General features: G+C 71.5%; 58 protein-coding genes, 1 tRNA gene and 1 pseudogene (1 of these 60 only partly in view). 26 read left to right on the top strand and 34 right to left on the bottom strand.

Annotated elements, in window-relative coordinates; all coding sequences use genetic code 11:
• Window positions 1-703: 703 nt before the first annotated feature.
• Window positions 704-1,126 carry a hypothetical protein gene (locus ABZ193_RS06255; RefSeq protein WP_354709139.1) on the top strand — a complete coding sequence of 141 codons (423 nt, stop codon included), beginning with the start codon at window positions 704-706 and terminating at the stop codon, window positions 1,124-1,126.
• 299 nt (window positions 1,127-1,425) lie between these two features.
• On the opposite strand, the gene ABZ193_RS06260 is transcribed toward ABZ193_RS06255, so the two are convergent.
• The 4 genes from ABZ193_RS06260 to ABZ193_RS06275 form a co-directional block, all read right to left on the bottom strand.
• Complete coding sequence (locus ABZ193_RS06260) at window positions 1,426-2,571, bottom strand: AAA family ATPase (RefSeq protein WP_354709140.1); 1,146 nt, start codon at window positions 2,569-2,571, stop codon at window positions 1,426-1,428.
• Window positions 2,572-2,809: 238 nt separating this feature from the next.
• Window positions 2,810-3,202, bottom strand: coding sequence for a hypothetical protein (locus ABZ193_RS06265; RefSeq protein WP_354709141.1), 393 nt, complete (start codon window positions 3,200-3,202; stop codon window positions 2,810-2,812).
• A 1-nt stretch (window position 3,203) separates the two neighbouring features.
• Window positions 3,204-3,602 (bottom strand): hypothetical protein, encoded by a 399-nt coding sequence (locus tag ABZ193_RS06270; RefSeq protein WP_354709143.1) that lies wholly within the window; start codon window positions 3,600-3,602, stop codon window positions 3,204-3,206.
• A 1-nt stretch (window position 3,603) separates the two neighbouring features.
• Entirely contained in the window at window positions 3,604-3,864 is a 261-nt protein-coding gene (locus ABZ193_RS06275) for a helix-turn-helix domain-containing protein (RefSeq protein WP_354709144.1), read from the bottom strand.
• Between the two features lie 183 nt (window positions 3,865-4,047).
• Between ABZ193_RS06275 and ABZ193_RS06280 the strand changes: the two genes are divergently transcribed.
• The 9 genes and pseudogenes from ABZ193_RS06280 (at window position 4,048) to ABZ193_RS06320 (ending at window position 12,229) form a co-directional block, all read left to right on the top strand.
• A complete protein-coding gene (locus ABZ193_RS06280; RefSeq protein WP_354709146.1) occupies window positions 4,048-4,407 on the top strand; it encodes a GntR family transcriptional regulator in 360 nt (119 codons plus the stop codon).
• A gap of 158 nt (window positions 4,408-4,565) precedes the next feature.
• Window positions 4,566-5,786 carry a helix-turn-helix transcriptional regulator gene (locus ABZ193_RS06285; protein ID WP_354709147.1) on the top strand — a complete coding sequence of 407 codons (1,221 nt, stop codon included), beginning with the start codon at window positions 4,566-4,568 and terminating at the stop codon, window positions 5,784-5,786.
• A gap of 5 nt (window positions 5,787-5,791) precedes the next feature.
• On the top strand, window positions 5,792-6,274 hold the full coding sequence (locus ABZ193_RS06290; RefSeq protein ID WP_354709148.1) for an NUDIX hydrolase: 483 nt from the start codon (window positions 5,792-5,794) through the stop codon (window positions 6,272-6,274).
• A gap of 81 nt (window positions 6,275-6,355) precedes the next feature.
• Window positions 6,356-7,183: a hypothetical protein gene (locus ABZ193_RS06295; protein ID WP_354709149.1), complete on the top strand. Its 828-nt coding sequence runs from the start codon at window positions 6,356-6,358 to the stop codon at window positions 7,181-7,183.
• Between the two features lie 696 nt (window positions 7,184-7,879).
• Window positions 7,880-8,140 carry a hypothetical protein gene (locus ABZ193_RS06300; protein WP_017986316.1) on the top strand — a complete coding sequence of 87 codons (261 nt, stop codon included), beginning with the start codon at window positions 7,880-7,882 and terminating at the stop codon, window positions 8,138-8,140.
• Window positions 8,141-8,389: a hypothetical protein gene (locus ABZ193_RS06305; protein ID WP_354709150.1), complete on the top strand. Its 249-nt coding sequence runs from the start codon at window positions 8,141-8,143 to the stop codon at window positions 8,387-8,389.
• A gap of 7 nt (window positions 8,390-8,396) precedes the next feature.
• Window positions 8,397-11,120, top strand: coding sequence for an FtsK/SpoIIIE domain-containing protein (locus ABZ193_RS06310; RefSeq protein WP_354709151.1), 2,724 nt, complete (start codon window positions 8,397-8,399; stop codon window positions 11,118-11,120).
• Window positions 11,117-11,473, top strand: a complete 357-nt coding sequence (locus tag ABZ193_RS06315) for a hypothetical protein (protein ID WP_020419488.1) — start codon at window positions 11,117-11,119, stop codon at window positions 11,471-11,473. The genes ABZ193_RS06310 and ABZ193_RS06315 overlap by 4 nt, the downstream gene beginning before the upstream one ends.
• Before the next feature lie 221 nt (window positions 11,474-11,694).
• Window positions 11,695-12,229 (top strand): annotated as a pseudogene (locus ABZ193_RS06320) (IS5 family transposase).
• Window positions 12,230-12,321: 92 nt separating this feature from the next.
• On the opposite strand, the gene ABZ193_RS06325 reads toward ABZ193_RS06320, so the two are convergent.
• Window positions 12,322-12,489, bottom strand: coding sequence for a hypothetical protein (locus ABZ193_RS06325; RefSeq protein WP_237338389.1), 168 nt, complete (start codon window positions 12,487-12,489; stop codon window positions 12,322-12,324).
• 95 nt (window positions 12,490-12,584) lie between these two features.
• Between ABZ193_RS06325 and ABZ193_RS06330 the strand changes: the two genes are divergently transcribed.
• Complete coding sequence (locus ABZ193_RS06330) at window positions 12,585-12,842, top strand: YbaB/EbfC family nucleoid-associated protein (RefSeq protein WP_020419486.1); 258 nt, start codon at window positions 12,585-12,587, stop codon at window positions 12,840-12,842.
• Window positions 12,843-12,878: 36 nt separating this feature from the next.
• Here the strand turns inward: ABZ193_RS06330 and ABZ193_RS06335 are convergent, their stop codons facing one another.
• Together ABZ193_RS06335 and ABZ193_RS06340 are read right to left on the bottom strand one after the other, a co-directional pair.
• Window positions 12,879-15,260 (bottom strand): endonuclease/exonuclease/phosphatase family protein, encoded by a 2,382-nt coding sequence (locus ABZ193_RS06335; protein ID WP_308191189.1) that lies wholly within the window; start codon window positions 15,258-15,260, stop codon window positions 12,879-12,881.
• Between the two features lie 124 nt (window positions 15,261-15,384).
• Window positions 15,385-15,786, bottom strand: a complete 402-nt coding sequence (locus ABZ193_RS06340) for a hypothetical protein (RefSeq protein ID WP_354709152.1) — start codon at window positions 15,784-15,786, stop codon at window positions 15,385-15,387.
• 226 nt (window positions 15,787-16,012) lie between these two features.
• Here ABZ193_RS06340 and ABZ193_RS06345 point away from each other — a divergent pair, with 226 nt between their 5' ends.
• Window positions 16,013-16,480, top strand: a complete 468-nt coding sequence (locus tag ABZ193_RS06345) for a hypothetical protein (protein ID WP_354709153.1) — start codon at window positions 16,013-16,015, stop codon at window positions 16,478-16,480.
• 52 nt (window positions 16,481-16,532) lie between these two features.
• Here ABZ193_RS06345 and ABZ193_RS06350 read toward each other — a convergent pair.
• The 4 genes from ABZ193_RS06350 to ABZ193_RS06365 form a co-directional block, all read right to left on the bottom strand.
• Window positions 16,533-16,619, bottom strand: a tRNA-Ser gene (locus tag ABZ193_RS06350).
• Between the two features lie 45 nt (window positions 16,620-16,664).
• Complete coding sequence (locus ABZ193_RS06355; protein WP_020419482.1) at window positions 16,665-16,877, bottom strand: CsbD family protein; 213 nt, start codon at window positions 16,875-16,877, stop codon at window positions 16,665-16,667.
• 50 nt (window positions 16,878-16,927) lie between these two features.
• Window positions 16,928-17,380: a nucleoside deaminase gene (locus ABZ193_RS06360; RefSeq protein ID WP_027932877.1), complete on the bottom strand. Its 453-nt coding sequence runs from the start codon at window positions 17,378-17,380 to the stop codon at window positions 16,928-16,930.
• A 1-nt stretch (window position 17,381) separates the two neighbouring features.
• Entirely contained in the window at window positions 17,382-17,864 is a 483-nt protein-coding gene (locus ABZ193_RS06365) for a tRNA adenosine deaminase-associated protein (protein WP_020419480.1), read from the bottom strand.
• A 58-nt stretch (window positions 17,865-17,922) separates the two neighbouring features.
• Between ABZ193_RS06365 and ABZ193_RS06370 the strand changes: the two genes are divergently transcribed.
• On the top strand, window positions 17,923-19,149 hold the full coding sequence (locus ABZ193_RS06370; protein WP_237338391.1) for a M20 family metallopeptidase: 1,227 nt from the start codon (window positions 17,923-17,925) through the stop codon (window positions 19,147-19,149).
• A 21-nt stretch (window positions 19,150-19,170) separates the two neighbouring features.
• The gene (locus ABZ193_RS06375; protein ID WP_020419478.1) at window positions 19,171-20,124 is read left to right on the top strand and encodes a prephenate dehydrogenase; all 954 of its coding nucleotides are present in this window, start codon (window positions 19,171-19,173) and stop codon (window positions 20,122-20,124) included.
• Between the two features lie 3 nt (window positions 20,125-20,127).
• Here ABZ193_RS06375 and ABZ193_RS06380 read toward each other — a convergent pair whose 3' ends face one another.
• Window positions 20,128-20,442, bottom strand: coding sequence for an antitoxin (locus ABZ193_RS06380; protein WP_354709155.1), 315 nt, complete (start codon window positions 20,440-20,442; stop codon window positions 20,128-20,130).
• Between the two features lie 91 nt (window positions 20,443-20,533).
• On the opposite strand from ABZ193_RS06380, the gene ABZ193_RS06385 reads away from it, so the two are divergent.
• Window positions 20,534-20,974 (top strand): SRPBCC family protein, encoded by a 441-nt coding sequence (locus tag ABZ193_RS06385; protein ID WP_020419476.1) that lies wholly within the window; start codon window positions 20,534-20,536, stop codon window positions 20,972-20,974.
• Here ABZ193_RS06385 and ABZ193_RS06390 read toward each other — a convergent pair.
• The 8 genes from ABZ193_RS06390 to ABZ193_RS06425 form a co-directional block, all read right to left on the bottom strand.
• Window positions 20,971-23,553: a CHAT domain-containing tetratricopeptide repeat protein gene (locus ABZ193_RS06390; protein WP_354709156.1), complete on the bottom strand. Its 2,583-nt coding sequence runs from the start codon at window positions 23,551-23,553 to the stop codon at window positions 20,971-20,973. The two genes, ABZ193_RS06385 and ABZ193_RS06390, sit on opposite strands and share 4 nt — an antisense overlap.
• Window positions 23,554-23,596: 43 nt before the next feature.
• Window positions 23,597-24,079: a hypothetical protein gene (locus ABZ193_RS06395; RefSeq protein ID WP_020419474.1), complete on the bottom strand. Its 483-nt coding sequence runs from the start codon at window positions 24,077-24,079 to the stop codon at window positions 23,597-23,599.
• A complete protein-coding gene (locus tag ABZ193_RS06400; RefSeq protein ID WP_027936087.1) occupies window positions 24,076-24,681 on the bottom strand; it encodes a sigma-70 family RNA polymerase sigma factor in 606 nt (201 codons plus the stop codon). The genes ABZ193_RS06395 and ABZ193_RS06400 overlap by 4 nt, the downstream gene beginning before the upstream one ends.
• Before the next feature lie 104 nt (window positions 24,682-24,785).
• Complete coding sequence (locus tag ABZ193_RS06405; RefSeq protein WP_237338394.1) at window positions 24,786-25,124, bottom strand: protease inhibitor I42 family protein; 339 nt, start codon at window positions 25,122-25,124, stop codon at window positions 24,786-24,788.
• Window positions 25,125-25,196: 72 nt separating this feature from the next.
• Window positions 25,197-25,796, bottom strand: a complete 600-nt coding sequence (locus tag ABZ193_RS06410; RefSeq protein WP_354709158.1) for a hypothetical protein — start codon at window positions 25,794-25,796, stop codon at window positions 25,197-25,199.
• Window positions 25,797-25,809: 13 nt separating this feature from the next.
• Window positions 25,810-26,895: a C1 family peptidase gene (locus tag ABZ193_RS06415; protein WP_020419470.1), complete on the bottom strand. Its 1,086-nt coding sequence runs from the start codon at window positions 26,893-26,895 to the stop codon at window positions 25,810-25,812.
• 182 nt (window positions 26,896-27,077) lie between these two features.
• Entirely contained in the window at window positions 27,078-27,803 is a 726-nt protein-coding gene (locus ABZ193_RS06420) for an SGNH/GDSL hydrolase family protein (RefSeq protein WP_354709159.1), read from the bottom strand.
• 9 nt (window positions 27,804-27,812) lie between these two features.
• A complete protein-coding gene (locus tag ABZ193_RS06425; protein ID WP_354709160.1) occupies window positions 27,813-28,448 on the bottom strand; it encodes an NAD(P)-binding oxidoreductase in 636 nt (211 codons plus the stop codon).
• Window positions 28,449-28,538: 90 nt separating this feature from the next.
• Here ABZ193_RS06425 and ABZ193_RS06430 point away from each other — a divergent pair, with 90 nt between their 5' ends.
• Window positions 28,539-29,102, top strand: coding sequence for a TetR/AcrR family transcriptional regulator (locus ABZ193_RS06430; protein ID WP_020419467.1), 564 nt, complete (start codon window positions 28,539-28,541; stop codon window positions 29,100-29,102).
• Here ABZ193_RS06430 and ABZ193_RS06435 read toward each other — a convergent pair.
• Entirely contained in the window at window positions 29,099-29,572 is a 474-nt protein-coding gene (locus tag ABZ193_RS06435) for a MarR family transcriptional regulator (protein ID WP_027936085.1), read from the bottom strand. The genes ABZ193_RS06430 and ABZ193_RS06435 overlap by 4 nt on opposite strands.
• 84 nt (window positions 29,573-29,656) lie before the next feature.
• On the opposite strand from ABZ193_RS06435, the gene ABZ193_RS06440 reads away from it, so the two are divergent.
• The 4 genes from ABZ193_RS06440 to ABZ193_RS06455 all read left to right on the top strand — a co-directional run bounded on the left by ABZ193_RS06440 (window position 29,657) and on the right by ABZ193_RS06455 (window position 34,973).
• A complete protein-coding gene (locus ABZ193_RS06440) occupies window positions 29,657-30,553 on the top strand; it encodes an ABC transporter ATP-binding protein (protein WP_020419465.1) in 897 nt (298 codons plus the stop codon).
• Entirely contained in the window at window positions 30,550-32,145 is a 1,596-nt protein-coding gene (locus ABZ193_RS06445) for an ABC transporter permease (RefSeq protein WP_354709162.1), read from the top strand. The genes ABZ193_RS06440 and ABZ193_RS06445 overlap by 4 nt, the downstream gene beginning before the upstream one ends.
• Window positions 32,146-32,262: 117 nt before the next feature.
• Complete coding sequence (locus ABZ193_RS06450) at window positions 32,263-33,522, top strand: MFS transporter (protein ID WP_354709164.1); 1,260 nt, start codon at window positions 32,263-32,265, stop codon at window positions 33,520-33,522.
• On the top strand, window positions 33,519-34,973 hold the full coding sequence (locus ABZ193_RS06455) for an NAD-dependent succinate-semialdehyde dehydrogenase (RefSeq protein ID WP_354709165.1): 1,455 nt from the start codon (window positions 33,519-33,521) through the stop codon (window positions 34,971-34,973). The genes ABZ193_RS06450 and ABZ193_RS06455 overlap by 4 nt, the downstream gene beginning before the upstream one ends.
• Here ABZ193_RS06455 and ABZ193_RS06460 read toward each other — a convergent pair.
• The 4 genes from ABZ193_RS06460 to ABZ193_RS06475 all read right to left on the bottom strand — a co-directional run bounded on the left by ABZ193_RS06460 (window position 34,957) and on the right by ABZ193_RS06475 (window position 39,101).
• The gene (locus tag ABZ193_RS06460; protein WP_354709166.1) at window positions 34,957-35,577 is read right to left on the bottom strand and encodes a LysE family translocator; all 621 of its coding nucleotides are present in this window, start codon (window positions 35,575-35,577) and stop codon (window positions 34,957-34,959) included. The two genes, ABZ193_RS06455 and ABZ193_RS06460, sit on opposite strands and share 17 nt — an antisense overlap.
• Window positions 35,578-36,232: 655 nt before the next feature.
• Complete coding sequence (locus ABZ193_RS06465; RefSeq protein ID WP_020416553.1) at window positions 36,233-37,033, bottom strand: ABC transporter ATP-binding protein; 801 nt, start codon at window positions 37,031-37,033, stop codon at window positions 36,233-36,235.
• On the bottom strand, window positions 37,030-38,079 hold the full coding sequence (locus ABZ193_RS06470) for an iron ABC transporter permease (protein WP_354709168.1): 1,050 nt from the start codon (window positions 38,077-38,079) through the stop codon (window positions 37,030-37,032). Before ABZ193_RS06470 ends, ABZ193_RS06465 begins: the two co-directional genes overlap by 4 nt.
• Window positions 38,076-39,101, bottom strand: coding sequence for an iron chelate uptake ABC transporter family permease subunit (locus tag ABZ193_RS06475; protein WP_020416551.1), 1,026 nt, complete (start codon window positions 39,099-39,101; stop codon window positions 38,076-38,078). Before ABZ193_RS06475 ends, ABZ193_RS06470 begins: the two co-directional genes overlap by 4 nt.
• Before the next feature lie 90 nt (window positions 39,102-39,191).
• Between ABZ193_RS06475 and ABZ193_RS06480 the strand changes: the two genes are divergently transcribed.
• Window positions 39,192-40,169 (top strand): iron-siderophore ABC transporter substrate-binding protein, encoded by a 978-nt coding sequence (locus ABZ193_RS06480; RefSeq protein WP_235716056.1) that lies wholly within the window; start codon window positions 39,192-39,194, stop codon window positions 40,167-40,169.
• Between the two features lie 55 nt (window positions 40,170-40,224).
• Window positions 40,225-40,551, top strand: coding sequence for a putative quinol monooxygenase (locus tag ABZ193_RS06485; RefSeq protein WP_020416549.1), 327 nt, complete (start codon window positions 40,225-40,227; stop codon window positions 40,549-40,551).
• 264 nt (window positions 40,552-40,815) lie between these two features.
• On the opposite strand, the gene ABZ193_RS06490 is transcribed toward ABZ193_RS06485, so the two are convergent.
• Window positions 40,816-41,376 carry a helix-turn-helix domain-containing protein gene (locus tag ABZ193_RS06490; protein ID WP_354709170.1) on the bottom strand — a complete coding sequence of 187 codons (561 nt, stop codon included), beginning with the start codon at window positions 41,374-41,376 and terminating at the stop codon, window positions 40,816-40,818.
• Between the two features lie 11 nt (window positions 41,377-41,387).
• Complete coding sequence (locus ABZ193_RS06495) at window positions 41,388-42,155, bottom strand: metal-dependent hydrolase (protein WP_027935637.1); 768 nt, start codon at window positions 42,153-42,155, stop codon at window positions 41,388-41,390.
• Window positions 42,156-42,173: 18 nt separating this feature from the next.
• Here ABZ193_RS06495 and ABZ193_RS06500 point away from each other — a divergent pair, with 18 nt between their 5' ends.
• Both ABZ193_RS06500 and ABZ193_RS06505 read left to right on the top strand, forming a co-directional pair.
• Window positions 42,174-42,602: a TIGR03618 family F420-dependent PPOX class oxidoreductase gene (locus ABZ193_RS06500; protein WP_354709172.1), complete on the top strand. Its 429-nt coding sequence runs from the start codon at window positions 42,174-42,176 to the stop codon at window positions 42,600-42,602.
• Window positions 42,603-42,655: 53 nt separating this feature from the next.
• Window positions 42,656-43,201 (top strand): hypothetical protein, encoded by a 546-nt coding sequence (locus tag ABZ193_RS06505; RefSeq protein ID WP_020416545.1) that lies wholly within the window; start codon window positions 42,656-42,658, stop codon window positions 43,199-43,201.
• 133 nt (window positions 43,202-43,334) lie between these two features.
• Here the strand turns inward: ABZ193_RS06505 and ABZ193_RS06510 are convergent, their stop codons facing one another.
• The 4 genes from ABZ193_RS06510 to ABZ193_RS06525 form a co-directional block, all read right to left on the bottom strand.
• Window positions 43,335-44,414 carry an MBL fold metallo-hydrolase gene (locus ABZ193_RS06510; protein ID WP_237338411.1) on the bottom strand — a complete coding sequence of 360 codons (1,080 nt, stop codon included), beginning with the start codon at window positions 44,412-44,414 and terminating at the stop codon, window positions 43,335-43,337.
• Window positions 44,415-44,424: 10 nt separating this feature from the next.
• The gene (locus tag ABZ193_RS06515; RefSeq protein WP_354709211.1) at window positions 44,425-45,684 is read right to left on the bottom strand and encodes a family 1 glycosylhydrolase; all 1,260 of its coding nucleotides are present in this window, start codon (window positions 45,682-45,684) and stop codon (window positions 44,425-44,427) included.
• Between the two features lie 88 nt (window positions 45,685-45,772).
• Entirely contained in the window at window positions 45,773-46,096 is a 324-nt protein-coding gene (cutA, locus tag ABZ193_RS06520; protein ID WP_020416542.1) for a divalent-cation tolerance protein CutA, read from the bottom strand.
• A 27-nt stretch (window positions 46,097-46,123) separates the two neighbouring features.
• A complete protein-coding gene (locus ABZ193_RS06525; protein WP_020416541.1) occupies window positions 46,124-46,486 on the bottom strand; it encodes a hypothetical protein in 363 nt (120 codons plus the stop codon).
• Between the two features lie 64 nt (window positions 46,487-46,550).
• Between ABZ193_RS06525 and ABZ193_RS06530 the strand changes: the two genes are divergently transcribed.
• Together ABZ193_RS06530 and ABZ193_RS06535 are read left to right on the top strand one after the other, a co-directional pair.
• Complete coding sequence (locus ABZ193_RS06530; protein WP_354709174.1) at window positions 46,551-47,567, top strand: Ppx/GppA phosphatase family protein; 1,017 nt, start codon at window positions 46,551-46,553, stop codon at window positions 47,565-47,567.
• A gap of 10 nt (window positions 47,568-47,577) precedes the next feature.
• The gene (locus ABZ193_RS06535; RefSeq protein ID WP_354709176.1) at window positions 47,578-49,365 is read left to right on the top strand and encodes a thiamine pyrophosphate-requiring protein; all 1,788 of its coding nucleotides are present in this window, start codon (window positions 47,578-47,580) and stop codon (window positions 49,363-49,365) included.
• On the opposite strand, the gene ABZ193_RS06540 is transcribed toward ABZ193_RS06535, so the two are convergent.
• The 3 genes from ABZ193_RS06540 to ABZ193_RS06550 form a co-directional block, all read right to left on the bottom strand.
• A complete protein-coding gene (locus ABZ193_RS06540) occupies window positions 49,362-50,504 on the bottom strand; it encodes a CoA transferase (RefSeq protein ID WP_354709177.1) in 1,143 nt (380 codons plus the stop codon). The genes ABZ193_RS06535 and ABZ193_RS06540 overlap by 4 nt on opposite strands.
• 10 nt (window positions 50,505-50,514) lie before the next feature.
• Window positions 50,515-51,543: an NAD(P)/FAD-dependent oxidoreductase gene (locus ABZ193_RS06545; protein ID WP_354709178.1), complete on the bottom strand. Its 1,029-nt coding sequence runs from the start codon at window positions 51,541-51,543 to the stop codon at window positions 50,515-50,517.
• Between the two features lie 67 nt (window positions 51,544-51,610).
• Window positions 51,611-53,277, bottom strand: partial view of a heavy metal translocating P-type ATPase gene (locus ABZ193_RS06550; protein WP_354709179.1) — the 3' portion only. Its footprint extends 529 nt past the window's final position; only the last 1,667 of its 2,196 coding nucleotides appear in the window; its start codon lies beyond the right edge, outside the window; it ends in the stop codon at window positions 51,611-51,613.

A 53,277-nucleotide genomic window follows, 5' to 3' on the forward strand; every position in this document is an offset into this window, starting at 1 on the left:
CGCCGGCAACAAGTCCTCGATCAACGCCCACTGCTCATCCGAGAGCATCTGAAACCGCGACACGACCAGCAGCATCCCAGCCACCAACCGCGATCATTGTCAGACACGCCCTAGGCGAGCCGTGCTCGCGGCCGGGTTAGTTAGTTCGGGCCGAAGTCCCGTGCCCCCGGTTTCGACGGGGCCGCGAGGGTCGATCTAACCCACCTAACCCGCCTAACCCAGCTAACTTCTTGCTGGTCAGGCCACGAGTTAGCGTCTGCGGGCGTCGGGTTAGAAATCTAACCCGCGTGCGGCGAGCTAACCCGCGATCTAACCCCCGGCCTAACCCGTCGGCGGGCACACCGGGGGGCGGCCGGATCGCGACTACCTGCGGCTGCCCCGGGTATGTGACCGATGTCCTCGGCGGTTGAACAGTCAGGCGCCGAGGGCCTCCCCGTACCCGCCGCTGACGGGAGGGAGGGAATCGGCAGCCCGGTCGCGAGAGCCGTGTTTCCGGGGGTTGCCGGGCCGCTGGAGTGGTCGTTCCCTCGCTCCCTTGAGATCGGTTTGGGCAGGTCAGACCTAGGGAGTCGGCCGGGGAGGCGAGAAGGGAAAATTCCCTCCCGCCGTCGCGGTTCCCTGGCCCGTTCCCTGTACGCACAGCGGCGGCGGATACGGGGGGCGTGATCTGCCGCAGCTGGCTAAGGTGCGGCAGACTCGAAACATGATCGATTACTCGCCCACCGGCTGGGTCGCTCTGATCCAGGAAGACGACCTCCCAACCCCCACTCGCATCACAGTGGAGAAGTTCTCTGACGAAGGAGACGCTCTGGTAGTGGACCCGCGTCGGGGGCAGCTGCGCACCGCCTCTCGCATGAAGGGCTTTCAGGGGCTGGAGCAGTGCCCGCGGTGGCCGCCCGTCGTCACGCCAGCTCAGCCGGGCTGGCGCGTTGTTGGCACGCTCGAAAGCGGAGAGGAGTGGAGCGATCCTGTTGTGGCCTGGGCGATCGACGACACGGGGTACGGCTATCCCCTGATCCCGCACTACGACGAAGGCAGCGTCGAGGCGCACGACGTCGACCTCAAGCTCCGTGACCCGGAAGGACGGCGAGAAACACGCGCCGAGGACCAGGCGACCACTGCCTGAGGCTTCTGCCCAGTCGTGCCACGTGTTCTCAGTCGTGCCAGCCCTGGCACGACTGAGAACCTGGCACTTGACCTGCCTCAACAGTGCGCTCACGGTCCAGTCGTGCCAGGGCAGGCAGGCATGGCAGGACTGGACCAACTGATCGGGGCTGTTGTCAGTCCTGCCATTGCCGAGTTGGTGGCACGACTGCGACCACCAGCACCCGTATTGGCTGGTCAGAGGCCTGCACGGCAGTTGTGCCAGCGGTGGCACGACAGACCCCAGATGGCATGACTGCTGGCACGACTGGGCAGGGTGGATCACGGGAGGCTCCAGAAGGTGGCGGACGGGAATCCTTCGCGCTTGGAGACGAGCTTGAGGCGGCTCCGGGCACGGCCGATGGTGCGCTCTGAGAACCCGGCAGCCTTGCCAGCCTTCTTGACCTCGGAGGACGCGGCGGTACCGCCTTGACCGACCAGGTAGTCCTCCAGCCAGGCCCGCGCGTCATCGACTTCGTGCCGGTCCTCGTCGCCGGGCGCGTCGTCGAGTAGGTCGTTGACGTGGGTGGTGGTTTCGCCGAGCATGACCAGCCGTCCCCACTGGGCCGGGCCTTCCTCCGTGCCCAGCTCGATCGAGTCCACCTGGTAGCGCAGCGACGGCAGGTCCAGGCGGCCGAGGTTGTTCTTCACCTGCGAGATCACGCACGAGCCGTCGTCCGCCGTCGTGTCCCGCGCGAACGCGATCGCCGCGCGAGCGACGGCGGAGAACGCCCGGCCGCCCATGATGCGGGACAGCACGTCGGTGCCGGTGGCCTTGTTGAAGTGCGCCAGCCCGAACACCGCGCAGTCGGTGGCACCGGCCAGCTCGGCGAGCGGTTCGAGCGCGCGGCGCAGGTCAGCGTCCTGGTTGGTGTTCAGTGAGCCGTCCACGGCCGAGATCAGCGGGTCCACGATCAGCAGACCGACGTCGTGGCGGACGATCTCCTCGCCGAGCGCATCGCAGTCCTTGGGGAGGGACAGCGGCAGGTGGTGACCACTGACGTGCTCAACCTCGACCCGGTACACACGGTGCATGTCCGCGCCGGCCACCATCAGCCGTCCGGCGAGCGTGCGCTCCCACGAATCTTCGGTGGCCGCGTAGATGACGCTCTTGGGCGTGCCCTCATGCACGCCGGGCAGCTCGCCAAGGGTCACGCGAGCGGCCAGCCACGCACAGAACAGCGACTTGCCGATACCCTCGCGGCCGGGCCCGATTGTCAGCGCGCCGTGGGGCATCCGACCGTCCCACAGCCAGTACGTGGGGCGCAGCCTGATACCGGCAGCCGGGGTCAGCCGTACCCGCCGGACACCGTTCACGGTGGCCGACTCGTCGCCGTTCACCGACTCCAACGGCGACGGTTCGTGAACGGGTTCGCCCTGGGCGTTCACGGGCCGCAGATGCCGCCCGGCTGCCTGAGGGGAAGTCACGATCGATGCTCCTCACGAGGTTCGTGAACGGTGGCGGGTGGTGGGGATCGACCCTCGATCCGGCCTCGACTCATGCAGGTCAGCGCGATAAATCGAGGCGTTCACGATCGAGCGATCGAGGGTCGATCCCGTGCGACTGGTCGAGGGGGCCCGGCCCGGCGGGCGCGTTCATCACCGCGAGTCGAACTCGATTCGCGGCGGGCGGGGTGGACCCGCCGAGCCAGAAAGCGGCGTGTTCCTACCGGGCGGCCGCAAACTCACCTCGGTCGGCGCGTGGCCTCGGCACGGCCGCGCCCAGGATGTCGACGAAGGCGCGACGGACGTAACCGCGGATCTCTTCCGCCCATCCGTACTCAGCGCTGCCAGGAACGAGTCCGCGCAGCCGCGCGCCTGCTTCGGCGACCGCACACCACCCGGCATTGACGATCACATCCGCCGCGACCTCCCGCACATAGCGGGTGTCGGCAAGGTCTTCGGCCTCCACACCCTCAGCAGCGAAGTACCACAGCGCGGCGACCAGGTGCTCCTCACTGACCAGCACGGGCGCGACCTGGAACACCACGCCCTGGCTGGGCTCGTCGTGACCGCTGACGAACTGCACGGCCATCTGACCGAAACGGGCGGCCGCCATCTCAGGCCACCTCCGCAAGGTCGCGGCGCCGCCGGACTGGCTTGCGCGGGACAGGGATGTCCAGTGCGAACGCGCGTCGCACGGCGGTCCGGAGCTCGGGCACGAAGTCGGCCCACTCGCTGTCCGGAGTCAGGTTGGCCATTCGCGCGCACGCCTCGTTGATCTCGTCCAGCCCGGCGTTGATGACCTGGCCGGCCACGCACTCCCGCACGTACTCGAGGTCGTCCAGTTCATCGGCGGTCAGCCCGACCTCGGCGCACCGGAAGAGCGCGCCCACCATCTCTTCCTCGCTCAGGCGCAGCGGAGCGCTGAACGCGGTCGTTCGAGGCTGCTCGCCGTACTGCGAGGTCTGCACCTGCACGGCCATCTGTCCGAACGTGGCGGTCGTCGTCGGCACCATCTCAGGCCACCTCCCCCGCCACGTCGTCGCTCGCGGCGATCGGAGCACCCTCGACCACATAAGCCTGGTAGGCGGCCCCGGAGCAGGCGTTGACGTAGATGTTCGCGGCCTTGCCGGTGATCCGGATCGTGCCCTTGCCCGTGCCGATCTTCAGGGCGTCCAGCTTGCCGGACTCGATCGCCCGGTAGATCGTCGCTACCGAGACGTCCAGTGCCTCAGCCACGGCCTTGACCCGGTACATGCGGTTATCCTCGAACTGCATCGACGCTCCCAAGGTTTCGATGTGCGCCCCGGCTGGTGTTGCAGCACTGGCCGGGGCTTCCTGCTTGCTGCCGGGCTTCCCGGCGACAAGAGAGACGTTAGACAACATGGTCAACCTAGACAACGTAGCTAATCTATGTTCACCTAGATGGAGTAGTCGACCTAGCCGCGTATCCTGGTCGGCGTGGACAAGCTGAACCCGGATGACCCGCGTCCGCCGTACCAGCAAGTCGCCGACGCGCTGAGGACGGCCATCAGCAGCGGCGAGTACGCGGTTGGTGCCAAGCTGCCAGGACACAGCGCAGTGGCGGCGCAGTTCGGCGTGTCGGTCGGCACCGTCAAGCGAGCGTTCGCCGATCTCCAGCGTGATCGGCTGATCGTCACGCGGCAGGGGCAAGGCTCGTACGTTCGCGCGACTGCCGAGGCAACTGACGATGGTGGCGAAGTCGCCACGCTGCGACGTGCGCTGGAGGACATGGCGGCTCGGATCGCCGAGATCGAGCGCCAACTCGCAGACCTCCAGGGTCGTCTCCCCAGTCAGTAGCGCCGCTGAGCGGTTCAGCCCGGCGACTGCTGTCAGCTGGTTGTTCTGGTCTCGCTGCTGTCGCATGAGACAAGGGTCAACCCAGATCGAGCAGACGACCCGGAAAAATCTTCCGGGTACCTTCGCGAGCGCGCGGGAAGGGTAGAGCCATGCGAGGAATGACCGAGAACCTGACCATCGGCGAACGCGTGGCTTGGTACCGGCGACGGCGCGGCATGTCCCAGGAGGCGTTGGCCGGCCTCATCGGGCGGACGAGTGACTGGCTCGGCAAGGCCGAGAACAACCGCATCGAGCTTGATCGCCTGTCCGTGATCCGGCGCCTCGCGGACGCCCTGGATGTGTCGCTAGGCGACCTGATCGGCGAGCCGACCTTGCTGGACTGGACGGCGGACAGCGGAGTCTCGACCGTGCCCGCGCTCCGGGCCGCGCTGATGGACTACCGGCAGCTCACGCCGTTGCTGAGCGCCCCTGCGCCAGACGCGGAACCCCCGGCCCTCGACGAGCTTGAGCGCGAGCTGCGGGCGGTGTTCGACGCCTACCAGGCATCGCGGTTCGGCTTCGCCGCCGGGCGCGCCCCGTTGCTCCTGGCTGACGCGCTGCTTGCGGCTCGGCAGTACGACGGCGACCAGCGCATCCGAGCGCACGAACTCCTCGCCCTGAGCTACCAGGCTGCCGCTTCCGTGCTGACCAAGCTGGGAGAGTCGGACCTCGCCTGGATCGCAGCGGAGCGCGGCCTCACGGCCGCCCAGGCGACGGGCAACCACGCGATCACCGGGTCACTGTTCCGGTCAGTCGCGTTCGCCCTACTGTCCACCGGCCGCCACGAACCGGCGATGCAGCTCACGGAGGCCGGAGCCGCGTACCTGCAACCGCACCTCACCGACGACGATGGGAACTTGCAGTCCGTCTACGGGACGCTCTTCCTGGCCGGTTCTATGGCTGCTGCCCGCGCCGAGAATCGCGCCACGACCCGGAGCTATCTCCAGGAAGCCGAAGACGCGGCAAATCGCCTGGGCGGGGATCGGAACCACCTATGGACCGCGTTCGGGCCAACCAACGTCACCATTCACCGGGTGAACACGGCAATGGAACTGGGCGACGTTCAGATAGCGATGGACCTCGGCCCTGATCTCGACACGGGAGCGTTGCCGACCGAGCGGCGAGTTCGCCATCTGCTTGATGTCGCCCGCGCCTACAACCTGACGAACCGCAGGGACGCAGCCGCGGCTACCGTCCTCGACGCTGAACGTCTCGCGCCTGAGCAGGTACGACACCACTACCTGGCCCGGCAGCTCGTTCTCACGTGGGTACGCAACAGCCCCGGACGGCCCCCGATCGAGGTGGATAGGTTGGCTCGCCGGATGCGCATCGTAGGGTAGGGGCCATGACCAGCCCTGACGCGAATTTCGCGACGCCCCGGATTGCGGCCGGCGCCCTCTTCGTCGACGGCGATCGGGTGCTACTCGTCCGGAAGACCTACGGAAACCGCTGGGACATCCCCGGCGGTTACGTCGATCGGGGCGAGTCGCCAGCGGCGGCTTGTCGGCGCGAGATTCGCGAGGAAATCGGCCTGGAACGGGAGCCGGTTCGCCTCCTGATTCAGGACTGGGCGCCCAACGAAAAGGAGGGCGACAAGATTTTGTACGTCTTCAGCTGCGGCGATCTCGGCTCGGATGAGCAGGCGATTCAGCTCGACAACGACGAGCTGGACCATTGGGAATGGGTGCCAGTCGACAAGCTGGACGAGTACGTGATCCCGCGCCTCGCGCGTCGTCTGTCGCAGGCTTACCGGGCGAGTACGGAGGGGACCACACTCTATCTTGAGCACGGGGAACCAGCTCTCCCAGCCAGTAACCGCCGGATCTAACTCGGGCCAAGACCTAACGGGTAACAGCGACCGACGCAGCAACGACAACACGGCGTGAACCCTCTAAGCCACACGCTCGCCATGGAATGGCCAGCATTTGCGGCATGGTCTCCTGAAACGTGGTCTGCTTTCGCGAACCTGCTCACCGCGGCCATCGCTGCCCTTGCAGCAACAATCGCATGGCGGCAAGTCCGCGAAGCGAAGAGACTGCGCCAAGATCAAGCCGACCCGTATGTTGCCGCTTTCCTCGAATTCGACGCATCGACCACCACAGTAGATCTCGTGGTTAAGAACTTCGGCAACACGTCGGCGTTCAACATTAAAATCACGACCGACCCGCCGTTGAAGCGCACAGGAGACGACAACGGGGCAGCGGAAGAGGTGATTCTTCCAGAAACCATCCGCACGTTAGTCCCTGGCCAAGAGTGGCGAACGCTTCTCGATTTCGGTTTCGCCAGAGCCAACAGCGACCTGCCCAAGTTCTACACCGCCACCGTTAGCTTCACCAGCCAGGGCGCCGCGAAGATATTCCGAAGGAATTCGCGAAAGAGCGTTCCGCATCGCTACGAGTTCTCACTAGACCTGGGAGCACTAGACCCGATCATCTTTGTAAAGAAGCGCGGTCTTCACGATATAGCTAAGGAAGTCGAGAACATCAGCAAGGCGGTTCGCCTGTGGGGCGAAGGGGTCGGCACGCGCGGCTTGAGGGTCTTCACCAGGGACGGTGACACCAAGGACGAGCGAAGGCAGCAGGACAGGGAGGCTCGCTTAGCACAAGTCGAAGCCGCGCTGCAACAGGGCGTTGCCAGCGCGACGACCCCACCCCCAACGCCCTCTGACGGTTCCGGGAGTAAGTCGCCGTCTGAGACCCGACCGCCCCAACCGCCGGGGACGGAAGCCGAGGAGTAACGGCGCGCGGGGAGGCCCAAAGCGGCCGACCTCCGGGATGAGATCGCGAATGAGGATCCCGAGCTGCAATGAGTTTGCTCATTCGGCACCCTCACCCGAGCTGAGCTGCTCGAATGAGCCGAATGAGCGGATGAGATCACCCGCCCAGCTGGCAGGGACCGGCTGAAACACAGGGGGCGGCGATGCGACTGCGAGGCTCATTGCGCCCCGTACCCGCCTCCCCGCCCGGGGAACCGGCGGGCTGAGATCGCCGCTCGCGGCCGTTTCGGGACCCTCCGGTGTGACAGGACCACCCAGGCGGCAGCGGGCAACTGAGGGCCCAACCCGGGTTGCAGTTGGGGTTGCAGTTCAGCCCCGTTCAGACTACCCCCCATGTTGCAGCCGTACCGCAAAACGCCTGGTCACAAGCCGTCCGGCCGATCTTGAACCGGCCGGAGCGGAATTGGAAATCGTGTTGGGTGTAACAGCCCTCACGGGTTCGAATCCCGTATCCTCCGCTCTTCGCACGACGCCGGGCACCCCACAGGGGCCCGGCGTTCTGCGTTCAGGGCGCACACGGCCGTGTGAACCGGCTCCGCGCTTCACCCGGATGCACCAGTGACCAGGCTCATGCTCCGGTCCGCTCTACCGATAGTTTGTTGACAGGCCGCACACGCGGCCGTACTAACCGCTAGCTCGAGGAGAACCCGCGTCACTATGGCCGGAGTGGAAGAGATCCGCGCTGGGATCGCGATGGCGAACGAGAAGTGCAACGCCAGCGTCGCAGCCCTCCAGCAGGCCGCTCAGGCACTCGAGGAGGCCCAGCAGATCCTGGGCCAGGTCACCTCGGGAAGCACGCAGCCGGAGGTGACCCAGGCGAACAGCATGCTCGCCGAGGCGTTGCAGGGCATCAGCGGTCAGCAGAACACCATCCAGGCGGCGGTGTCGTCGGCCGAGTCGTACGCCGCCCGCCTCTAGATGTTCTCGCTCCCCGAACTGCAGGCGCAGCTGACCGCGTTCCGTGCGAAACTGGCCGAGGCAAGCGAACACACCAACCGTGCGGTGGAGCTGTTGGACGAAGCGCGCGAAGTGATCGTGAACGCCCATGAACAGGCCGACGCGTGGGTGCCGCCGGAGCTGGCGGCGGCGGTCGACCGGCTCGGCAAGGACGCCGACCGGCTGCGCGCCGCCGACGAGCTGGTGAACACCTACCTGGCCCGGCTGTAGGCGCGCCATGGCGAAGGCCAACGAGCAGAAACGCCGGGTCGTGACGGCACTGGGCACCATGCGCGAGAAGCTCGGCATGGTGCTCGGCGCCGCGCAGGCGGGCCGCCAGATCGCCGAGACCGAGCTGGCCCGGCTCCAGCTGGAACAGCAGATCGTGCGCGTCGGCATCGACAACGCGGCCGGGGACGAGAAGCTCACCGCAGCGCTCCGCAGCCCGGTGATGGCCGGGGTGCGGGACAAGCTCAACGCGCAGCACGCCGCGTTCTACACCGACGCCGCGACGGTGCCCGCGCGGCTGCGGGACCTGGTCGCGCGCGTCGCGCCGGGGCCGGCGAGCCTGCCGCCCAGCGCGTGGCTCGGCCGTGCGGGCCGGGAACCGCTGAAACCGCCGCCGCTGTGGCGCATCGGCTCGTCCACAATGGACGACTCCGGGCCGTTCCCGGTGGTGGTGCCGCTGCTGGACGACTCGCACCTGGCGATCACCACGGCCGTCCGCGGCCGGGCCGCCGTCGAAGCGCTCATCGAGGGCCTGCTGCTGCGCGTGCTCAGCACGATGGAGCTGGGCTCGGTGCGGATCCACCTGTGGGACGTCGCGCAGCTGACCGCCGTGCTGCCCAACCTGTACCCGCTGTCCCGCACGTCCGCGGTCACGTTGTACGACCCGGACCAGCTCGGCGTCCTGCTCGACGAGGTGACCGGGCACATCCGCCGCATCCACGCGCACACCATGCAGGCCGGCCACACCTCGCTGCGCGGCCTGCGCGACCAGCTCGGGCAACGCGTCGAGCCGTGGCGGATCGTCGTGTTGTTCGGCAACGGCGAGACGTGGGCGCCGGAACCGCTGCGGGAGCTCAAGCGCATCGCAGGCGCCGCGCTGGCCGCCGGGATCTCGCTGATCACCGTCGACATCCCGACGATCCTCGGCGGCGCGTTCGAGAACATCCGGATGCTCGACGAGCACCACGCGGCGACCAGCATGACCGGGCCCAACCTGGTCGTCGACCTGGACCCGCCGATCCCGTCGGCCGAGGTCAGTGCCGCGGCGAGCAGGCTGGCCGACGCGATCGTGGAGAAGCAGGGCGGTCCGCGGTCGTTCCGCGACCTGCTGCCCGCCGAGCTGGGCCAGGAGAACTCCGCGCGCGAGCTGCGGGCGCCGGTCGGGTTCTTCGAGGGCGATCCGGTCGAGGTCGTCATCGGCGACGCCAGCCCGCACGCGCTGATCGGCGGCCCGAGCGGCTCGGGCAAGACCAACTTCCTCTACGCCCTGCTCGGCAGCCTCGCCGCGCGCTACCCGCCGGACGAGCTCGCGCTGTACCTGCTGGACTTCAAGGAGGGCGTGTCCTTCGCCGGGCTCGCGCCGGGCCGCCGCGACGCGAGCTGGCTGCCGCACGCGCGCCTGATCGGGGTCAACGTCAACACCGACCGCGAGTTCGGCCTGGCGCTGCTGCGGTTCCTCGCCGACGAGCTGCGCCGCCGGTCGGCCGCGGCCAAGGAGCACGAGGTCACCGACCTGGCCGGGCTGCGCGCCCAGGACCCGGACGGGCACTGGCCGCGGATCGTCGCGGTGATCGACGAGTTCCAGTACCTGTTCGCGGGTCGCGACGGCGTCACCAACCAGGCGACCGCGTTGCTGGAGGACATCGCCCGCCGTGGCCGCGCCCAGGGCATCCACCTGATCCTGGCGAGCCAGGACATCGCGGGCATCGACGCGTTCTGGGGCAAGCCGGCGGTGTTCGAGCAGTGCACGCTGCGCATCGCCATGCCCAAGGCGCGGCGCGTGCTGGCCGAGACCAACAACGCGGCCGTTGCCGCGCCGAAGTGGCACGCGGTGGTCAACCACGACTCGGGTGTCGCGCACGGCAACCAGCTCGCGCACGTGCCGGACGCCAGCAGCAAGGACATCTTCTCGTCACTGCAACGGGAGCTATGGGAGCGCTACGCCCAGGAGCACCAGCGGCCACGGCTGTTCGACGGCGCGCACTCGCCGGTGCTGGAGCACTCCGCCGCGTTCGCCGGGCTCACGCCGGGCGGGCCGCCGCGGGCGCTGCTGGGCCAGTCGATCGACGTCGAGGACACGGCGTGCGCGGTGGAGCTGACCGGGGCGCCGGGCCGCAACCTGGCGATCATGGGCACCGCGATCGCCGAGGCACTGTCCATCATGGACGCTGCCGCCCGCTCGCTGGCGAAGCAGTACCCGCCGCACGAGGTGGAGTTCCTGGTGGCGTGCCTGGTCGACCGGTGCGCGCCCGCGGTCGGCGAGCTGGCCGACGGGCTGGAGTCGGACGGGCACCGCGTGGTGCGGCTGAGCGACGTCGAACTGGGCGAGCACATGGCCAAGCTCGCCGAGGAACCGCCCGAGCACGCGCGGATCCTGCTGCTGTACGGCGTCGACGCGGCGCTGCCGATCCTGGAGCAGAAGCAACCCGGTCAGCTCAAGAGCGGGCTGGACCACTTCCGGGTGGTTCTCAAGCAGGGACCAGGCAAGGGCACTCACACGATCGGGTGGTGGCGCAGCACGGCGCGGCTGAAGGACACGCTCGGGTTCGCCGGCACCGACGACATCGGGGCGTGGGCGGCGCTGGACGTGCAGGGCGCGGAGCTGAGCCAGTTCGCGGCCGGGCAGGTCGTGCACTGGTCGCCGCGGCCGGGGCGGGCGCTGTTCTTCGACCGCAGCACGCACGTCTCGCCCGAGGTGATGATCCCCTTCGACCGGCCGGAGCACCAGGCATGAACGCGGCGATGGAGTACAAGCAGATCGTCGGGCTGGCCGGCAAGGCGGCCGAGGAGCTGCGGGCGTGGGAGCGGCGGCGGGCCGAGGAGCTGGACGCCGAGATCGCGGCCGCGGAGGCCGCCGTGGCGGAGGCGAAGGAGCGCGAGGCCCGCACGGTGCAGGGCGCGCAGCACTGGTGGCGGATGGCGCAGGACAACGTCAGCAGGTTGCCGTGGCTGGAGGTCGGGGCCGACCCAGCGCCCGCACCGCACGCCTACGCCGGGCGGCTGGATCTTTACCTGCGCGAGGTCAAGGAGACCTACCAGGAGCTGGTGGACGCGGTGCTGTCGCTGGGGTGGCGCGCGCGGCGCTGAGCGTGGGTGCCGCCGCCGGCCGGCGGTGCACCACTCGGCACGCCGTGGTGGCGACCACGGGATCCTGGTGGCGGGGCAAGCAGTGCGACGCCGGATCGCGGGGCGCTGCCCCTCGTCGGTGGTCGGCGCCCACTCTGCCGAGCGCTGCGACTAGTTCGCGTCCTGTAATTGATCTAGCTGCGGTTCTGGTTTGATCTTGGGTTGTGGTGGGTCGGGGTGAGGTGACGGATCGGGCGTGGGCGCGAATTGAGCCGTCGGTGCCGGTGTCGGGTCGGGGTCGGCGGTGGCGGGATCACCGGCAGGTGCTCGACGCGATTCTGTGGAAGCTACGCCGGCGCTCCGTGGCGTGACCTGCCCGAACAGTATGGGCCGTGGAAGACCGTGCACGAGCGGTTGCGGTTGTGGACCGCCGACGGCGCCTGGCAGAAGATCCTGGACGAGGTGATCGTCAAGGACACCTCGGTCGGCGAGGTCGCGTGGGTCATCTCGGTTGATTCGAGCGTGGTCCGGGCGCACCAGCATTCTGCTGGCGCCCGGAAAAAAGGGGGGCTGCGCCCCCGGCGTCGAGGCGCTCGCGGTCGACGGGAAAGGACTCGGACGCTCCCGCGGAGGACTGAGCACCACAATCCACCTCGCCGTCGATGGCCGCGGGCTGCCGATGCGGGTGCTGCTCACCGGCGGCCACGCCGGCGACAACCCACAACTGCCACTGCTCGACGGCATCGCTCAACCGGCTCAAACAGTTCCGCGACCTAGCCACCCGCGACGCCAAACGCGCCGCCTACTACCAAGCCGAACTCACCATCGCCGCCATCATCCTCTGGCTCCGATGACTTACAGGACACTTCCTAGTTCGCCGGGCGGAGCCAGCTCTCCGGCTCCAGGGTGTCCGGCTTCGGCATCTCGCGGCGGACGTACGCCCGCGCCCAGCTCAGGTCGCCGCGCAGGGTCGCCGGCACCACGGGTGAGACCTCGCGGCGGGAGAGGTGGTCGACGGTCGCGCGTACCCAGTTCATGATCTTTCCGACGTTGCGCGCCTGTGGTTGGTTCCCCACGGAACCGGTGGGGAGTCGGTCACGTCGTAGCAGCCAGGTGAGAGGAAGAGGATCCGGTGAACCGCGAGTTGACCACCCAGTCCGAGGCCGTGGAGGAGCGCCAGGCCGCCCGGCGGCGTCAGGCCGCCCAGCAGGTCGTCACCGCCCAGGACGACTGGGGTCTGGTCGAGGTCGGGGTCGCCGGCAACGGGGAGGTCCTCGAAGTCGCGATCAACTCCGCCCTCTTCGAGCACGTGAAGCCGTCGGACCTGGCCGAGGCGATGCTGCAGGCCGCCCGCGCCGCTCAACGTCGCGCCCGCCAGCTGCACCGCTGACCGCCGCCGCCCGGGAGGGCGACGGCGGCCCCGGCGTCAGAGGGTCGGGCGGTACCGGATGATCTGCGGGTCGTGGTCGCTCGCCTGCTCGGCGAACTCGGCGTTGATGTGCACCACGTCGTAGTCGACCCACCACAGCGCCCGCGAGGTCAGGATGTGGTCCAGCACCTGCGAGTTGCCCTCGTAGACGTAGCTGTACCGCTCGTCGGCGGGCAGCCGGTCGATCTGGTCGGTCAGCGCGCCGCCCGCGGTGAGCGTCTTCAGCGCGGGCGAGAACTGGTAGTCGTTCAGGTCGCCGGCGACGATGACGTCCGCCAAGGGATCCGCCTTCAGCAGCTCGTCGACGAACCCGCGCAGCACCTGCGCCTGCTGCCCGCGCTGCACCTCCGAACTCCGCGTCGGCGGCTGGTACCGGCCGTGCGTCGGCTGGTCGCCGCCCTTCGAGTTGAAGTGGTTGGCGATCACGAACACCGTGTGGCCGTGGAAGACGAACTCCCCGGCCAGCGGCTTGCGGCTGTTCGCCCACGCAGGGTTGCCCGGGTCGACACGCCCCGGCGACACCGACAGGTGCGGCTTGCCGCGCTCCTTCACCACGGACACCGCGGTGGTCGCGTCGCCGCCCGGACGGTCCACGAAGGACACCCGGCGCGGGTTGAACAGGAACCCGACGCGGATGTTGCCGCCCGGCTCGCCGCCGTCGGTGAGGTCCTGCGGGTCGATCTGCCGCCACTCGTAACGCGGCCCGCCTGCGGCGGCGATCGCGTCGGTGAACCGCTTCAGCGTCTGGTCGGCGGCCACCACGCCGTCGCCCTCGCCCTCGGGGCCGTTGTTGTCCTGGATCTCCTCCAGCGTCACGATGTCCGGTGACGCCAGGTTCTCCACGACGCCGCGCGCCAGCTGGTCGAACTTGGCCTGGTCGTCCACGGCGGACAGGTTCTCGACGTTGTAGGTGGCCACGGCCAGCTCGCTCGGCGACTGCTTGCGCGTCACCTCGCGCTGGATGCCGCCGTCCTTGACCTCGCCCAGTGTGGTGGCCTGCAGCGTGTACCCGCCGAAGCTGTCGTACTCGACCGGGCCCGCGGTGAGACCGGTCAGCGTGTCGCCGGTGTTCGCCTGCGGGAACGGGCGCTGCGCGAACGGGATCAGCGACTCGATCTTGAGGATGCCGGTGTTCGGGCTGTCGTAGCCGGTGTAGATCGTGCCGCCGCGGTCGGTCCGGTTCTCCCGCGGCTTGGTGGTCACGTACAGCTCGTAGTACTCGGTGGACGGCCCGACCACGCGGACGTCCTGCACGCTGACGACCTCGCCCTCGTGCGACTCCCAGAAGTCCAGCGAGTACTTCGCGGGCTCCAGCGGCAGGGCTTCGGTGTTGCCGCCGGCGTTGGGGGCGAGGGTGCCGGGCACGGTGGCCGGCGTGATCGCGGTCGCGGCCGGCAGCGGGTTGCCACTCGACTGAACAGTCCACTTCGGACCGGTGATCTCGGTGGTGGACTGGTAGATCGAGCCGGTCTGGCTGTCCGGGTAGTACTCGGTGACGGTGCCGGACACCGTGACCGCGTCGCCGACGGCCACCGCGGGCGTGGTCGAGCCGGTGAACACCAGCACGCCCTCGCTGGTGCGCGGGTCGGCGTCGGGCCGCGGATCGGTCATCCAGAACCCGCGTGCGGAGCCGAACGTGCGCAGCGCGGTGACGACCCCGGTCACGTCGGTGACCTTCTTGCCTGCCAGGGGCGACAGCCGGGTCGTGCCCTGGATGTCGTGGATCTTGGCCGGCGTGCCGCCCGCGTCACCGCCGGTGGTCTCGCCCTTCGTGTTGACCGGGGTCGGGGCGCCTGCCGCGAAGTCGGTGGAGTTGTTGTCGGTGTCGGTCAGCGTCGCGCGCGCGACCGAGGTGGTGTTGCTCGGCGCGGGCGCCGGGCTGCCTTCGCGGACGGTCGCCGAGCCGTATCCGACGAGGTCGCGGACCCGCGGGTCGGCGGCGCAGTCGGCCGCGGTGAGGCAGGTGAGGGCAGTGGTGCCCTGGACGAGGGCGACCGTGCCGGACCCCGCGGCCATCGAGATCGATCCGGCGGCGTCGGCGGTGGGCAGCGAGACCGTGCCACCCGATCCGGTGGCCTCGGCTACCAGGTACCGGCCGCCCGCCGCGACGGAGCCGGTCAGCGCGGTCACCTGCCACCTGCTCGACGCGCTGGGCGAACCGGGCAGGTACTGCACGCTCCAGCCGTCCAGGGCGAAGCTGCCGCCCACCGTGGCGATCTCGATGAAGTCGCTGGTCAGCGTGGCGCCGCTGTTGCCACCACCGCCGTAGACCTCGGCGATCACGACGTCCGGGCTCGCCGCCGACGCCGGTGCGGCGGCGACGGTCGCGCCCGCCAGAGCAGCAGCGGCGAGCACGCCGATTCTTCGACTGGTCGTCACCCTGAGTCCCCTCGTCTGATCAACAGTCGAGGCATCTTCCCTCTATGAGGTGAGACGAAGGAAGACTCAGCGGCAACAACCGGTAACGGTTCGTCCGCCCGGCCTACGACCTACGGAGGGTGCCTCAGTGGTCGTTGACGTACGTGCTCCTGGTGGCGTAACCGGTGCTGACGCCCTTGTAGTAGAGCTCGATGAACGCGCCCTCCGGCAGGTTGTAGGCACCGCCCTCGCTCGCCGAGTGCGTCACGCAGCTCCCGAAGCCGCCACTGGCGACGGCCTTGTAACGCCACCCGCCATCAGCCCAGACGTTGACCTGCGCGCTGGAGCCGTTCGCCGCGCTGTCGCAGACGGAGATCCGGTCGCCGTACTCCTCGACGTAGACGGTGACGCCGGGGGCCGTGAAGGTGTGGTCCCAGCTGTCGCCCGGCGGGTCGGGCATGGCGGCCGCGGTGCCGGCCGGCACCAGCACGGCGGCGGCCGCCACAGCCGCCGCCGCGGACAGGGTGCGGACGTTGAGCAGTCTCATCGGGTACCCCCAGCAGAAGAAGTGACCAAGAGGGTGAACCTACGACCTGGCGCTGGCGGATCCCACGCACGCCGGCGGGCTGTTCCCGCAGGCGGGGAGCGGCCGGTACGGATCGTCTGCGGGCACTCCAGCGGGCGAACCGTGCCACCCGTCCGCGTGAGCGCGCTGCCGCCGGGGGCCGGGCGAGTCGAGACTGGGCTCCCCGACCATTCCGAAAGGCAAGCAGATGAGGCGGATGCTCGGCGTCCTCGCGGGCGCGCTCGCCGTCGCGGCGCTCGCCGCGCCGGCGCAGGCGGACAACGGTCACTTCGTCACCGGCAGCGCGGCCTGCAGCGACACCGGCGCCGGCTTCGAGTGCACCGGCGAGGTGGCCGGCCTCGGCGGCACGACCTTCGAGATCACCGCCAAGGCGACCGGCACCGCGCGGGTGGAGTGCGTCAACCCGGCCGGGCACCGGGTCACCGGGCAGGACACCGAGGTCGAGGTCACGGCTACCAGCGGGCGGCAGCAGACCCCGCACCACGGGCGGTCCGCCTTCCAGCTCACGAGCACAGCGGTGGGCGTCGGACCCGTGCCTGCCTGCCCGAACCCGATCTGGGCGGCGAAGGTCCTCGACGTCACCTTCGGCACCGCCACCCTGACGCTGTCCGCGAACGGCGCCGCCGCGGCCGAGACCACCGTCGAGGTGCGGTAGCGGAAACGACGAACGCCGGGCCTCCCTTGGGGAGACCCGGCGTTCGATCCGGCGGTAGCGGTGGGATTTGAACCCACGGACGGGGTCAACCGTCACACGATTTCGAGTCGTGCTCCTTCGGCCGCTCGGACACGCTACCGCCGACTAGGTTACTAGACGCCCAAGAGCGGCTTGCAGGCACTCCTCACCTGGAGCGGAAGCGGCGCTGCGCGTCCCGCGCGGCGGTGGCCGCCCAGTCCGCCACCTCGGTCGTCGTCTCGCGCACGACACCGCGGATCCGCTCGGCACGACCGGCGCTCTGGTGGCGGCGGTTGCCGGTGAGGCGGCCGAACAGCTCCCGCGCCCCGCCCTTGGCCTGGCGGGACCGGCTCGTCATCCGGTTCTTCACGACGTTCATCGACCCTCCTTCGACGCGGTCGACTGAGGGCTACCCCGCCTCGCGCGGCGTCACACGTCCCGGTGACCGGTGAAGAACTCGGCGAGCAGCGCGGCGCACTCGGCCTCCAGGACCCCGCCGCGCACCTCCGGCCGGTGGTTGAGCCGCCGGTCGCGCACCACGTCCCACAGCGAACCGACCGCCCCGGTGCGCGGCTCCCACGCCCCGAACACGACCCGGGCCACGCGCGCGAGCACCAGCGCGCCAGCGCACATCGTGCACGGCTCGACCGTCACCGCGAGCGTGCAGCCGTCCAGCCGCCAGCCGTCGCCGAACTCGCGGGCCGCCTCCCGCAGCGCGATGACCTCGGCGTGCGCCGTCGGGTCGCCCAGTTCCTCGCGAGCGTTGTGGGCGCGGGCGAGCAGCCGGCCGTCGGGCGCGAACACGGCGGCGCCGATCGGCACGTCCGGGCCGGCCTCCCGCGCCGCGGCCAGCGCCACGGACACCAGGTCGGCGTCGGACACGTCAGATCTCGTCGAGCAGCGCGGTGAACTCGCCACCGAACCCGCAGCGCTGCGCGATCATCTGCAGCTGCTCGTCCGGGTAGAGGTCGACCTCGCCCGCGATCACCTCGAGCTCGGGCCCGGGCAGGCCGACGTCGGCGAGGATGTCGAGGTCGCCCTCCGGCCAGATGGAGTCGTCCTCCTCGTCCGGCGGATCGACTCGCAGCACGTCGAGCACGTCGGCGGCGATGTCGTAGTCCAGCGCCGCCGCCGCGTCCGAGAGCAGCAGGGACGGTCCGCGCGGGCTCGGCCGCACGATCACGAAGAACTCGTCGTCCACCGCGAGCAGGCCGAACACGGCCCCCGTGGACCGCAACTTGGCCAGCTCGGTGATGGCGGCGTCCAACCCCGTGAGTGCGCCGGCGTCGAGCGCGCTGCAGCGCCACTTGCCGTCCTCCCGGACCACGGCCACCGCGAATCCCGCAACCGGCTCCTTCACCGACATAGCGCACACCGTATACCTGGACGGATCATCGGTGCAGTCGCTCTGCGAGGATCGGAAGATGACGGGACCCACGGAGTTGCCCCCTTTGCCGGACACCCGGCTCGCCGCGTTGCTCTCCGAGGCCGAGGCTCTGCAACCGGCCACCGTCGCGCTGCGCCGTGAGATCCACCGGAGGCCGGAGCAGGGCCTCCACCTGCCGCACACGCAGGCCGCGGTCCGGCGGGCGCTGGAGGGCCTCCCGCTGGAGATCGTCGAGGGGAAGTCGACCTCCGCGCTGACCGCCGTGCTGCGCGGCGCGCAGGACGGGCCCGCGGTGCTGCTGCGCGGGGACATGGACGCGCTGCCGCTGCAGGAGGACACCGGGCTGGAGTTCGCCTCCGAAGTGGACGGGACCATGCACGCGTGCGGCCACGACGGCCACACCGCGATGCTCGCCTCCGCCGCGCGGCTGCTCGCGGCCCACCGGCACGAGCTGGCCGGGTCGGTCGTGTTCATGTTCCAGCCGGGCGAGGAGGGCTACCACGGCGCGCGGCACATGATCCACGAAGGCGTGCTGGACGCCGCCGGCTCGCGGGCCGAGAAGGCCTTCGGCATCCACCTGCTGTCCCACGTCGAGTCCGGGCTGATCACCACGCGGCCGGGACCGCTGATGGCCTCGAACGACACGTTCACGGTCCAGGTCACCGGCAAGGGCGGGCACGGGTCCAGCCCGCACAACGCGATCGACCCGGTGCCGGCGGCCGCGGCGATGGTCGGCGCGCTGCAGACGATGGTGACGCGGCGGGTCAGCGTGTTCGACCCGGCGGTGGTGTCGGTGACTCGCATCCAGGCCGGCACGACGACCAACATCATCCCGGAGACCGCGGAGGTCGCGGGCACGATCCGCACGCTGTCCGAGTCCACCCGCGCGCTGGTGAAGGCCGAGCTGCCGAAGGTGTGCGAAGCGGTCGGCGAGGCGCACGGCTGCCGCGTGCTGGTCGACATCGAGCCCGGCTACCCGGTCACCGTGAACGACCCGGACCAGGCGCTGCGGGTGCTGGACCTCGCCCAGCGCGTGCTCGGCCGCGCGGAGCTGATGGCCGACCCGATCATGGGCGCCGAGGACTTCTCGTACGTGCTGCAGCGGGTTCCGGGCGCGTTCGCGTTCCTCGGCGCGTGCCCGCCGGACGTCGACCCGGCGGAGGCCCCGACCAACCACTCCAACCGCGTGCGCCACCACGAAGGCGCTTTCCCGGCGGGTGTCGCGATGTACGCGGCCTTCGCCCTCGACGCCCTGGCAGGATGACGCCCCGTGCGAGACGTATGCGTGATCGGGCTCGGGTTGATCGGCGGCTCGGTGCTGCGCGCGGCCGCGGCGGTGGGGCGCGAGGTGTGGGGCGCGACGACTTCGGCGGCCGACGCCGAGGCGGCGGCCGCCGACGGGTTCGACGCCTCGACCGACGTGGAAGCCGCGCTGCGGCGAGCCGCCGACCGGGACGCGCTGGTGGTGCTGGCCGTGCCGCTGACCGCCGTCGAGGAGGTGCTGCGGACGGTCGACGTGTGCGCGCCGTCGTGCCTGCTCACCGACGTGACCAGCGTGAAGACGGGTGTGCTGACGGCCGCGCGGGCGTTCGCACCGAACGCAAGGTACGTCGGCGGGCACCCGATGGCGGGCACCGCCGAGTCCGGCTGGCGGGCCGGCAACGCCGCGCTGTTCGGCGGCGCGGCGTGGGTGGTGTGCGTCGAGGACGACACCGATCTCGGCGCGTGGGCCGAGGTGGCCCGGCTGGCGATCGACCTCGGCTCGCACGTGGTTCCGCTGACCGCGGCCACGCACGACGAGGCGGTCGCCCGGATCTCCCACCTGCCGCACCTGCTGGCCGCGGTGCTCGCGGCCGTCGGAGCGGACGGCGGGCCGGTCGCGATGGCGCTGGCCGCCGGCTCCTACACCGACGGCACCCGCGTGGCCGCCACCCGGCCGGCGCTGGTGCGCGCGATGACCGAGGGCAACCGCGAAGCGCTGCTGCCGGTGATCGACGAAGCCCTCGGCCGACTCGGCGCCCTGCGCGGGTCGCTGGCCTCGACCGGCGGCCTCGCCGTCAGCATCGACTCGGGTCACCAGGGCGCGCAAGCGCTTGCGGCCGCCAGGCAGGCCACGCTGTCGGGCGTCCGCGTCGCGCTGGGCGCGCCGGACGCCCGGGACGGCCTGCGTGCGCTCGGCGAGCGCGGCGGCCGCATCACTTCCCTCACCGAGGACACCGCCATCGGCGAGGTGCCGTAACGGTTACGGCTGGTTGGTCGGTCCCGTCGGTCCGGTCGGGCCGCTCTGGGGTCCGGTCTCGGGTCCGCTCTGGGGTCCGGTCTGGGGTCCGGCCGGTCCGGGGCCGCCCTGCGGGCCGGGCTCGCCGTGCCCGCCGCCGGACTGCTTGTGCAGGAAGTCCTTCGCCTTCGACGTGACGTTGTCGATCTTGCTGGAGTGCTGGCCGAACTTCGACTTGGCGAAGCCGCTCGCCTTGTCCAGGCCTTGTTCGATCTTGCCGGCGTTGTGGCCGAGCGCCTCTTGCGCCTTTTTCTTGATCTCGTTGAAGTCGATGCCCATGAATCCATGAAACCCCAAGGTCAGGCCCCCCGCATCCGGTAAGCCCCTGGTTTACTGCTCGGTAACCCCTACCCGAGCGGAAAGGTCACCGATGCCCGCCAGGACGTTCTCCTTCGAGGTCACCCGCACCAGCAGCGCGCCGCCCGCGACCCTCTTCCGGCTGGAGACCGACGGCGCCCGCTGGTCCGACTGGGCGAAACCGCTCATCGTCGTGTCCCGCTGGGACCGGTGGGCCGATCCGGCAGGCGGGGTGGGCGCGATCCGGGCCGTCGGCGCGTGGCCGCTGCTCATGCGTGAGGAGACGCTCGAGTACGAGCAGGACCGCCGCCACGTCTACACCTTCGCCGAGCCGGCGCCGGTTCGCGACTACCGCGGCGAGGTGACCTTCGAGCCCAACGGCACCGGCACGCGGCTGACCTGGCGCGGGTCGTTCCAGGAGAAGATCCCCGGCACCGGGCCGGTCGTGCGCGCCGCGCTCGCGGGGGCGATCAAGTTCCTGTCCGCGAAGCTGGTCAAGGCCGCCGAGCGCTAACCGGCGCCGAGGCAGAGGAACGGGCGGCGCAGCGGATCGGCGGCGGTCGCGTGCGCCAGCGCCAGCGCCGGGGAGATCCCGGACGCGAGCCGCTGGTGCAGGTCGGTCATCGCCTCCGCCGCCGCCCGGTCGCCCACCCGCGCGATCGCCCCGACGATCGTGCGGGACCCGCTCGCCAGCAGCGCGCCGGCGAACCCCAGCGCCTCCTCGCCGGGCCGGATGTGGCTCATCGCCAGCTCGCACGAGGCCAGCACCACCCGATCCGGCGGGCGCCGCAGCCGCGCGGTCTCGTGCGCGAACAGCGGCCCGTCGACCAGTTCCAGCCGCGAGAACAACGCGTTCGCCGGTTCGTGCGCGCCGTGCGCGACCAGGTGCGCCAAGCCCGACCCGTCGAGCGCTTCCAGCACCGCCGAACTGGTCGCCGCCGGTCCGTCGACCAGCGTCGCCGACGGGTAGACCGCGCGCAGCTGCCGCACCTCGCCGATCGCGCCGGGCACGTCCGGCCCGCCGACCAGCACGACCGGGTCGATCAGCTCGCGGCGCATCGCGGTCACCCAGGCGGTCGCCGACGGCGCGATCGACAGCGGACGGCCACGCAACGACGGCAGCGCAGGCCACGGCAGCGCGTACAGCGGCCCCGTCGGCACGATCACCAGTTCACGGTCGCCGATCGCGTCCGCGAGCGGCCGCACGACCCGCTCGTCGAGCAGCCGGGCGCGCTTCTCCGCGGACGCCGTGACGGCCGCGACCAGTGGCGGCGGCAGGTGGTCCGGGGCCAGCGCGTTCAGGTCGGCGTGCAGCTGCTTGGTGATCTCCACGACCTCGTCCAGCCCGCCCAGCCGCACCAGCCGGAACCGGCCGTCCCGCACGACCACCGCGGACAGCTCGCCGTCCTGGCCGATCAGGCTGACCAGCACGCGGGAACCCAGCTCGGTGGCCACCTCCTCGGGTGAGCTGACCGGGCGGGGCCTGCCCCACGGGCTGGTGTACCAGCCGAGGCGGCCAGCCTCCCGCTGCAGCCGGGTGTAGCGCTGCTCCAGCGCCGCCACCGGCCTGCCGTCGAGGCGGTTCTGCTGCGCGAGCCGCTGCACCTGGCGCATCTCGGTGATGAGCCGGGCGAGCACCGGATCGTCGATCGCGGGCAGCGGCTCGTAGCGGTAGACCTGCGCGCGCGTCCGCTCCTGCCAGGCGAACAGCCTGCGCGCGCCGGCGTGGCCGCGGGTGGTGCCGAGCACCAGCCCCACCGCGAGACGGCCCAGCTCCTGGCCGTGCACCGCGGTCCCGCACACCAGGTCCAGCCCGCCCATCCGGTCGCGCACGCGGCTCAGCTCGGCGAAGCCGCTGCGCGCCTGCGCCAGCGCCGCGCGCGGACGGCCCGTCGCCACGGCGAGTTCGGCCCGGCACAGCCGGAGCAGCATGACGTGGTCGATCGGCGTGGTGCGGCGCGGCCTCGGCACCCGCGCGAGCAGCTCCTCGGCCGCGCCGACGTCCCCACGGCGGAGCAGCAGCCGCACCGCGAGCAGCCGGGCCACCGCCGCTTCGTCCCGCAGCCCCAGTTCCGCGAGGCGGTCGGCGTGCCCGGTGAGACCCGTGACGAGCCGCGCCGGCGGGCGGCGCGTGCCGCCGAGGACCTCGGTGGCGTCGGCACGCAGCCGGGTCAGCGCGGCGACCGCGGCCCAGCGTTCGTTGCCGCGCCGGAGGAACCGTCGTCGCGCGAGTTCGGCCAGCTCACGGGCCCGGCCGTGGTCGTTGTCGAGGATCGCGGCCGCGGCGCGGGCGACCTCGGCCTCGGCGATGTCCTGCACGTTGCGCGTCGCATACAGCTCGGGCAGCACCTCGTCGAGGTGCCGCGCCGCGTCCTCGGCGAGACCGGCGACGAGCAGCGCCCTGGCCTGGTCGACGCGCAGCCGGGCGAGCCAGCCGGGAGCGGCGTCCTCGTAGATCCGCGCGGCCTGCTCGTAGTGCCGCAACGCGCCGGGGATGTCGCCGAGGAGCTGCCCCTGCTCGCCCAGCAGGTGCCGGACCTTGCCCTCCAGCCGGGTCAGGCCGTGCTCGGTGGCCAGTTCGAGGCAGCGCCGCAGGTCCGCCAGCGCCGCCGCGGGCCGCTGCAGCTCGACGTTGATGTTGGCGCGGTTCATCAGGTTGCGGGTCAGCGACAGCGCGTTGTCGTCGGCCTCGTTTTCCAGCACCGGCAGGATCTCGTCGAACAGCGCCAGCGCTTCGGACAACCGGCCGATCCGGCCGAGCACCAGCGCCCGCTGGGCGCCGACCAGCGCACGCAGGACCCGCTGGGGCGGCCCGGGCGGCAGCCGATCGGTCAGCCGCAGGGCGTCGTCGAGGTGGCGCAGGCCGGCCGCCGCCGAACCGGTCTCGGCCTCCGACATCGCGAGGCCGAGCAGGACCCGTGCCCGCAGGGTGATCCACTCGACGTCGTCCGGCCCGTCCGCGAGCACCCGCAGCGCGCGGTTGAACAGCCGCACCGCCTCCACGTTGCGGAAGTTGCCCGCCGCGTCCGCCGCCCGCCCGCGCAGCGCCGATGCCCGGCCCACCGCACGCCGGGACTCACGCTGAGCTGACACGTGGTCTATCTGAGCACATCCGCGGGCCGGGGGGAGCAGCCGGTCAGAGGACGACCGCGGGCGTGACGACGGTGCGGCGGCTGCTGGCCCCGCCGACCGAGATCACGATCTGCGTGGTGCCGCGCGGCACGTCGTCGAGCACGAACCGGCCGCCCTCGTCGGCCACCGTCGACGACGAGCCGTGCTCGGCCACCCGCACCTCGACCCCGTGCGCGGCGGCGGGCACCAGCCAGCCGTCGATGCGGTGGCAGTGCCCGACCCTGGTCAGGTTGATCATCACCGTGAGATCGCTGACCGTGAACGTGATCGTGCCCTCGTCGGTGATGCTGCGGACGCCGGCCAGCGCCGGGTCGGCCCGCTCCCACTGGGCGATCTCAAAGTCGAGGTTCTCCAGTTCGAGGGCGAACTGCACGCGCTCGACCAGGCCGTCCGGGGGCGGGTCGACCGCGGCCAGCACCCGGCCCAGATCGGCCAGCAGGTCTTCGTCGCCGGGGTGCGCCCCACCCCCTGGCAGATTGTCGTTCATACGCTGCCCCCTTCGATGTCCAGCAGTTCGCGCATCGTCTTCAGGCAGCGGCCGCGGTTGGGTCCGATGCTGCCGCGCGGCATCTGCAGCGCTTCGGCGACGAGCCGGTACTCGGCGCGACCGGCGAGCACGGTGAGCCGCAGCAGTTCCTGGCACCGCTGCGGAAGCCTGCGGAAGGCACGCCAGAGCCGCTGGTCACGCTCGGTGCGCAGCACCTCGGCCTCGGGCGCGGGCTCGGTGCTCGCCACGGTCTCGGCCAGTTCGTCGGTCAACGGCACCGGCGGCGGTTTCCGCCCGCGCACACGCTGCGATTCGTGCCGGGCGGTGACGACCAGCCAGCCGGCGAGCGCCTTCGGCTCACGCAGCCGGTCGAGGTGGCTGACCAGCGCCAGCCACACGGTCTGCACCACGTCCTCGGCCGAGTGGCTGTCCAGCCCCTGGCCGCGCGCCACGTTCCACACCAGCGGGGTCAGCTCGGCGACCAGCCGGTTCAGCGCGCGTTTGTCCCCCGCGCGCGCCGCGGCCAGGCACGCCTCGAACAGCTCCGGTCCGCGGAGTCCCTCCCAGGACGGATCCGCCTCGGCGGTCCTCGCTTCCGTCACCGCGTTCGCCCCCACTTCGCGTGGTTCTCCTCGGGTCAGCGCTAGGCAGTATCTCCGGCTCCGTCACCGTGCAGAGCACGAAGGCGGACGCCAGATACACAACATCACTCGTTTGGAGCAGTCACGGCGAGCACGAACGTGACGGAGCGGCGCGGCTCCACCTCCCACGGCCGCGCCAGCTCCGCCCGGAGCAGGTGCCGGCCGGGCTCGACGACGTCGAGCGCCAGCCGGCGCACACCCCCCTCGCCCGGTGGCCCCTCCCCGTGGGCCACCTCCCTGGACCGGACGTGCTCGTCCGCCACCACGCGGACCGCGTCCGGCAACCGCCAGCGCCACCGGTAACCCGACGCGCGGACCTCCGGCAGGCGCAGCTCCACCGTGTCCCCCACGTGAAGCCGCGCCGTCTCCCCCGAATCCGCCTGCGCGAGCCGGATCTGTGTCACTGGAAGCTCCCCAGGGTGGCGGTGGCCGGCGGCCCCCTCGGCTGCCGGCCACCGCCGGTCTGCGTGCCGTCGTCAGACCAGGATCTGGTCGATCTGCCCGGCGGCGTTCTCGTGGAAGGACACCGGCAGCCCGTGGTTGCGGGCCAGCAGTGCCAGCGTCGTCAGGGAGCTGCGCCCGTCCGCGGTGGCGGCGAGTCGCTTCCAGCCCAGGCCCGCGATGTCCACCCAGACGCCCGGGTTGGCGCTCGTCGACCACAGCCGCGCGACCTGCCGGTTGTGCACCCAGACACCCTGCGCCTGCGGCGCGGGGTGGGCCGGGTGGGCCGGCGTGCCGTTGCCGTTCGGCGGGGTGTTCGGGTCGTAGACCCCGCTCGGGGGCGGCGTGTTGGGGTCGTACACCCCGGTCGGCGGCGGCGTGTTCGGGTCGTAAACCCCCGTCGGCGGCGGCGTGTTCGGGTCGTAGACACCAGTGGGCGGCGGCGTATTGGGGTCGTACACCCCCGTCGGCGGCGGCGTGTTCGGGTCGTAAACCCCCGTCGGCGGCGGGGTGTTCGGGTCGTAGACGCCGGCCGGGCCGTCGGAGCCGGGCGTCTCCCTGGTCAGTTCGGCGAGTTCGGCGTTCGGGTCGTCCTGCGGGCCGGTGTCCGGCGTCTCGCTCTTGCTCGTGGTCATGCTTCGCTCCCCATCAGTAGGTGGTGGCAACCTTGGTCAGCACGCCCTGGTCGAGGAACGGGCTGACGGGATGCCCGCCCGCCCGAGCCTCGGCGAGCAGCGCGAGCTGACGGCTCACGCCCGCGGCGTCCCCCGCGAGCCGGACCCAGCCCAGCTGCTCCAGGCACACCCATTCACCGGCACCGGCCGAGAACAGGCGCAGCGCGCGCTGCGGCGGTAGCCACGCGCGCAGGGTGACCCCGGTGCAGCCGAGGGTCGTCGGCCGCGGTTCCGGGTAGTCCTCGATGAAGGCCTCGCCGTAGGCGATCCGGAAGAACCCGCCCTCGCCCCAGTCGGTGCCCCAGGAGTTCTTGCCGATCCAGCAGTTCTGCTCGTCGTCCCAGCCGATGAGCGCGACGCAGTGCCCGCCGTTGCTCTCCGTCGTGGTGGCGCGGTAGATGCCGCCGGTGTAGTGGAAGAAGTCGTCGTAGATCACCATGCACGCGGTGACCGGGCCGTAGCCGTAGATGTGGTGCTTGATCGCGGCCGGGTCCTGGGTCAGGTCGACGACACCCTCCGCACGCGCGACGCGGTTCACCCAGTTCGGGTGCAGCGCGCCGGTGCCCTCGTCCGAGTAGGGCCAGTAGTCCTCGAAGGTGACTCCCTTGGACGCGCAGTCCCCCATCAGGTCGTCCGGCCAGGACCCGGTGTCACCCGGCTTGCGGTGTCCCGGCGCGAACCCGAAGAACAGGTGCGCCTCCGACAGGTCGAGCCGCATGCCGGTGTTGCGGCGCGTGTACGCGGCGGTCCCCTCGAGCGCCGCGATGGTGCCGAACGCGCTGCAGGACCCTGATTCCCCCTGGTCCTTCACCGGCGTGACGTAGCTGCGGCCGCACACGTCGCGGAGGTCGAACTTGGCGGGCAGCGTGCTGCCCGGCGCGTGCAGCGCGGTGCACGGCTGGCCGGCGGCCCCGAGCGCGACCTCGAGCATCCGCCCCGGCAACTCGGCCCGGGCTTCCACTTCGGCCGCGCTCGGGGCCGGCACCCCCAGTCGCACCCTGCGCGACTCGCCCGCCAGCCGGCTGAGCACCGTCTCCCCCGCCTGCCACGGATCCCCCATCGTGGCAAGGGAATCGCGCACGGCGCGGATTTCCTCGGCGAAGGGCCGGGGAGAGCTCATGCGTTCCTCCAGTCGGTGTGCAACCAGCCAACGCCCCCTATGACGCCGGGAGGCCCTCGCCAGATACACAGCGACAGAAGTTTTTCCAAAGCACCTGGTCGGCGGCGGCCGGTTTCACCCGATCAGCCCAATGCGACGGTCTCCGCCAGCTTGTCCGCCCACAGCCGGTAGCCGGCCGGTCCGGGGTGGAACCCGTCCGCCGCGAACAGCTCCGGGTCGACCACCTCGCGCGGCACCGGGCAGTGGGTGACCCCGGGCAGCCCCGCGAGCGTCGCCGCCGCCGCGTCCAGCGCCTCACCCCGCAGGCCCAGCACGAGGCGCAACGGCTGCGGCAGCGACGGGAACGCGGCGAGCGGCGGGACGCCGGCCAGCAGCACCGGGACCGGCCCGAGCGCCCGCCGCGCCGTCACCACCAGTTCCAGCAGGTCGCGCCGGTAGCGGGCGGGTGAGCGCATCTCGATGGTGTCGTTCACCCCGAGCGCCACCACGACCAGGTCCGCCCGCTCCCGGCACGCCTCGCCGAGCAGCTCCGTCCGGACGGTGCGCGCGTTGGCGCCCGTCCGCCCGGCCACGCGCCAGTCGATCCCGCGCCCCAGCCTGCGGGCCAGCGCCGCGGCCAGCTGCCCGGTCAGCGCCTCCTCGTGCGTCTCCGCGCCGACGCCATCCACAGTGGACTCGCCGATCACCAGCAACCGCAACGGGTCCGGCCCGTGCGCCGAGCCCCGCAGCGGTCCGGACGCGCCCGGCAGCCGCGGTGTCGTCCGGCGCACGTGCAGGCCCTGGGCGACCAGCACCGGGGCGAGTCCGACGGTGGCCGCGAGAGTCAGGGCAGCACGTGAAGTTGACACCCGTTCACATTAGCCCTTGGCGATCGACACGGCCATCCTCGTCAGCTCCGGATCCGCGGCCGCGCGCAGCACGTAGTCGGCCAGGTCCGCGCGGGAGATGCTGAAGCTGCCGCGCACGTTTCCCCTGGTCTCGCTCGCGATGCGGCCGGTGTGACGGCCGTCGTTGAGCTTCGGCGGGCGCACGATCGTCCAGTCGAGCCCGGACTCGATCACCCGGCGCTCCATCTCGCCCATGTCGGCGTACCCCTCGCGCAACATGCGGATCAGCAGCGGCTTGACCACCAGACGCGTGAACCACCCGTCCCCCTCGCGGTGCATGCCGCTGTTGCTCACCACGACCAGCCGCCGCACGCCGGCCGCGGCCATGGCGGTCATGATGGCGCTCGTCCCGTCCCGGCAGATCACGCTCGGCCCCCGGTCGCGGGGGCCCAGCGCGGACAGCACGGCCTCGCGGCCGGTGATGGCGGGCACCAGCGAATCCGCGTCGAACACGTCCGCGGTCACGACCTCCAGCCGCGCCTGCGCCGGCACGTCCAGCCGCGCCGGATCACGCACCACCGCCGTCACCTGGTGACCCGCGGCGAGCGCCTGCCGCACGACCTCCACACCCGTCCCGCCGGTCGCGCCGAACACCGTCAGCTTCATTCTTCCTCCCTGGTTAGTGTTCACTCACCTGCTATGGTGGGTGAGCACTCACTAACCGTCAAGCGAGCACTGAGAGAACGCTGAGGACGCATGGGAACTCGGGAGAAGATCCTGGCCGCGGCCGCGGAGGTGATGCGCGAGCAGGGCTACGCGCGCGCCACCACCAAGGAGATCGCCCGCGCCGCCGGGTTTTCGGAAGCGGCGCTGTACAAGCACTTCGCGGACAAGACCGAGATCTTCCTCGGCGTGATGACCTCGCAGCTGCCCGGGCTGAACGCGGTGCTCGGCGACCTCACGCCCGGACGTCACACGGTGCGCGGCAACCTGGTCCGGATCACCAGCACGGCGATCGACTTCTACACCGAGAGCTTCCCGATCGGCGCTTCCCTGTTCTCCTCGCGGGAACTGCTGGCGGCCCACCGCGCCGCGATCCACGAGCACGGCGCCGGGCCGCGCACCCCCGTGACCCGGCTGGCGAACTACCTCCGCGCGGAACGGGACCTGGGCCGCCTGCCGTCCACATCGGACCCCGACGCGATCGCGACGCTGTTGCTGGGCGCCGCCTTCCAGCAAGGGTTCCTGCGGCACTGGGACACCGAGGCCGGGGACCCGACGACGCTGGCTCGCAAGCTCGTCAAGGCCGTCCTGCCCTAGCGGCTCGCCCGCTCCTTCTCCCAGCGCTCGAACAGCAGCGGCAGCTCCCTGATGATGAACGACAGGAAGTCGCGCATGTCGGCGAGCCGCCTGCCGGCCGGGGTGTCGGCCCCCACCGCGTCGATGCCCTCCTCGGCCGCGTCCCGCCACATCTCCACGAAGCGGTCGCGCTTGCGCATGCTGGCGTACCACATGTTGTCGAGCACCCGGAAGTGGTCGCGCCGCGACCCGGGCTCCCGCTCCCGCTCGACCAGCCCCACCTGCTCCAGGTAGCGCACCGCCCCGGACACCGCCGCCGGGCTGACCTGCAGGTTCTCTGCCAGCTCCGCCGCGGTGAGCCGGCTGTCGTCGGTGACCACGAGCGCGGCGAACACGCGCGCGGCCATGCGCTGGATGCCGAGCTGATTGAGCACGAGAGCCAGCCGCTCGACGTACCGGCGAACCGCCTCTTCGTCCCGCATGGAGATCATCCTCCCTCACTCGTCCAGCGCTTCAGCCAATCTATACGTTTTCCTAACTTCACAACTTTGTGAAATCACTGTAGCTTCGGCCGCATGGACAACGCCATCTCCATCGAGGGCCTGCACAAGTCGTTCGGTGCGACCAAGGCCCTCGACGACCTGAATCTGCAGGTCAAGACCGGAGAAGTGCACGGCTTCCTCGGCCCGAACGGGGCCGGGAAGTCGACCACCATCCGCGTCCTGCTCGGTCTGCTGCGCGCGGACCGGGGCACCGTCCGCCTGCTCGGCGGCGACCCCTGGCGCGACGCCGCGAGCCTGCACCACCGGCTCGCCTACGTCCCCGGAGACGTCAACCTCTGGCCCAACCTGTCCGGCGGCGAGGTCATCGACCTGCTCGGGCGGCTGCGCGGCGGGCTCGACAAGCGCCGCCGTGACGAGCTGATCGAGCGGTTCGACCTCGACCCGAAGAAGAAGGGCCGCACCTACTCCAAGGGCAACCGGCAGAAGGTCGCGATCGTCGCGGCCCTGTCCTCCGATGTCGAGCTGCTGATCCTCGACGAACCGACCTCCGGCCTCGACCCGCTGATGGAGGCCACCTTCCAGTACGCGATCCAGGAGGAGCGCGACAAGGGCCGCACGGTGCTGCTGTCCAGCCACATCCTCGCCGAGGTCGAGGCGCTGTGCGACCGGGTCAGCATCATTCGCAACGGGCACGCGGTGGAGACCGGCACGCTGAGCGAACTGCGGCACCTGACCCGCACGTCGATCGTGGCGGAGCTCGCCGGCCACCCGAACGGGCTCGGCTCGCTGGCCGAGGTGCACGACCTCAAGGTCGACGGCAACCGGGTCCGCTTCGACGTCGAGACCCAGTCGCTGGACCAGGTGCTGCGCAAGCTGACCGAGGTCGGCGTGCGCAGCCTGACCAGCCAGCCGCCGACGCTGGAGGAGCTGTTCCTGCGCCACTACACGACCGAAGCGAGCTCACGGTGACCGCGCTGGTGGGCACCCGGCACCTGGTGCGTCTCGCGCTGCGGCGGGACCGGGTCGTGCTGCCGCTCTGGGCGCTGGTGATCGGCGTGCTGCCGGCGAGCAGCGCCGGCGCCTACGACCAGCTGTACCCGGACGCGGCCAGCCGGGCGTCGCTGACGACCGGGATGAGCGCGAACCCGTCGATCACCCTGCTCTACGGGCCACCGTTCGACCTGTCCACCGCGGGCGGGTTCACGGCATGGCGCTTCGGTGTGTTCCTGCCCCTGTTCACAGCGCTGGCCTGCATCTTCACGGTCACGCGGCACACCCGCCAGGAGGAGGACACCGGGCGGCAGGAGTTGCTGTCGTCGACCGTGACCGGGCGCTACGCCGCCTTGACGGCCGCGCTGATCACCGCCGCCATCGGCGCGGTGGGGACCGGGCTGCTGGTGGCGCTCGGCCTGATCGGCGCGGGGCTGCCCGCGGGCGGGTCGGTGGCGTTCGGGCTCGGGACCACGCTGACCGGGCTGCTGTTCGCCGCGGTCGCCGCCATCGCCGCCCAGCTCGCCGAGTACTCGCGCACCGCGAACGGCATCGCCTCCGCGGTGCTCGGGGTCGCGTTCCTGCTGCGCGCGGTCGGCGACTCGGCCACGGACATCTCGTGGCTGTCCTGGCTGTCGCCACTCGGGTGGTCGACGCAGATCCGGCCGTTCGCCGGGGACCGGTGGGCCGTCGCGCTGCTGCTGGTCGCGGTGGCCGTCGTGCTGGGGGCGGTGGCCTACCGGCTGCTGCCGCTGCGGGATGTCGGAATGGGCATCTTCCCGGCTCGTCCCGGCCCGCCGGTGGCGGCGCCCGGGCTGCGGTCGCCGTTCGCGCTGGCCTGGCGGCTGCACAAGGGCGTGCTGATCGGCTGGACCGTCGGCTTCGCGGTGCTGGGGGCCATGTTCGGCTCGCTGGCCGCCGGCATCGGCGACATCGTCGGCGAGAGCGCGCAGGCCCAGCAGATGCTCGAGCGGCTGGGCGGCGCGCAGAGCCTGGTCGACACGTTCCTCGCCGCGATCGCCGGCATCTTCGGGATGGTCGCCTCGATGTACGCGGTGCAGGCGACGCTGCGGATGCGCGCGGAGGAGACCGCGCTGCGGCTGGAGCCGCTGCTGGCGACCCGAGTGCGCCGGTTGCAGTGGGCCGGTAGCCACCTGGTGTTCTCGCTGCTGGGGACGGCTCTGCTGCTGGTCGTGTCGGGGGTGTTCGCGGGACTGCTGCACGGGTTGCGCGTCGGCGACGTGAGCGGCCAGGTGCCCGCGGTGCTCGGCGCGACGGTCGCGCAGGTGCCCGCGGTGTGGGTGGTCGTCGGGATCGCCGTGGTGGTGTTCGGGTTCGCGCCGAAGTTCGCGACGGCGGCGTGGGGGGTGGCGGCGGCGTTCCTCCTGCTGTCGCTGTTCGGGCCGGTCGTGCAGGCGCCGCAGCTGTTGCTCGACGTCTCGCCGTTCACGCACGTGCCGAAGCTGCCGAGCGCCGATTTCGCGGTCGCGCCGTTCGCGTGGCTGCTCGGGATCGCGGTGGTCGCGCTTGCCACGGGTCTGGCACGTTTTCATCGGCGCGACATCGGGTAGTACCTGGTCGTTCGAGTGGCAGAGCCCGGGCCTGTCGGGGGGGTCCGGGCTCTGCCACTCCGTTTTTGTCGGTACCCCTCGCTAACGTCGTTCAGGTCGCGGGAGCGAGGGGGGAACATGCGATGGGGGTTGTTGCGGCACGGGGATTTCCGGCGCCTGTGGCTGGCGGACGCGCTGAGCCAGTTCGGCGACCGGATCAACCTGCTCGCGGTGCCGTTGCTGGCGGCGATCACGCTGCACGCCACGGCGTTCCAGCTGTCCGTGCTGCGGACGCTGGAGACGCTCGCGTACCTGCTGCTGGCGTTGCAGGTCGGCGCGTGGACGGACCGCATGCGCAAGCGGCGGGTGCTGGTGACGGCCGACCTCGGGCGGGCGGTCGCGTTCGGCTCGGTGCCGGTCGCGGCGGCGTTCGGCGCGCTCACGATGCCGCAGCTGTACGCGGTGGTGGCGGTGGCCGGGGTGCTGTCGGTGTTCTTCGAGGTGGCGCACCGGACATACCTGCCGAGCCTGGTCGCGCGCTCGCAGCTGGTGGAGGGCAACGCGCGGTTGCAGGCCAACGTCTCGGTCGCGGCGGTGTCCGCGCCGGGCCTGTCGGGGTGGCTGGTGCAGCTGTTCGGCGGGGCGACGGCGGTCGGTGTGAACGCGGTGAGCTTCCTGTGGTCCGCGGCCTGGCTGCGGCGGATCCGCGCGCCGGACCGGGTGCCGCCGGCGCGGGTGCCGGCGCCGCTGCGGCACGAGATCGCCGACGGGCTCCGGTTCGTCTTCCGGCACCCGGTGCTACGCGCGATCGGAGCGCACGACGTGTGCGTCAGCGTTTGCCAGCAGTTCCAGATCACGGTGGCGGCGCTGTTCCTGCTGCGCGAGGTGCACCTGTCGCCGGGCGTGATCGGGCTGCTGCAGGCGGGCGGGCTCACCGGAGCGGTGCTCGGCTCGGCCGTGGCGCGCCGGCTCGGCAGGCGGTTCGGCGAGGCGCGGCTGATGTGGAGCAGCGCCCTGCTGTGGGGCGTCGGGTACCTGATGATCCCGTTGACCACGCCGGGCTGGGGCCTCGCGTGGTATCCCGTCGGCAACTTCCTGACCGGCGTGAGCATCGTGGTGCTCAACGTGCACCAGCTCAGCTACCGGCAGGCGGTGACGCCCGAGCGGCTGCAGGGCCGGGTGGCGGCCACCTCCTCGTTCCTGTACTTCGCGCCGGGGCCGATCGGGAGCGTGCTCGCCGGCGTGCTGGCGAGCGTGGTCGGGCTGCGCGGAACGTTGTGGCTGGCGGGCGCAGGGGTGGCGGCTTCGGCGCTGTGGCTGGTCTGCTCGCCGTTGCGCCGGATGCGGCGGTTGCCGGAGGCATACGAGGAGGAGCGCACGGGTAGTCACGCCACATGACCCTCGATGGAGCACCGCGTCAGATCTTCCTCGCCGGTCAGTGGCGTGACGCCGCGGACGGCAGCCGCTTCGGCGTGCAGGACCCGGGGACCGGGCAGCAGCTCTGCGAGGTCTCCGACGCGCAGGACGCCGACGTCGGCGAAGCCATCGAGGCGGCCGTCGCGACGCAGGAGGAGTGGGCCGCGACGCCGCCGCGGGAGCGGGGCGAGATCCTGCGCCGCGCGTGGCAGCTGATGACCGACCGCGCCGACGAGCTGGCGCGGCTCATGACGCTGGAGATGGGCAAGAGCCTGGAGGAGTCGAAAGCCGAAGTCACCTACGCCGCGGAGTTCTTCCGGTGGTTCTCGGAGGAGGCCGTGCGCATCGACGGGCGGTACGCGCGCAGCCCGGCCGGTGGCGGTCGCGTGCTGGTGTCGAAGCACCCGGTGGGTCCGTGCATCCTGGTCACGCCGTGGAACTTCCCGCTGGCGATGGGCACCCGCAAGATCGGGCCCGCCATCGCCGCGGGCTGCACCATGATCGTCAAGCCGGCGCAGCTGACGCCGTTGTCGATGCTGAACCTCGCCGGGCTGCTGAAGGAGGCCGGGCTGCCGGACGGTGTGCTGAGCGTGCTGCCGAGCACGTCGGCGAGCCGGGTGGTGAACCCGGCGCTGGCCGACCCGCGGATCCGGAAGCTGTCCTTCACCGGGTCCACCGAGGTGGGGCGCAAGCTGGTCGAGCAGTGCGCGCCGAACCTGCAGCGGATGTCGATGGAACTGGGCGGCAACGCGCCGTTCCTGATGTTCGAGGACGCGGACCTCGACGCGGCCGTCAAGGGCGCGGTCACCGCCAAGATGCGCAACAACGGCGAATCGTGCGTGGCGGCCAACCGGTTCCACGTGCACTCGTCGGTGGCCGGAGAGTTCACGCGGCAGCTGACCGAGGCGATGTCGTCGCTGAAGGTCGGGCACGGCACCGAGGACGGCGTGAAGGTCGGGCCGCTGATCAGCGCCGAGCAGCGGGACAAGGTCGTCGAGCTGGTCGAGGACGCGTTGTCCCGCGGCGCGCACGCCACCACCGGCGGCAAGGCGCTGGACGGCGACGGCTTCTTCTACGCGCCGACAGTGCTCACCGACGTCCCGCCGGACGCGCGCATCCTGCGCGAGGAGGTCTTCGGGCCGGTCGCGCCGGTGACCACGTTCGAGGACGAGGACGAGGCCGTCCGGCTGGCCAACGACACCGAGTTCGGGCTGGTGGCGTACGTGTTCACGCGGGACCTCGACCGCGCGATCCGCGTCGGGGAGCGGATGGCGACCGGGATGGTCGGGCTCAACACCGGGCTGGTGTCGAACGCGTCGGCGCCCTTCGGCGGTGTCAAGGCGTCCGGGTTCGGCCGCGAGGGCGGCGCCGAGGGCATCGAGGAGTACCTCGACGTGAAGTACATGGCCCTGTCGCTCAGCGGGACTCCGTAGCGATCCGCACCCCGAGTCCGATGAGGACTGTCGCAGTGAGACGGTCCAGCCACCGTCGCACGGCGTCCCGCAACAGGAACCGGCGCGCCTGGTCCGCCAGCAGCAGGACGGCGCTCATCCACAGCCAGCCGATCGACACGTGGATGAGGACGAGCAGGGCGCCCCAGCCCGCCTGCCCTGGGCCCGCCGGCAGGAACTGTGGCAGCAGGCTCAGGTAGAACACGCCGACCTTCGGGTTGAGCAGGTTCGTCACCAGCCCGGCGCGCAGCGCGCCGCGCGCCGGTTCGACGCTGATCTTCGGGGCGGGCTGGTGGCGGCGGAAGCTCTTCCACAGCGCGGACGCGCCGAGCCAGATCAGGTAGGCCGCGCCGACGACGCGAACCACGTCGTAGGCGATGCGGGAGGCCGTCAGCAGCGCGGTGAGGCCCGCGATGCTCGCCGTGCCCCAGACAAGGCAGCCGAGGTTGATCCCGGTCAGCGCCCGGAAGCCGGCCCGCCGCCCGCCGAGGAGCGTGTGGCGCAGCATCAGCATGGTGTCGAGCCCGGGCGTCATGACACCGGCCAACGCGACGAGAACGTAGGCGAACAGGGCGGAAGCCGACATGCCGCCACTACAGCACAACCCGCGCGCCCGGCCCACCCCTTTCGCACCGGCACCCCCTCCGGCCCCGTTCTCTCCGGCCCCGCTCTCTCCGGTCCCGCTCTCTCCGGCCCCGCTCTCGCCGGCCCCGCTCTCGCCGGCCCGCCCTCGTCCCGGGCACTCCCTGCCCCCGCCCCTCCCGGCAACGCGTTTGCCCTTCGGGCAGGTGGTTGCCACTCCGGCACGTAGTCGGCGCGCCCGGTGCGGCCGTGGCAACGCCAGTGGCGCCCCCGCGGTGGCGCCGGGAGACGCGGCGCGCGGCCGTCGGTGCGGCGGCCCCGGAGTGGCAGTGGTGCGATGGCGGTGGCGCAGCGCGGCAGCGACCGCACCGTTGGCAGCGGCGTGGCGGCCCCTGGTGGCGTTAGCGCGGTGGCGGCGCGCGGCCGTCGGCGCGACGGCCCCGGGTGGCGGTTGGTGCGGTGGCGCGGCGGATGCCGCCGCGGCGGCCCCGGGGTGGCGCCGTCGTGCCGGGTGCCGCCGGGGTGGTGCGGTGGCGGCGGCGCGGCGCCCCCAGGTGGCGGTAGCGCGGTGGCGGCAGGCGGCACGCGGCAACGGCAGCACCGTTGGCGGCGCGATGGGGCCGCAGCAGCGCCGGTGCGACCGGGCGGTTCCCCCGCGGTCAGTCGTCGTTCTGCAGGTGTGCGCTGATCGGCACCACCAGCGGCGTCCCGGAGACCGGGTCGGGCAGGACCTTCGCCGAGAGGCCGAAGATCTCGTCCAGCAGCGGCTCCGTCAGCACGGCCGACGGCGGTCCCTGCGCGATGATCCGCCCGTCGCGCATCGCGACCAGCGTGTCGGCGTAGCGGGCGGCCAGGTTCAGATCGTGCAGGACCATCACGACCGTGGTGCCGCGGTCGCGGTGCAGGCGGTGCACCAGGTCCAGCACGTCGATCTGGTGGGCCAGGTCCAGGTAGGTGATCGGCTCGTCCAGCAGCAGCAATCCGGTCTCCTGCGCGAGCGTCATCGAGATCCACGCGCGCTGCCGCTGGCCGCCGGACAGTTCGTCGACCACGCGGTCCTCCAGCACGTCCATCCCGGTCAAGCGCAACGCCGTGGAGATCGCCTCGTCGTCCGACGTCGACCACTGCCGGTACCAGCGCTGGTGCGGGTGCCGCCCGCGCGCCACCAGGTCGCCGACCGTCAGGCCCTCGGGCGCGACCGGCGACTGCGGCAGCAGCCCGACCACCTTGGCGACCTCGCGCGTCGGCAGCTTGTCGATCCGCTCGCCGTCCAGCAGGACCGCGCCCTCCCTCGGCGCCAGCAACCGCGCCAGCGCCCGCAGCAGGGTCGACTTGCCGCACCCGTTCGGGCCGATGATCGCGGTGATCGTGCCGTCCAGGACGTCCAGGTCCAGGCCGTCGACCACCAGCCGCTCGCCGTACCCCAGCTTCAGGCCCTCGGCCCGCAGTCGTGACGTCATGCTCGTGCCTCCCGGCGGCTCCGGACGAACAGGAAGATCAGGTAGGGCGCGCCGAGGATCGCGGTCAGCACCCCGACCGGCAGGTCCGGCAGCAGCAACCGGGTCAGCAGGTCCGCCCCCACGGTCAGCAGCGCGCCCAGCACCATCGACCCGAACAGCGGCGGTTGCGCAGTCTTCGCCAGCCGCACCGCGATCTGCGGCGTCGCCAGCGCGACGAACGTGATCGGCCCGGCCGCTGCGGTCGCGATCGCGGCCAGCGCGGCCGCCAGCAACAGCAGCGCACCACGGGCGCCGTCGACCCGGATGCCCAGCCCTCGCGCGGTGTCGTCGCCGAACTGCAAGCCCCCGACGGTGCGCCCACAGATCAGCGTGATCGGCACCAGCGCGGCCAGCGCGATCGCGACCGGGCCGACCGAATCCCACCCGACGTCGGCGAGGTTGCCGACCAGCCACGTCGTCGCGCGCGCCGCGTCGTTCACGTCGCCGGCGGCCAGCAGCCAGTTCACGATGTTGTAGCTGATCGCCCACAACCCGATCCCGATCAGCACCATGCGGTAGCCGTCGATGCCGCGCCGCCAGGACAACACGTACAGCAGCACGCCCGCCAGCAGCCCGCCGATCAGCCCGGCGACCGGCACGCCGAGCGCGCTCACCATGCCGCTGACCTGGCCGCGGTACCCGCCCGCGACGATCGCGGTCACCGCGCCGACCCCGGCGCCCCACGTGATGCCCAGGATGTCCGGGCTGGCCAGCGGGTTCCGCGCGACCGACTGGAACAACGCGCCGGACAGCCCGAGCGCGGCGCCGACCAGCACACCGGCGAGCGTGCGCGGCAGGCGCAGGTCGAAGATGATCCCGCGTTCCCGCCGGGTCCCGCCGCCGAGCAGGGTCTCCAGCACGTTCCAGATCCCGATGTGGGAACTGCCCATCCCGATGTTGATCGCGGCGACGAGCACCAGCAGCACCGCCGCGATGACGACGACCGCGACCAGCCGCGGCTTGACCGTCCACGCCACCGGCCCGGCGGCCAGCACCTTGCGAGTCATACCTTGCTCAGCCCCCGCCGCCGCACCAGCACGATGAACACGGGCGCCCCGATGATCGCGAGCAGGATGCCCACCTCGAAGTTGTCGCCGGTCAGCACCCGCCCGAGCACGTCGGCCGTCAGCAGCAGCACCGCGCCGAGCAGCCCGGCCACCGGCACCAGCCAGCGGTAGTCCGGGCCGGTGATCGCGCGGGCCAGGTGCGGCACGACGAGCCCGAGGAACGCGATCGGCCCGCACGCGGCGACCGCCGAACCGGTCAGCAGCGTGATCGCGGCGACGCCGAGCACCCGGGTGCGCAGCACGCGCTGGCCGAGCGCGGTCGCGACGTCCTCCCCCAGCGCCAGCGTGTTCAGGCCGGGCGTGTTCATCAGCGCGAGCAGCAGGCCGGCCACCAGGAACGGCGCGATCTGACCGGTGATCGCGAAGTCGCGCCCGGCGATCGACCCGATCCGCCAGAAGCGGTAGATCTCCATGCCGCGCTCGTCACCGAGGATGATCGCCGACACCAGCCCGTGCAGCAGCGCGCTCACCGCGGCGCCGGCGAGCGCGAGCGTCACCGGGGTCGCGCCCTTGCCGCCGACCGCGCCGAGCAGGAACACCGCGACGCTGGCCAGCAGCGCGCCGGCGAACCCGAACCAGATGAACCCGTAGAGGCCGTCGATCCCGAGCACCACGACCGCGAACACGACCGCCAGCGCCGCGCCGTGCGTGACGCCGAGCAGACCGGGATCGGCGAGCGGGTTGCGCGTGTGACCCTGCATGAGCGCCCCCGCGACACCGATCGCGAGCCCGACGAGCAGGCCGAGCACGGTCCGCGGCAACCGCAGCGACCGGACGATGATGTCCGATTCGGACCCGGACGGCTGGGTGAGCGCCGTCCACACCTCACCGAGCGGGATCGACTTCGTACCCAGCGCGACGCTCGCCGCGCAGATGAGGACCAGCAGGACGGCGAGCCCGCCGATACCGGCGAGACGACGCTGTCTCCGCGTCCGTGGCCGGGCTGTCGCCACCACCGTCACTGATGTCGCCTATCCAACTCGAGCTTCCAAACGGGACAAACCGCATCCTATGCTCCGCGTTAGGCAAGGCTAACCGAAAGAGAGATCACGATGACGAGACCGTGGCGAGCAGCACTGGCGCTGGCCGTGACCGCGAGCCTGACCCTCACCGCGTGCGGGGGCGGCGGCGACGAGGCCACGCAGGAGAGCGGGGCCGGCCAGGCCGGGTTCCCGCGCACCATCCAGCACGCGATGGGCTCGACCGTGCTCGAGACGCAGCCGAAGACGGTCGCCGCGCTCGACACCAGTTACGTGGACGCCGCGCTCGCGCTGGAAGCCCAGGTCGTGGCGTACACGAAGTACCGGAACTTCGACCAGTTGCCCGAGTACCTCGGCGAGGACCGCCGCTTCGGCGAGGGCGCCAAGGTGATCGGCCCGCTGGAGACCCCGGACGTCGAGCAGCTCTACGACATCAAGCCGGACGTGATCGTGTCGGCGAAGGTGCGGCACGAGAAGTACTACGAGCAGTTCACCGGGGTCGCCCCGACGGTCTTCTCCACGACCACCGGCGCGATCTGGAAGGACAACATCCGGCTGCTCGCGCAGGTCCTCGGCAAGGAGCCGCTGGCCGAGCAGAAGATCGGCGCGTACGAGCAGCGGGCGCAGCGGATCGGCCAGGAGATCGCCGCGAAGCTCGGCCGCGCGCCGACGGTGTCGATCGTGCGGTTCGTCGAGGGCGAGCCGACCGTGCGGCTCTACAGCAGCGCGTCCTACCCCGGCATCGTGATGGCCGACGCCAAGCTGTCCCGCCCCGCCGGGCAGCCGGACGCGAGCGACAAGATCTCGGTGAACCTCAGCCAGGAGGACATCGCGAAGCTGGACGCGGACGTCATCTTCGTGTCGTCGTACCAGGACGAGACGAAGACGGCGGAGGACCCGAAGGCGAAGTTCCAGGCCAACCCGCTGTGGGCCACGCTGAAGGGCAAGATCGTCGACGTCTCCGACACCACGTGGTTCAGCGCCGTGAGCCTGCAGGGCGCCTCGGCGATGCTGACGGACCTGGCGAACCAGTTCGGCGTCACGCCGTGACCCGCGCGGGGCCGCGTCCGATGTGGTCGCGGCCCCGCGGCTCTACGGTGGACCCATGATTTTCATCACCGCGAAGTTCCGGATCCTGCCCCAGCACGCCGACGACTGGCCCGACATCGCGCGGGACTTCACGCTCGCCACCCGCGCCGAGCCGGGGTGCCTGTGGTTCGACTGGTCGCGCAGCGTCGAGGACCCCAACGAGTACGTGCTGGTGGAAGCCTTCCGCGACGGCGACGCGGGTGCCGCGCACGTCCAGTCCGACCACTTCAAGGAAGCGCAGCGGACGCTGCCGCCGCACCTGGCGGAGACCCCGCGGATCGTCAACTTCGAGGTGCCGCAGGAGGACTGGTCCGAGCTGGGCGAGATGGCCGTGCAGCGCTGACCGCTCCGGCTGGCGGCGCCTTGGGTGCGTCTCCGAGGCGCAACCGGAGCGTCCAGCCTGCCACCGACCGGGACGACCCAGTTCTCCGCCGCGGTCCGCGGCACGTCGCCCGGAACCGCAGTCCCGCCCGGGAACTCCGCCAGCGCAGACTCGAAGCGCTCGACACCGGCCGCACGACCCCTGCCGTGGGGGCCCACGCAGGTCAGGCCGCGGCCAGCGAGTTCATCGTCGCAGGAGGTACCGACGAAATCGGGCGCTCGCGCGCTAGACGCGCAGGCCGTCGGCGATGATCTTCGCCAGTGGGCGGCCCTGCGGGGCCTGGCGCTGGATCGCGAGGTAGCCCGCGAGCAGCGCGGTCAGGTCGCCGGGTTCGACGTCCGCCCGGACCGCGCCCGCGGCCTGGGCGCGGCGCAGCAGGTCGGCGAACGCGGCGCGGAACTCGGCGCGTTCGTCCGACGCGGCCTTGAACGGCAGCCCGGTGCTCGCCTCCAGCGCGTCGCACAGGGCCTTGTTCAGCAGCGCCTGCTCGGCCACCACGTCGAAGAACTCGAAGAACGCCGCGCCGGGGTCGGCCGCGTCGAGCCGTTCCCGCGCCTGCCCGGCCAGCCATGCGATCCGGTCCAGCACGACGGCCTCGAACAGCAGTTCCTTGCTGGGGAAGTGCCGGTACACCGTGCCGGCGCCGACCCCCGCCCGCCGGGCGATCTCGTCCAGCGGCACCGACGGGCCCTCGTCCGCGAACGCCTCGTGCGCCGCCGCCAGGACACGGGCGCGGTTGCGGCGCGCGTCGGCGCGCAGTCCGGTGCGGCTCGCGGGGGTCGTCATCGTGTCCGATTCTAGCCGCCTGCGGTCACGGTCGGTTCCGCGAACAGCCCGACCAGACCCGGCCACGCGCCGGGCACCAGCAACACCGCCAGCACCGTGAACACCGGCACGACCAGGAACTTCTCCACGCCCTTGCCGGTGCGGAACCGCAGGAACGACGGCGGCCGCAGCTCGTACCAGGTCTCCCCGGCGATCGGCACCGGGAACAGGAACGGGCAGCCGGACTCGGTGAGCGCGTCGCCGAGGCAATGCACGAAACAGCCGACCGCCACCGCGATCCCCAGCCAGCCGGTGAGCTGCGACAACTCCGCGGCGGCGCTGGCCGTCAGCGCCCACCACACGACCCCGCCGCCGGCGACCAGCAGCAGCCAGTCCCCCAGCGCGTCCGCGGCGAGCAGCAGCGCGAACAACACCACCCCGGCCACCACGTACCAGCCGCCGGCCCGGGTGCCGTACGTCGTCGCGGCGCCGAGGCCGATCGCGAACAGCAGCGTGTGCGACAGGTGCCGGTGGCTGCCCCGGCCCCGCTCGTCGCGCGGGCCCTTCGTGACCTTGTACAGCGCCGCCGAGGTGTGCCGGAGCAGCCAGCACACCAGGCCGGTGATCGGCCCGAGCAGCTTCGAGGCGCGAGCGTGGGGGTGGTCGAGGTCCGGCAGCAGCGCGAACCCCGCGGTCGTCGCGGCGAATGCCAGCGCCTGGTGCACGGAGCCGGCGCCAATGGCCGGGGCGAGCGCGAGACCGGCGCACCAGCCGGTGAGCGCGTGGGTGGAGCCCATCATGGAGAAGATCTTGGCAAGATGGACCCCGACCGACGCGAAGGGACGCGCATGACCAGGACCACCGAGGCGCCCAGCGACGAGCTGCGGGCGTTCTGGGCCGAGCGGCACCTGTGCATGCTCACGACCCTGCGTCCGGACGGGAGGCCGCACGTGGTGCCGGTCGGGGTCACCGTGGACGAGGACTTCACCACGGCGCGGGTGATCTGCCGCGGCGGCAGCGTCAAGGCGCGCAACGTCCGGCTCGGGCAGCCCGCGCGTGTCGTGGTGAGCCAGGTGGACGGTCGCCGCTGGTCGAGTTTGGAGGGATCGGCGGTGGTCCGCGAGGATCCGGAGTCGGTGGCGGACGCGGAAAACCGTTATGCCGTGCGGTACCACCGGCAGCCGAAGCCGAACCCGGAGCGGGTCGTGATCGAGATCAGCCTCGACCGCAGGCTCGGCATGAGGTAAAGCACACCGTTGGCGGGTTGCGGACAAACGGGAAGATGAGGCAGTAATTCAGAGTGCGGACCGCGAAGACCCTCAAGATCGACAGTCCGTTCGCGGGCGGCACGACGTGGGACGTCGTCGACCGGACCGTGATCGGCGCGCTCGCGCCGTCGATGATCAGCACCCTGCGCCGGGGGTCCGAGGACTTCCTGTGGTTCGCCGAGCGCCGCATCGCCGGCCATCAGCTGGGCCGCCCCGGCCGCTGGGACCACCCGGTGGAGCGGGAGCTGCTCGGGTGGCGCTCGCGGCTGGCGTTCGAGCTGGACCCGCCGGTCGTGATCCCCGAGATCGACCTCAAGCTGTCGCACTGGGTCCGCAACACGCACGAGGAGTTCCTGCGGCGGCTGCCGGAGACCGGCGGGATGGTGCAGCTGGAGAGCGTCCGGGACGTGGACGCGTGGCTGCACACCCTCATCGACCACTACAAGGCCGTGAAGGCCGCCGGTGAGGAGCAGCTGGACCCGGACGCGCGCGCGACGCTGATGGCGTGGTTCCGGAACACGTTCTTCAAGATCCGCCGCGCGGCGGACCGCGTCGGGTTGAGCAGGGTGCGGGTCTGATCTGGGGCGGCTGGGCGCGCCGCCGTGTCAGGCGGCGGGTCCAGGGATCAAGGGAGTCCTCGCCGGACGGGCAGGCTCCGGGATGACAGAAAAGCCCCTCGGCCCAGCTCGGGTTTGGTTCAAGCTGCTTGGCTCAGCCGATCGGCTGCCACCAGGGGTCGACCGGCTTCGGGGCGTCCACGTCGATCCGCTCGCCTGGGCGCGGCACCGCCAGCTCCACGTCGTGGGCCTTCGCTTCCCGCCAGACCCGCTCCGCCGGCTCGGCCCAGCCGTGCATCGCCAGGCGGAACGTGCCCCAGTGCACCGGGATCAGCAGCCCGCCGCGGACGTCGAGGTGCGCGGCGACCCCCTCCTCGGGCGTCATGTGGATGTCCGGCCACGCCGGGTGGTACGCGCCGATCTGCACGATCGCGGCGTCGAACGGCCCGTACTTCTCGCCGATCGTGCGGTAGCCGTCGAAGTAGCCGGAGTCCGCCGTGTAGAACACCTTCCGCCCGGAGCGCGCCACGATCCACGACGCCCAAAGCGTGTTGTTCCGCGTGAAGGCCCGCCCGGAGAAGTGCTGGGCCGCCGACGCGGTCACGTCCACCCCGCCGACCGAGACCGTCTCGTCCCAGTCCAGCTCGATGATCCGCTCCGCCGGAATCCGCCACCGCCGCAGGTGCGCGCCCACTCCGAGCGGCACCACGAACGGCGCGCTCTGCGTCTTCGCCAGCCGCACCACCGTCGGCCGGTCCAGGTGGTCGTAATGGTCGTGCGACACGATGATCACGTCCAGCTCCGGCAGCTCGGACAGCTGGTGCGGCGGCCGGTGCATGCGCTTCGGGCCGACGAACCGGGACGGCGACACCCGCTCGCCCCACACCGGGTCCACCAGAACCTTCCGGCCGTCGATCTCGATCAGCGACGACGCGTGGCCGTACCAGGTGATGTGCAGCCCCTCATCGGCGGGCGCGGCAGGCCGCACCAGCGGCACCGGTCCGGTCGGCTTGCGTTGCTGCTTGCCGAACACCATCTCGCCGACCAGGTCGCGTGCCCTGGCCGGCTGCACGAGCGGCGGCGCGAGGTTGCGGAACCGGCCGTCGTGGAACTGCGGGGAGCGCCGCATGCGCTCGGGGTCGGGCCGCCCGCCGAACGCGACCGGGATCTCCCACAGGGCCGCCACCGCCGTGCCGAGCAGCGCGGGCAGGGCCCACCGCAACGTCTTCGCCATGTCCGGACAACTACGGACGGTCCCCGGATGTTCCCAGCGGCGCGAGCGGCCCGGACGGGTCGGCGGGCGACAGGCAACTGCTCAGTGGCGCGGTCAGCGAGCACAGCGCCGGCCCCTGGACCAGGCGGTACGACGGCCCGACGCCGCCGCGCGCGATCACGTCCCGGTACGCCGCGACGCCGTCGGTCGGCCTGCGGGTCAGCGCCGGATCGCCGAGTGCGTCCACTTCGTACAGTCCGAAGCGCGGCCGGTAGCTGCCCCACTCGTAGTTGTCGGTGATGCTCCAGTGGTTGTAGCCGATGACGTCCATGCCGTCGGCCTTCGCGCGCTGCACCCAGAACAGCGTGTCCTGGATCGACGCGGCGCGGGTGTAGCCGTCCTCGCGCGGGTTCCCGTTGTCCGTGGGCAGGCCGTTCTCGACGACGTAGAGCGGCAGGTCCGGGTAGCGCTCATGGTAGTAGCGCAGCGCGTAGTAGATGCCCTCCGGCTGCGGCTTCACCTTCCAGAACTGCTCGAACGCCGCGTAGATCGCCGTCAGGTTCGTCAGGCTGATGCCGTAGTAGTAGTCCAGCCCGACGAAGTCGACCTTGTCCTTGATCCGGTCCATCACGACCAGGTCGGTGAGCGGGTTGAAGCCGGCGTAGAAGGCCTGGTTGCTGGTCACCTGGGCGCCCGGATCGAGCCGGTGGATCTCGTCGTAGGCGCGGCGGTGCGCCTGCACCACGTTGGTCTGCCAGGCGGGCACCTGGAACGGGTTGACGGCGCCGATCCGCAGCTCCTGGGTGAGGAACGCGACCGGCTCGTTGAACGTCACCCACAACACGTCGTCGTAGCGCTCCGCGATGCGCGTGGTGAAGGCGAGGAAGTCGTCGACGGTCTTGGCGCTGGTGAACCCGCCCTGGTCGGCCACCCACCCCGGGTACACCCAGTGGCTCAGCGTGATCATCGGGGTCATGCCCGCGGCGCGGATGTGCCGGACCACGTCGTCGTAGTAGGCCAGCTCGGCCTCGTCCCACACGCCGGGCGCGGGCTGCACACGAGCCCATTCGACGCTGAACCGGAAGGTGTTGACGCCGAGGTCCTGGGCCAGCCGGATGTCCTCGGCGTAGCGGTGCCGGAAGTCGGTGGCGTTGGCGTACGGGTCGGCGCCGCCCTTGGCGACGTAGCGCGACCAGTTGCTGTCCGGGGCGCTGCCTTCGGACTGGAAGCCCGCGGTGGCGACTCCCCAGTGGAACCGGTTCTCGGCGGATGCCGGCGTCACGGGGACCATCGCAACACAGAACAGGACGACGAGCGCTATCCGGGCCAGACGCGACATGTGAAAGAAATTTACGTTTTCGGCGCGGGGCCGTCAACGATCAACCGGCCCTGGTCTCCTTGACCAGCCACTCGAGGTACTCCGCGCTGCCGCCCTCGATGGGCGTCGCGATGATCTCCGGCACCTCGTAGTTGTGCTGCTCCTTGATCAGCTCGACCAGCGGCGCCACCCGGTCCGCCGCAGTCTTGATCTCCACCCGCCACTCGGGATCGGCGTGCACCTCGCCGTCCCACCGGTAGACGCTCAGGATGGGTCCGACGATCTGGGCGCACGCGCCAAGCCGCGCCTCGACGGCCTGCGCCGCCAGCTCCCGGGCCGTGGCCTCGCTGTCGGTGGTGGACGACACGATCACGTGTTCGCGCATGTGCCCGATTAGAGCACTGCGCCGGGCTCAGACCCAGCCCGCCTGCTGGTCCTCACGCTGCTCGTCGGCGTCGGCGCTCGCCTTGTGGGTCAGCGCGGCGACGGCCTGCTCCATCTCCGTGCGCACCTGGTTGCCGTCGGTGCGCCGGGTGTGCACGGTCATCGCGATCTCGCACTGCGCCGGGCCGCGCTCGATCACCCGCAACTCACCGCAATCGTCGCCGTCGCTCTCCGTGCCCCACGCCAGTTGTCTGCTCGCCGCGTCCGCGCGCAACCAGCCTTCGGCCAGGTCCTGCGGCAGGAACCGGGGCAGGTTGGGTGCGTCGGAGATGAACGCGAACGCCTCGTCGGCGGGCAGGTCGGCGGTCGCGGTGTAGTTGAACGTCTCCATGAGATCGGAGATAGCCGTGTGGCGCAGGGCTAAACGGGGTACCTAGGCCCTTATGCGACTCGGCGTGCTGGACATCGGATCGAACTCCGCGCAGCTCCAGATCGTGGATGCCCACCCGGGCGCCCCGCCATTGCCCGCACTGGCTGTGAAAGAGCCCACACGCCTCGCCGAGCAGATCGACGAGAGCGGGGCGATCGCGGAGGAGGGCGTCTGCCGGGCGGTGGACGCGGTCGAGTCCGCTCTCGCCGCGGCCCGCCTGCACCGCGTCGAGCAGTTGTTCCTGTTCGCGACCTCGGCGATCCGGGACGCGACGAACCGGGACGAGATCATCAACCGGATCGAGGAGCGCACCGGCGTGCGGCCGCAGTTCCTCACCGGCGAGGACGAGGCCCGGCTGACCTACGCCGCCGCGCACCGCTGGTACGGCTGGTCCGCCGGCCGCCTGCTGCTGCTCGACATCGGCGGCGGCTCGCTGGAGATCGCCCTCGGCCGCGACGCCGAACCGCAGCTCACGCTGTCCCTGCCGCTCGGCGCGGGCAGGCTGACGCGCATGTTCCTGCCGGACGACCCGCCGTCGGTCAAACAGGTCAAGGCGATGCGGCGGCACGTGCGGGACATGCTGCGCGAGGTCGCCGACCGGCTGAGATGGGAGGGCGTGCCCGCCCGCGCTGTCGCCACGTCGAAGACGTTCAAGCAGCTCGCCCGGCTGGCCGGGGCGCCGCCGCAGCGGCGCGGCCCGTTCGTGCGGCGCACCCTCACCGTCGACGCGCTCAACGCGTGGATCCCCCGGCTGGCCGAGATGAAGACGTCCGAACGGGCTCGCCTGCGCGGGGTGTCCGCGCCGCGCGCGCGGCAGATCCTGGCCGGCGCGATCGTCGCCAAGGCGACCATGGACACCCTCGACATCCGCAAGGTCGACGTGTGCCCGTGGGCGTTGCGCGAGGGGATCATGCTGCACCACCTGCAGACCCTGCAGGTCTACGACGGCCTGCCGCTGCAGGCGATCAGCACCGCCGTGCCCGAGGTGTCGGGCCGCGGCGGCCCGGGTAAGTCACTGGTGGGACTGAGCCGAGGAGCGTGAGGAGTCTTCCATGTCGGAAACGGTCGGTGACCACCTGCTGAAGCGTCTGCGGGAGTGGGGCGTCGAGCAGGTCTTCGCCTACCCCGGCGACGGGATCAACGGGATCGTCGCCGCGTTCGGCAAGGCGGACAACGAACCTCGCTTCGTCCAGGCCCGTCACGAGGAGATGGCCGCGTTCGAGGCGGTGGGGTACGCCAAGTTCAGCGGGCACGTCGGGGTGTGCATGGCGACCTCGGGGCCGGGAGCCATCCACCTCCTCAACGGGTTGTACGACGCCAAGCTCGACCACGTGCCGGTGGTCGCGATCGTCGGGCAGACCGCGCGCAGCGCGATGGGCGGCTCCTACCAGCAGGAAGTGGACCTGCAGCCGCTGTTCAAGGACGTGGCCAGCGAGTACCTCGTCGAGGTCAACGTCGCCGAGCAGCTGCCGAACGCTCTCGACCGCGCCATCCGGACCGCACTGGCCAAGCGCGCGCCGACGGCCGTGATCATCCCGAACGACCTGCAGGAAGAGCCGTACTCTCCGCCGAAGCACGCGTTCAAGCACGTGCCGTCCAGCCCGCCCGGCTTCCCGCACCCCGTGGTCATCCCGCCCGAGGACGAGCTGGGGCGCGCGGCGGACATCCTCAACGAAGGCGAGAAGGTCGCGATCCTGATCGGGCAGGGCGCGCGCAACGCCGCCGCCGAGGTCCGCGAGATCGCCGAGCTGACCGGCGCCGGGGTCGCGAAGGCGTTGCTGGGCAAGGACGTCCTGCCCGACGACCTGCCGTACGTGACCGGCTCGATCGGGCTGCTCGGCACGCGGCCGAGCTACGAGATGATGCGGGACTGCGACACGCTGCTGATCGTCGGCTCGAACTTCCCGTACAGCCAGTTCCTGCCCGAGTACGGCAAGGCGCGCGCGATCCAGATCGACATCGACGGCAGCATGATCGGCATGCGTTACCCGACCGAGGTGAACCTGGTCGGCGAGGCGAAGGGCACGCTGCGGGCGCTGCTGCCGATGGTGCGGCGCAGGGAGGACCGCGCCTGGCGGGACAAGATCGAGAAGAACGTCGCGTCCTGGTGGGAGACCGTCGAGCAGCAGGCGATGGTCGAGGCGGACCCGGTCAACCCGATGCGGGTCGTGCACGAGCTGTCGCAGCGGATCCCGGAGGACGCGATCGTCACCGCCGACTCCGGCTCGTCGACCAACTGGTACGCCCGCAACCTGCGGATGCGCGGCCGGATGCGCGGCACGCTGTCCGGCACGCTGGCGACGATGGGGCCGGGCGTGCCGTACGCGATCGGCGCGAAGTTCGCCTGCCCGGACCGGCCGGTGATCGCGCTGGAGGGCGACGGTGCGATGCAGATGAACGGCATGGCCGAGCTGCTCACGATCCAGCGCTATCACCACCTGTGGGCCGACCCGCGGCTGGTGGTGTGCGTGTTCCACAACAACGACCTGAACCAGGTCACGTGGGAGCTGCGGGCGATGGGCGGCGCGCCGAAGTTCGAGGAGTCGCAGTCGCTGCCGGAGTTCTCCTACGCCGAGTTCGCCCGGTCGCTCGGCTTCGAGGCGGTCGCGGTGGATTCGCCGGACCGGCTGGGCCCGGCGTGGGACCGGGTGCTGTCCGCGGACCGGCCCGCGCTGCTGGACGTGCGCTGCGACCCGGAGGTGCCGCCGATCCCGCCACACGCGACGTTCGAGCAGATCAAGAGCACGACGGAAGCAATGCTCAAGGGCGACCGCGACGCGTGGCACATCCTGGTCGAGGGCCTCAAGACCAAGGCCCAGGAGCTGCTGCCGAACCGCTAGTCGGTGTCCTTGAGCCAGCTGCGGATCTCGTCGCTGTGCTCGCCGAGCTTCGGCGGCGGCTGGCGGTAGGCCGGCGGCGTCTTCGTCAGCCCGATCGGGTTGCGCACCACGTCCAGACCGCCCAGCGGCACGCGCGGCGCGAGCCCGAGCCGGTCGGCGAGCTGGAACGCCTCGGCGAGGTCGTTGACCGGCCCGCACGGCACGCCGAGGGGCGTGAGCAGCTCGAACCACTCGTCCGCCGGTCGCGTGCGCAGCCGGGCGCCGAGGAGCTCGGCCAGCTCGGCCACGTGCGCGACCCGCTGGGCGTTGGTGGTGAACCGCTCGTCGGTCGCCAGTTCCGGCACCCCGAGCGCCTCGGTGAGCGCCGCGAACTGGCGGTCGTTGCCGACGGCGATGACGATCGGCCGGTCGGCGGCCTGGAACACCTCGTACGGCGCGACCGACGGGTGCCGGTTGCCGAGAATGCCCGGCACGACATCGGCCATCACGTGGTTCGCGCTCTGGTTGACCATGCTCGACAGCAGCGAGCCGAGCAGGCTGACCTCGATCAGCTGCCCCTCGCCAGTCGCATCCCGGTGGCGCAGCGCGGACAGGATGCCGACGGCCGCGTGCAGCCCGGTCAGGACGTCCACCAGCGCGACGCCCACCTTGGTCGGCTCGCCCGGTGCGGGGCCGGTGACGCTCATCAGCCCGCCGACGGCCTGCAGCAGCAGGTCGTAGCCGGGCAGCGCCGCGCCCGCGCCGCTGCCGAAACCAGAGATCGAGCAGTACACCAGGCCCGGGTTGTCCGCCGCGAGGTCCTCGTAGCCCAGGCCGTAACGGGCCATCGTGCCCGGGCGGAAGTTCTCGACCACCACGTCGGCGCGGTCCGCCAGCGCCTTCGCCGCGGCCAGGTCGCCCGGGTCGGCGAGGTCGAGGGTGATCGAGCGCTTGTTGCGGTTGACCGACCGGAAGTAGACGGCCTCCCCGTCGGCGTGCGGCGGGCCCCACGCGCGGGTGTCGTCCCCGCCGCCGGGACGCTCGACTTTGATCACCTCGGCGCCGAGGTCGGCGAGCAGCATGGTCGCGTACGGCGCGGCGAGCACCCGGCTGAAGTCGGCGATGACGACGCCGGACAGCGCCCCGGTTCGATCGGTCACACCGTCCCTTCTACCTCATCGCGGCCAGCTTCCGGACCACGTACCGCGCGTCGCGGCCGACGCCGCGCAGGCTCGCGGACACCAGCGTGCTCTGCCACTCCAGCCCGACGTACCCGAGGCCGGGCACCGACGTGGACACCCCGCGCCGGTGCTTCGGCATGCCGCGCTCGTCCAGCGCGCCGAGGCCGCCGAGGTAGGGCATGTCCGGCCGGTACCCGGTGGCGAGCAGGAGCGTGTCGACGGGTTCGCGGCGGCCGTCGGACCACACGACGTGGTTGCCGTCGAGCCGGGTGAACATCGGGCGGCGGTCCGGCCGCCCGGCGCGGATCAGCCCGCGGTAGTGGCCGGTGTCGATCACCGGCACGGTCGGCGGGTCGCCCTTGATGCGGCGCGGCAGGTACGCGACGCCGGTGACGGAGAACCAGAACTGCAGGTCCTTGCCCAGCGGTCGTTGCGGCGCGTACCGCACCGGCTTGCGGGTCGCGAGCGTCACCGACGACACCTCGGCCAGCTCCGCGGCGATCTGCACGCCCGAGTTGCCCGCGCCGACCACGACGATCCGCTGCCCGGCGAACGCGCTCGGCTCGCGGTAGTCCGCCGCGTGGATCACCTTGCCCGCGAAGGAATCGAGCCCGGGCAACGCCGGCGTGTGCGGCTTGCCGAACCACCCGCTGGCGGCCACGACGACCGGCGCCTCGAACTCCTCCCCGGCCCGCACGACGAAGTTCCCGTTGCGGCGCACGGATTCCACGCGGTGCCCGGTGCGGATGTCCACGTCCAGGCCGGCCGCGTAGTCGCGCAGGTAGGCGACCACCTCGTCGCGCACCGGGTAGTGCCGCGGATCGCCGGGAAAACGCTTGCCCGGCAAGGAACTGTAGCCCGCGGGCGAGAACAACGTCAGGCTGTCGTAATAGCGCGGCCAGGAGCCGACCGGCTCCGCACCCGCCTCCAGCACCACCGGCTTCAGCCCGGCCTCCCGCAGCGCGTTGGCCGCGGCGAGCCCGGACTGGCCGCCACCGATCACGATCGCGTCGGGCATCACGCCTCCCCAGGTCCGAGACCGCTACGGTAGTCGGCTCCCGGGGAGGCGCGAAGTTGTTACTTCCCTACGAGAACGCGCGCAGCCGCAGCGAGTTGCTCACCACGAACACCGAGCTCAGCGCCATCGCGGCCCCGGCGATCATCGGGTTGAGCAGGCCGAGCGCGGCCAGCGGGAGCGCCGCCACGTTGTAGGCGAACGCCCAGAACAGGTTGCTCTTGATGGTGCCGAGCGTGCGGCGCGCGAGCCGGATCGCGTCGACCGCCGCGCCCAGATCCCCACGCACCAGGGTCAGGTCGCTCGCCTCGATCGCGACGTCGGTGCCGGTGCCCATCGCCAGGCCGAGGTCGGCCTGCGCGAGCGCGGCCGCGTCGTTGACGCCGTCGCCGACCATCGCGACCCGGTTCCCCTTACCCTGCAGGCGTTTCACCGCGTCGACCTTGTCGGCGGGCAGCACCTCGGCGATCACCTCGGTGATGCCGACCTCGCGGGCCACCGCCTTCGCGACGGTCTCGTTGTCCCCGGTGAGCAGGACCGGCCGCAGCCCCAGCGCCGTGAGCCGGCGCACCGCTTCGGCGGACGTGGGCTTGACCGTGTCGGCCACCACCAGCAGGCCGCGCACCCGGCCGTCCCAGCCCGCCGCGACGACCGTGCGGCCCAGCTCCTCCGCCTTGGTCTTGGCCCGCGCGAGCGCGTCCGGCAGGTGCAGGCCCCAGTCGGCGAGCAGCGCGGCGCGCCCGACCACGACCGCGCGGCCGTCGACCACGCCCTGCACGCCGAGGCCCTCGACGTTGCGGAACTCCTCGACGGGCGCGTGCTCGTCCACGGCCGCGGCGATGGCCTTGGCGACCGGGTGCTCGGACGCGTGCTCCAGCGAGCCGGCCATCCGCAGCAGCTCGTCGCGGTCCTCGCCGTCGGCGACCCGCACGTCGACCAGCGACATGCGGCCGGTGGTGACCGTGCCGGTCTTGTCCAGCACGACCGTGTCGATCCGGCGGGTCGACTCCAGCGCCTCCGGGCCCTTGATCAGGATTCCGAGCTGCGCGCCCCGGCCGGTGCCGACCAGCAGCGCGGTCGGCGTGGCGAGCCCGAGCGCGCACGGGCAGGCGATGATCAGCACCGCGACCGCCGCGGTGAAGGCCGAGGTGGTGGGCTCGCCGAGCGCGAGCCAGGTGACCAGGGTGCCCAGCGCGAGCACCAGCACGATCGGCACGAAGATCCCGGACACGCGGTCGGCCAGGCGCTGGACCTGCGCCTTCCCGGTCTGCGCCTCCTCGACGAGCTTCGCCATCTGCGCGAGCTGCGTGTCCGAGCCGACGCGGGTGGCGCGCACGACGAGCCGCCCGCCCGCGTTGACGGTGGCGCCGACGACCGCGTCGCCCCGACCGACCTCGACCGGCACCGACTCGCCGGTCAGCATGCTCACGTCGACCGCCGACGAGCCCTCCTCGACCTCGCCGTCGGTGGCGATCTTCTCGCCCGGCCGGACCACGAACCGGTCCCCCACGACCAGCTGCGACGCCGGGATCCGCACCTCGGCGCCGTCCCGCAGCACCGCGACGTCCTTGGCCCCCAGCTCGAGCAGCGCACGCAGGGCGGCGCCGGCGCGGCGCTTCGCACGGGCCTCGAAGTAGCGCCCGGCCAGGATGAACGTGGTCACCGCCGTGGCCACTTCGAGGTAGATGCGGCTTTCGCTGCTGCGCTCGATGGTGAGCTCGAACGGGTGCCGCAGCC

Source organism: Amycolatopsis sp. NPDC006125 (assembly GCF_040614195.1).
Lineage (GTDB): Bacteria > Actinomycetota > Actinomycetes > Mycobacteriales > Pseudonocardiaceae > Amycolatopsis_E > Amycolatopsis_E tucumanensis.

Excerpts from the sequence above, each read along its gene's own strand:
- ABZ193_RS06255 (WP_354709139.1), top strand. The coding sequence starts at position 704 with ATGATCGATTACTCGCCCACCGGCTGGGTCGCTCTGATCCAGGAAGAC.
- ABZ193_RS06265 (WP_354709141.1), bottom strand. The coding sequence starts at position 3,202 with ATGGCGGCCGCCCGTTTCGGTCAGATGGCCGTGCAGTTCGTCAGCGGT.
- ABZ193_RS06270 (WP_354709143.1), bottom strand. The coding sequence starts at position 3,602 with ATGGTGCCGACGACGACCGCCACGTTCGGACAGATGGCCGTGCAGGTG.
- ABZ193_RS06275 (WP_354709144.1), bottom strand. The coding sequence starts at position 3,864 with ATGCAGTTCGAGGATAACCGCATGTACCGGGTCAAGGCCGTGGCTGAG.
- ABZ193_RS06285 (WP_354709147.1), top strand. The coding sequence starts at position 4,566 with ATGACCGAGAACCTGACCATCGGCGAACGCGTGGCTTGGTACCGGCGA.
- ABZ193_RS06290 (WP_354709148.1), top strand. The coding sequence starts at position 5,792 with ATGACCAGCCCTGACGCGAATTTCGCGACGCCCCGGATTGCGGCCGGC.
- ABZ193_RS06295 (WP_354709149.1), top strand. The coding sequence starts at position 6,356 with ATGGAATGGCCAGCATTTGCGGCATGGTCTCCTGAAACGTGGTCTGCT.
- ABZ193_RS06300 (WP_017986316.1), top strand. The coding sequence starts at position 7,880 with ATGGCCGGAGTGGAAGAGATCCGCGCTGGGATCGCGATGGCGAACGAG.
- ABZ193_RS06305 (WP_354709150.1), top strand. The coding sequence starts at position 8,141 with ATGTTCTCGCTCCCCGAACTGCAGGCGCAGCTGACCGCGTTCCGTGCG.
- ABZ193_RS06310 (WP_354709151.1), top strand. The coding sequence starts at position 8,397 with ATGGCGAAGGCCAACGAGCAGAAACGCCGGGTCGTGACGGCACTGGGC.
- ABZ193_RS06315 (WP_020419488.1), top strand. The coding sequence starts at position 11,117 with ATGAACGCGGCGATGGAGTACAAGCAGATCGTCGGGCTGGCCGGCAAG.
- ABZ193_RS06325 (WP_237338389.1), bottom strand. The coding sequence starts at position 12,489 with ATGAACTGGGTACGCGCGACCGTCGACCACCTCTCCCGCCGCGAGGTC.
- ABZ193_RS06340 (WP_354709152.1), bottom strand. The coding sequence starts at position 15,786 with ATGAGACTGCTCAACGTCCGCACCCTGTCCGCGGCGGCGGCTGTGGCG.
- ABZ193_RS06345 (WP_354709153.1), top strand. The coding sequence starts at position 16,013 with ATGAGGCGGATGCTCGGCGTCCTCGCGGGCGCGCTCGCCGTCGCGGCG.
- ABZ193_RS06355 (WP_020419482.1), bottom strand. The coding sequence starts at position 16,877 with ATGAACGTCGTGAAGAACCGGATGACGAGCCGGTCCCGCCAGGCCAAG.
- ABZ193_RS06365 (WP_020419480.1), bottom strand. The coding sequence starts at position 17,864 with ATGTCGGTGAAGGAGCCGGTTGCGGGATTCGCGGTGGCCGTGGTCCGG.
- ABZ193_RS06370 (WP_237338391.1), top strand. The coding sequence starts at position 17,923 with ATGACGGGACCCACGGAGTTGCCCCCTTTGCCGGACACCCGGCTCGCC.
- ABZ193_RS06380 (WP_354709155.1), bottom strand. The coding sequence starts at position 20,442 with ATGGGCATCGACTTCAACGAGATCAAGAAAAAGGCGCAAGAGGCGCTC.
- ABZ193_RS06385 (WP_020419476.1), top strand. The coding sequence starts at position 20,534 with ATGCCCGCCAGGACGTTCTCCTTCGAGGTCACCCGCACCAGCAGCGCG.
- ABZ193_RS06395 (WP_020419474.1), bottom strand. The coding sequence starts at position 24,079 with ATGAACGACAATCTGCCAGGGGGTGGGGCGCACCCCGGCGACGAAGAC.
- ABZ193_RS06410 (WP_354709158.1), bottom strand. The coding sequence starts at position 25,796 with ATGACCACGAGCAAGAGCGAGACGCCGGACACCGGCCCGCAGGACGAC.
- ABZ193_RS06415 (WP_020419470.1), bottom strand. The coding sequence starts at position 26,895 with ATGGGGGATCCGTGGCAGGCGGGGGAGACGGTGCTCAGCCGGCTGGCG.
- ABZ193_RS06425 (WP_354709160.1), bottom strand. The coding sequence starts at position 28,448 with ATGAAGCTGACGGTGTTCGGCGCGACCGGCGGGACGGGTGTGGAGGTC.
- ABZ193_RS06430 (WP_020419467.1), top strand. The coding sequence starts at position 28,539 with ATGGGAACTCGGGAGAAGATCCTGGCCGCGGCCGCGGAGGTGATGCGC.
- ABZ193_RS06435 (WP_027936085.1), bottom strand. The coding sequence starts at position 29,572 with ATGATCTCCATGCGGGACGAAGAGGCGGTTCGCCGGTACGTCGAGCGG.
- ABZ193_RS06440 (WP_020419465.1), top strand. The coding sequence starts at position 29,657 with ATGGACAACGCCATCTCCATCGAGGGCCTGCACAAGTCGTTCGGTGCG.
- ABZ193_RS06450 (WP_354709164.1), top strand. The coding sequence starts at position 32,263 with ATGCGATGGGGGTTGTTGCGGCACGGGGATTTCCGGCGCCTGTGGCTG.
- ABZ193_RS06455 (WP_354709165.1), top strand. The coding sequence starts at position 33,519 with ATGACCCTCGATGGAGCACCGCGTCAGATCTTCCTCGCCGGTCAGTGG.
- ABZ193_RS06460 (WP_354709166.1), bottom strand. The coding sequence starts at position 35,577 with ATGTCGGCTTCCGCCCTGTTCGCCTACGTTCTCGTCGCGTTGGCCGGT.
- ABZ193_RS06465 (WP_020416553.1), bottom strand. The coding sequence starts at position 37,033 with ATGACGTCACGACTGCGGGCCGAGGGCCTGAAGCTGGGGTACGGCGAG.
- ABZ193_RS06470 (WP_354709168.1), bottom strand. The coding sequence starts at position 38,079 with ATGACTCGCAAGGTGCTGGCCGCCGGGCCGGTGGCGTGGACGGTCAAG.
- ABZ193_RS06480 (WP_235716056.1), top strand. The coding sequence starts at position 39,192 with ATGACGAGACCGTGGCGAGCAGCACTGGCGCTGGCCGTGACCGCGAGC.
- ABZ193_RS06485 (WP_020416549.1), top strand. The coding sequence starts at position 40,225 with ATGATTTTCATCACCGCGAAGTTCCGGATCCTGCCCCAGCACGCCGAC.
- ABZ193_RS06490 (WP_354709170.1), bottom strand. The coding sequence starts at position 41,376 with ATGACGACCCCCGCGAGCCGCACCGGACTGCGCGCCGACGCGCGCCGC.
- ABZ193_RS06495 (WP_027935637.1), bottom strand. The coding sequence starts at position 42,155 with ATGATGGGCTCCACCCACGCGCTCACCGGCTGGTGCGCCGGTCTCGCG.
- ABZ193_RS06500 (WP_354709172.1), top strand. The coding sequence starts at position 42,174 with ATGGACCCCGACCGACGCGAAGGGACGCGCATGACCAGGACCACCGAG.
- ABZ193_RS06510 (WP_237338411.1), bottom strand. The coding sequence starts at position 44,414 with ATGGCGAAGACGTTGCGGTGGGCCCTGCCCGCGCTGCTCGGCACGGCG.
- ABZ193_RS06515 (WP_354709211.1), bottom strand. The coding sequence starts at position 45,684 with ATGGTCCCCGTGACGCCGGCATCCGCCGAGAACCGGTTCCACTGGGGA.
- cutA (WP_020416542.1), bottom strand. The coding sequence starts at position 46,096 with ATGCGCGAACACGTGATCGTGTCGTCCACCACCGACAGCGAGGCCACG.
- ABZ193_RS06525 (WP_020416541.1), bottom strand. The coding sequence starts at position 46,486 with ATGGAGACGTTCAACTACACCGCGACCGCCGACCTGCCCGCCGACGAG.
- ABZ193_RS06535 (WP_354709176.1), top strand. The coding sequence starts at position 47,578 with ATGTCGGAAACGGTCGGTGACCACCTGCTGAAGCGTCTGCGGGAGTGG.
- ABZ193_RS06545 (WP_354709178.1), bottom strand. The coding sequence starts at position 51,543 with ATGCCCGACGCGATCGTGATCGGTGGCGGCCAGTCCGGGCTCGCCGCG.